This is a genomic window from Stenotrophomonas sp. FR010 (assembly GCF_047520755.2).
In the GTDB taxonomy this organism is placed as follows: Bacteria; Pseudomonadota; Gammaproteobacteria; order Xanthomonadales; family Xanthomonadaceae; genus Stenotrophomonas; species Stenotrophomonas sepilia.
This window is the reverse complement of sequence record NZ_JAXBQT020000007.1, coordinates 1-43,509: the sequence shown is the minus strand read 5'-3', so window position 1 is coordinate 43,509 and position 43,509 is coordinate 1. Positions and strand designations below refer to the sequence as shown.

At 66.3% G+C, this 43,509-nt stretch carries 36 protein-coding genes and 6 tRNA genes; 25 read left to right on the top strand and 17 right to left on the bottom strand.

What is annotated here, in order from left to right; all coding sequences use genetic code 11:
- Window positions 1–24 precede the first annotated feature (24 nt).
- On the bottom strand, window positions 25–657 hold the full coding sequence (gene yczE / locus ACM0PK_RS08195; protein ID WP_414607172.1) for a membrane protein YczE: 633 nt from the start codon (window positions 655–657) through the stop codon (window positions 25–27).
- A gap of 193 nt (window positions 658–850) precedes the next feature.
- Complete coding sequence (locus tag ACM0PK_RS08190; RefSeq protein ID WP_072169151.1) at window positions 851–1,870, bottom strand: zinc-binding alcohol dehydrogenase family protein; 1,020 nt, start codon at window positions 1,868–1,870, stop codon at window positions 851–853.
- Window positions 1,871–2,227: 357 nt separating this feature from the next.
- Here ACM0PK_RS08190 and ACM0PK_RS08185 point away from each other — a divergent pair, with 357 nt between their 5' ends.
- From ACM0PK_RS08185 to ACM0PK_RS08170, 4 genes are all read left to right on the top strand, one after another.
- Window positions 2,228–3,319, top strand: coding sequence for an OmpA family protein (locus tag ACM0PK_RS08185; protein ID WP_049416163.1), 1,092 nt, complete (start codon window positions 2,228–2,230; stop codon window positions 3,317–3,319).
- 218 nt (window positions 3,320–3,537) lie between these two features.
- On the top strand, window positions 3,538–4,044 hold the full coding sequence (locus ACM0PK_RS08180) for a hypothetical protein (RefSeq protein ID WP_005408235.1): 507 nt from the start codon (window positions 3,538–3,540) through the stop codon (window positions 4,042–4,044).
- Between the two features lie 20 nt (window positions 4,045–4,064).
- Complete coding sequence (locus ACM0PK_RS08175; RefSeq protein WP_414607173.1) at window positions 4,065–4,871, top strand: pseudouridine synthase; 807 nt, start codon at window positions 4,065–4,067, stop codon at window positions 4,869–4,871.
- Between the two features lie 84 nt (window positions 4,872–4,955).
- Window positions 4,956–5,291, top strand: a complete 336-nt coding sequence (locus ACM0PK_RS08170) for a hypothetical protein (RefSeq protein ID WP_005415439.1) — start codon at window positions 4,956–4,958, stop codon at window positions 5,289–5,291.
- Window positions 5,292–5,381: 90 nt separating this feature from the next.
- Here ACM0PK_RS08170 and kbl read toward each other — a convergent pair whose 3' ends face one another.
- A complete protein-coding gene (gene kbl / locus ACM0PK_RS08165) occupies window positions 5,382–6,590 on the bottom strand; it encodes a glycine C-acetyltransferase (protein ID WP_414607174.1) in 1,209 nt (402 codons plus the stop codon).
- Window positions 6,591–6,790: 200 nt separating this feature from the next.
- Between kbl and ACM0PK_RS08160 the strand changes: the two genes are divergently transcribed.
- On the top strand, window positions 6,791–7,486 hold the full coding sequence (locus ACM0PK_RS08160; protein ID WP_134972563.1) for a TorF family putative porin: 696 nt from the start codon (window positions 6,791–6,793) through the stop codon (window positions 7,484–7,486).
- Between the two features lie 179 nt (window positions 7,487–7,665).
- Here ACM0PK_RS08160 and tdh read toward each other — a convergent pair whose 3' ends face one another.
- Window positions 7,666–8,688: an L-threonine 3-dehydrogenase gene (gene tdh, locus ACM0PK_RS08155; protein WP_005415442.1), complete on the bottom strand. Its 1,023-nt coding sequence runs from the start codon at window positions 8,686–8,688 to the stop codon at window positions 7,666–7,668.
- A 308-nt stretch (window positions 8,689–8,996) separates the two neighbouring features.
- On the opposite strand from tdh, the gene ACM0PK_RS08150 reads away from it, so the two are divergent.
- From ACM0PK_RS08150 to ACM0PK_RS08120, 7 genes are all read left to right on the top strand, one after another.
- Window positions 8,997–11,159 carry a S46 family peptidase gene (locus tag ACM0PK_RS08150; RefSeq protein WP_065179525.1) on the top strand — a complete coding sequence of 721 codons (2,163 nt, stop codon included), beginning with the start codon at window positions 8,997–8,999 and terminating at the stop codon, window positions 11,157–11,159.
- Window positions 11,160–11,359: 200 nt separating this feature from the next.
- Complete coding sequence (locus ACM0PK_RS08145) at window positions 11,360–12,004, top strand: histidine phosphatase family protein (protein WP_005415444.1); 645 nt, start codon at window positions 11,360–11,362, stop codon at window positions 12,002–12,004.
- A gap of 41 nt (window positions 12,005–12,045) precedes the next feature.
- Complete coding sequence (folC, locus tag ACM0PK_RS08140; RefSeq protein WP_414607175.1) at window positions 12,046–13,317, top strand: bifunctional tetrahydrofolate synthase/dihydrofolate synthase; 1,272 nt, start codon at window positions 12,046–12,048, stop codon at window positions 13,315–13,317.
- Window positions 13,318–13,397: 80 nt separating this feature from the next.
- Window positions 13,398–14,441: an SPOR domain-containing protein gene (locus ACM0PK_RS08135; protein WP_069138935.1), complete on the top strand. Its 1,044-nt coding sequence runs from the start codon at window positions 13,398–13,400 to the stop codon at window positions 14,439–14,441.
- 46 nt (window positions 14,442–14,487) lie between these two features.
- Window positions 14,488–15,267, top strand: coding sequence for a CvpA family protein (locus ACM0PK_RS08130; RefSeq protein WP_005415448.1), 780 nt, complete (start codon window positions 14,488–14,490; stop codon window positions 15,265–15,267).
- 30 nt (window positions 15,268–15,297) lie between these two features.
- On the top strand, window positions 15,298–16,764 hold the full coding sequence (gene purF / locus ACM0PK_RS08125; protein ID WP_049414284.1) for an amidophosphoribosyltransferase: 1,467 nt from the start codon (window positions 15,298–15,300) through the stop codon (window positions 16,762–16,764).
- 9 nt (window positions 16,765–16,773) lie between these two features.
- A complete protein-coding gene (locus ACM0PK_RS08120) occupies window positions 16,774–17,598 on the top strand; it encodes a ferritin-like domain-containing protein (RefSeq protein ID WP_180885819.1) in 825 nt (274 codons plus the stop codon).
- Window positions 17,599–17,662: 64 nt separating this feature from the next.
- Here the strand turns inward: ACM0PK_RS08120 and ACM0PK_RS08115 are convergent, their stop codons facing one another.
- Window positions 17,663–19,120, bottom strand: coding sequence for a T6SS phospholipase effector Tle1-like catalytic domain-containing protein (locus ACM0PK_RS08115; protein ID WP_414607176.1), 1,458 nt, complete (start codon window positions 19,118–19,120; stop codon window positions 17,663–17,665).
- Window positions 19,121–19,345: 225 nt separating this feature from the next.
- On the opposite strand from ACM0PK_RS08115, the gene ACM0PK_RS08110 reads away from it, so the two are divergent.
- Window positions 19,346–20,599: a M12 family metallo-peptidase gene (locus ACM0PK_RS08110; protein WP_414607177.1), complete on the top strand. Its 1,254-nt coding sequence runs from the start codon at window positions 19,346–19,348 to the stop codon at window positions 20,597–20,599.
- A gap of 88 nt (window positions 20,600–20,687) precedes the next feature.
- Here the strand turns inward: ACM0PK_RS08110 and lpxH are convergent, their stop codons facing one another.
- The 9 genes from lpxH to ACM0PK_RS08065 form a co-directional block, all read right to left on the bottom strand.
- Window positions 20,688–21,434, bottom strand: coding sequence for a UDP-2,3-diacylglucosamine diphosphatase (gene lpxH / locus ACM0PK_RS08105; RefSeq protein WP_414607178.1), 747 nt, complete (start codon window positions 21,432–21,434; stop codon window positions 20,688–20,690).
- 92 nt (window positions 21,435–21,526) lie between these two features.
- Entirely contained in the window at window positions 21,527–22,066 is a 540-nt protein-coding gene (locus tag ACM0PK_RS08100) for a phosphatase PAP2 family protein (protein ID WP_005415455.1), read from the bottom strand.
- Window positions 22,047–23,192 (bottom strand): glycosyltransferase family 4 protein, encoded by a 1,146-nt coding sequence (locus ACM0PK_RS08095; RefSeq protein ID WP_414607179.1) that lies wholly within the window; start codon window positions 23,190–23,192, stop codon window positions 22,047–22,049. The genes ACM0PK_RS08100 and ACM0PK_RS08095 overlap by 20 nt, the downstream gene beginning before the upstream one ends.
- A 170-nt stretch (window positions 23,193–23,362) precedes the next feature.
- Window positions 23,363–26,287 carry a TonB-dependent receptor domain-containing protein gene (locus ACM0PK_RS08090; RefSeq protein WP_111200656.1) on the bottom strand — a complete coding sequence of 975 codons (2,925 nt, stop codon included), beginning with the start codon at window positions 26,285–26,287 and terminating at the stop codon, window positions 23,363–23,365.
- 317 nt (window positions 26,288–26,604) lie between these two features.
- Window positions 26,605–28,131 carry an exopolyphosphatase gene (gene ppx / locus ACM0PK_RS08085; protein WP_111200657.1) on the bottom strand — a complete coding sequence of 509 codons (1,527 nt, stop codon included), beginning with the start codon at window positions 28,129–28,131 and terminating at the stop codon, window positions 26,605–26,607.
- Window positions 28,132–28,269: 138 nt separating this feature from the next.
- The gene (gene ppk1, locus ACM0PK_RS08080) at window positions 28,270–30,357 is read right to left on the bottom strand and encodes a polyphosphate kinase 1 (protein ID WP_134971969.1); all 2,088 of its coding nucleotides are present in this window, start codon (window positions 30,355–30,357) and stop codon (window positions 28,270–28,272) included.
- 4 nt (window positions 30,358–30,361) lie between these two features.
- A complete protein-coding gene (gene phoR / locus ACM0PK_RS08075) occupies window positions 30,362–31,693 on the bottom strand; it encodes a phosphate regulon sensor histidine kinase PhoR (RefSeq protein ID WP_061479944.1) in 1,332 nt (443 codons plus the stop codon).
- Between the two features lie 106 nt (window positions 31,694–31,799).
- Entirely contained in the window at window positions 31,800–32,489 is a 690-nt protein-coding gene (gene phoB, locus ACM0PK_RS08070; protein WP_005408258.1) for a phosphate regulon transcriptional regulator PhoB, read from the bottom strand.
- A gap of 116 nt (window positions 32,490–32,605) precedes the next feature.
- Window positions 32,606–34,252 (bottom strand): M48 family metalloprotease, encoded by a 1,647-nt coding sequence (locus tag ACM0PK_RS08065; protein WP_065197179.1) that lies wholly within the window; start codon window positions 34,250–34,252, stop codon window positions 32,606–32,608.
- A 142-nt stretch (window positions 34,253–34,394) separates the two neighbouring features.
- On the opposite strand from ACM0PK_RS08065, the gene grxC reads away from it, so the two are divergent.
- The 5 genes from grxC (at window position 34,395) to ACM0PK_RS08040 (ending at window position 38,313) form a co-directional block, all read left to right on the top strand.
- On the top strand, window positions 34,395–34,685 hold the full coding sequence (gene grxC / locus ACM0PK_RS08060; protein ID WP_004154541.1) for a glutaredoxin 3: 291 nt from the start codon (window positions 34,395–34,397) through the stop codon (window positions 34,683–34,685).
- Window positions 34,682–35,074: a carboxymuconolactone decarboxylase family protein gene (locus ACM0PK_RS08055; protein WP_004154542.1), complete on the top strand. Its 393-nt coding sequence runs from the start codon at window positions 34,682–34,684 to the stop codon at window positions 35,072–35,074. The genes grxC and ACM0PK_RS08055 overlap by 4 nt, the downstream gene beginning before the upstream one ends.
- Before the next feature lie 322 nt (window positions 35,075–35,396).
- The gene (locus tag ACM0PK_RS08050; protein WP_012479261.1) at window positions 35,397–36,401 is read left to right on the top strand and encodes an isocitrate dehydrogenase; all 1,005 of its coding nucleotides are present in this window, start codon (window positions 35,397–35,399) and stop codon (window positions 36,399–36,401) included.
- Window positions 36,402–36,607: 206 nt separating this feature from the next.
- Window positions 36,608–37,351: a cysteine hydrolase family protein gene (locus ACM0PK_RS08045; RefSeq protein ID WP_072168270.1), complete on the top strand. Its 744-nt coding sequence runs from the start codon at window positions 36,608–36,610 to the stop codon at window positions 37,349–37,351.
- Window positions 37,352–37,404: 53 nt separating this feature from the next.
- Window positions 37,405–38,313: a LysR family transcriptional regulator gene (locus tag ACM0PK_RS08040; RefSeq protein ID WP_414607180.1), complete on the top strand. Its 909-nt coding sequence runs from the start codon at window positions 37,405–37,407 to the stop codon at window positions 38,311–38,313.
- A gap of 81 nt (window positions 38,314–38,394) precedes the next feature.
- Here ACM0PK_RS08040 and ACM0PK_RS08035 read toward each other — a convergent pair whose 3' ends face one another.
- Complete coding sequence (locus ACM0PK_RS08035; RefSeq protein WP_069138943.1) at window positions 38,395–39,153, bottom strand: Bax inhibitor-1/YccA family protein; 759 nt, start codon at window positions 39,151–39,153, stop codon at window positions 38,395–38,397.
- A gap of 180 nt (window positions 39,154–39,333) precedes the next feature.
- Between ACM0PK_RS08035 and ACM0PK_RS08030 the strand changes: the two genes are divergently transcribed.
- The 7 genes from ACM0PK_RS08030 (at window position 39,334) to ACM0PK_RS08000 (ending at window position 41,211) form a co-directional block, all read left to right on the top strand.
- Window positions 39,334–39,410, top strand: a tRNA-Pro gene (locus ACM0PK_RS08030).
- A 39-nt stretch (window positions 39,411–39,449) separates the two neighbouring features.
- Window positions 39,450–39,526, top strand: a tRNA-Arg gene (locus ACM0PK_RS08025).
- Between the two features lie 172 nt (window positions 39,527–39,698).
- Window positions 39,699–39,775: transfer RNA gene (locus ACM0PK_RS08020), tRNA-His, on the top strand.
- 79 nt (window positions 39,776–39,854) lie between these two features.
- Window positions 39,855–39,930 (top strand) — tRNA-Lys (locus ACM0PK_RS08015).
- A gap of 198 nt (window positions 39,931–40,128) precedes the next feature.
- Window positions 40,129–40,204: transfer RNA gene (locus ACM0PK_RS08010), tRNA-Lys, on the top strand.
- A gap of 415 nt (window positions 40,205–40,619) precedes the next feature.
- Entirely contained in the window at window positions 40,620–40,988 is a 369-nt protein-coding gene (locus ACM0PK_RS08005) for a hypothetical protein (protein WP_414607181.1), read from the top strand.
- Window positions 40,989–41,124: 136 nt separating this feature from the next.
- Window positions 41,125–41,211: transfer RNA gene (locus ACM0PK_RS08000), tRNA-Leu, on the top strand.
- A gap of 59 nt (window positions 41,212–41,270) precedes the next feature.
- On the opposite strand, the gene ACM0PK_RS07995 is transcribed toward ACM0PK_RS08000, so the two are convergent.
- Complete coding sequence (locus tag ACM0PK_RS07995) at window positions 41,271–42,515, bottom strand: tyrosine-type recombinase/integrase (RefSeq protein ID WP_049417433.1); 1,245 nt, start codon at window positions 42,513–42,515, stop codon at window positions 41,271–41,273.
- A 66-nt stretch (window positions 42,516–42,581) separates the two neighbouring features.
- A complete protein-coding gene (locus tag ACM0PK_RS07990) occupies window positions 42,582–42,956 on the bottom strand; it encodes a winged helix DNA-binding protein (RefSeq protein WP_005412378.1) in 375 nt (124 codons plus the stop codon).
- Window positions 42,957–43,509: the final 553 nt, after the last annotated feature.

The following is a 43,509-nucleotide window of genomic DNA, read 5'->3' as shown; positions in this document are numbered from 1 at the left end:
CCGCTGGCCGGCACTCCGGTCAACTCAGGGCGATTGCGGTTGCCGGCCAGCGGCCGGCACAACCGGAGCGGGCCGACCGATCCCGAACCAGCCCAGCGTCATTCCGCACAGCGGCCCGATCAGCAGGGCGAAGGCGAGGGTGCCGAGGCCGACATTGCCGCCCAGGCACCAGCCCAGCAGCAGTACGTTGCCTTCGATCAGGCTGCGCACCTTCCAGATCGGCCAGCCGGTACGGGCATGCAGACCGGTCATCAGGCCATCGCGTGGCCCCGGGCCAAGGCGGGCACCGATGTACAGGCCGGTGGCCAGCGCCACCAGCAGCATGCCGGCACAGAACATCGCCAGCTGCCAGCCAAGGCCGACGGCCGGCGGCAGCAGCCACAGCCCGAACTGTGCGGAGGGGCCGATCAGCATCACGTTGAGCACGGTGCCGACGCCCGGCTTCTGCCGCAGCGGCCACCACAGCAGCAGCACCAATGCACCGATGGCATTGGTTGCCAGGCCGAATGACAGCGGCGTCTGCGCAGCGATGCCCTGCGACAGCACATCCCAGGGTGCCACGCCGATGGCGGCACGGATCATCAGCGAGGCGCCGAAGCCGTACAGGAACAGGCCGGTGATCAATTGCAGCAGGCGCAAGGGCAGGGTGGTGGGCATGGCGGTCCGGGGGCGAGGATCTGTTTCCACCGTATCGCTGTTTCTGCATCATCCATAGATACAGATGCTGACCAATCCGCCGCTACAGGTAGCGTCGATCCTGCATGCGGGCGGTTGTGCAGGGCCGAGCCCGTGCTCTGCGGGTGGCGGCAGGCACAGCAGCCGAGCGTGGGCTCGGCTCTACATCACCGCGTCAGTCGTCCCAGCCGACCAGCGCCAGCTTGCCTACCGTGCGCCCGCTGGCCAGGCGCTGATGCGCGATGTCCAGGTTGGCCGCATTGATCGTGCCCAGCGTTTCCTTGAGCGTGCCACGCAGCTGGCCGGCATCGATCATGCTGGCCGCACGGCTGAGGATGCGGTGCTGTTCGATGCAGTCGGCGGTGGCGAAGCGCGAACGCGCGAACATGAATTCCCAGTGGATGCCGATGCATTTGGCCTTGTAGGGATCGCCGATGCGCAGCGCACCCCGCGGCTCGACGATCAGGCCGACGTGGCCCTGCGGTGCCAGCAGCTGGCCCAGTTCATCCCAGTAGTGGTCGGTGTCGGCCAGATTGAGCGCGACCTGCACCGCATCGATGCCCAGCGCCCGCAACTGGGGCTGCAGTGGCTGCCGATGGTCGATCACATGCGTGGCCCCCATCTGCCGGCACCACTCGATTGAGGCCTCGCGCGAGGCGGTGGCGATCACCTCGAAACCGGCATGGCGTGCCAGCTGGATCGCCATCGAGCCGACGCCGCCGGCGCCGCCGATCACCAGAAGGTGCTGGCCCACGTGACGGCGGCCATCGAGCTGCAGCGGCATGCGCTGGAACAGCAGTTCCCAGGCTGTGAGAGTGGTCAGCGGCAGCGCGGCCGCTTCAGCGAAATCGAGCGTGGTCGGCTTGCGCGCGACCAGGCGCTCATCAACCCACTGGTACTGGGCGTTGCAGCCCGGTCGGGTCACGTCACCGGCGAAGTAGACCTCGTCACCGGAGGCGAACAGGCTGGCCTCGTCACCGATGGCTTCGACCACGCCGGCTGCGTCCCAGCCGAGCACCCGGGGAACCTCAAGGGTGGCTGGATCGGTGGCGGCCCGCTGCTTGCCATCGACGGGGTTGACCGAAACCGCTTCGATCCGCACCAGCAGATCGCGACCGCGAGGAGGCAGCGGCGGCGGCAGCAGGACATCACGCAGGGCGGGCGCGTATTCACGACTCAGGGCGACGGCTTTCATCACGGCTCCGGCTGGGTTCGTGATCCCATCATAAGGTTCCTCACGTTTCCTCAGACGCGCTGAACCGCGTGATGCAGCACGTTGCGCAATATGTCGCTTCTCGCGCCTAAACCCCGTCAAACCCTTGCAGCGTGTGGGTCTTGCGGATTTTCATCATCCTGTATAGGGTTTCAACGTCGGACCGGTGGACGGTCGGGCGCAACACTTCACATGTTACGGGACTGTTAACATGGCCTTCACTCGCCTGAGCATAATGTTCGCGGCGGTGGCGTGCTGAATCGGCTGTCGAACATCGACGCACTAGTGCTGGCCCATGCCTCTACCGGTTTCATACCCCCGAAATAGGAGCTGTACTCAATGAACAAGAAGATCCTTACTGCCGCGCTGCTGGGCGGCCTGGCTTTCGCCCAGGCAGCTTCGGCGCAGGAGTTCGATGACCGCTGGTACCTGACCGGTTCGGCCGGCTTCAACTTCCAGGACAGCGACCGTCTGACCAATGACGCTCCGTTCGTGACCCTGGGCCTGGGTAAGTTCATCAGCCCGAACTGGTCGCTGGACGGTGAGCTGAACTACCAGAACCCGAACTTCGACAGCAACCAGGACCTGAACTGGTCGCAGTACGGCGTCTCGCTGGACCTGCGTCGCCACTTCATCAAGGAAGGCCGCGGCTGGAACCCGTACATCGTCGGTGGCCTGGGCTACCAGAAGTCGGAAGAAGAGTACGCTGCGCTCGACAACAACGGCCCGCGCCAGCGTAAGGACGGCAATGTTGCCGCCAAGCTGGGCGTCGGCCTGCAGACCACCTTCGAGAAGCGTGTTGCTGTCCGCGCCGAAGTGGCCTACCGCGCTGACTTCGACGACCAGAGCATCGCCGCACGTGACGAGAGCTGGTTCGGCGACGTGCTGGCTTCGGTCGGCGTCGTGATCCCGCTGGGCCCGGCTCCGGTCGCGGCTGCTCCGGCTCCGGCTCCGGTTGCCCCGAGCTGCGCCGACCTGGACGACGACGGTGACGGCGTCAACAACTGCGACGACAAGTGCCCGAACTCGCAGCCGGGTCAGACCATCGGTCCGGACGGTTGCCCGGTTCCGGTCTCCATCGACCTGAAGGGCGTCAACTTCGACTTCGACAAGTCGAACCTGCGTCCGGACGCCGTGGCGATCCTGAGCGAAGCCACCGAGATCCTGAAGCGTTACCCGGATCTGCGCGTTGAAGTTGCCGGTCACACCGACTCGAAGGGTACCGACGCTTACAACCAGAAGCTGTCGGAGCGTCGTGCTACCGCCGTGTACAACTACCTGACCAAGAACGGCGTTGACGCCGGTCGCCTGGTCGGCCCGATCGGCTACGGCGAGAGCCGTCCGATTGCTCCGAACACCAACCCGGATGGTTCGGACAACCCGGAAGGTCGCGCCAAGAACCGTCGTACCGAGCTGAACGTCCAGAACTAAGTTCTGACGCTCTGCCCGTAGGACACAGCAGGACCCGGCTTCGGCCGGGTCTTGTTGTTTCTGCGGCCAGGAAGCTCGCCTGTAACGCGGCAACACAACCGTTCGTCGGTCTTTTGTCCGTAAAACCAACAAGTTGTCGTATTCATTGAAAGTGGCGCTTGAAAGCTGACGCGGCATTGCTAAACTCGCCGCGTCACTTCCTTCCGTGGATGCCCCTCATGCTGCGCTCTGCATCGGCCGCCGTCCTGGCGCTGGCCCTGGTTCCCGCCGCCCACGCTGCGGTCGATTGCTCGGTCAACACCAGCGCCTCGCCGCTGCCGTTGCCGGCCACGACCATCGCGCCAGTGGCCGACGAGCTGTACATCCGTGGCAACCAGCTGGGCATGCCGGCCGGTGTGCTGAGCAGCAACTACGACCCGTCGCAGTCGCTGGACCAGGTGCTGCAGCGCCTGCGCATCGACGGCTGCCAGAACATCGCCAAGGCCATTCCGAGCGCACCGGCGGTGAAGCCGAACGATCCGGCGGCCTACAAGCCGCAGACTGAATTCGACAACACGCCCTGGCGCTTCGACATGAGCCAGAACGGCAAGCGCATGACCGCCGAAGAGTTCGACGCCTGGATGAAGGCGCGCGGCGTTCGCGTGGTCAAGGCGCGTCCGGCTCCGGCCGCCACTCCGGCCCCGGCCGAAGCACCGGCTGAGACCAAGCCGGTCGACAAGAAGTAAGCGCCGCGGGGAGCAGAGGCTTGCGCACGCGCCGCCCACCTGCCGCCCCCGCCGCCCGCTCCCACGCACCGCGTGGGCGTGCGACTCCGAATGTCACCAGTGGCGTGCGCCATGGCCTGGCGCGCGTACTGTCCAAGGCCGGCGTGTGCTCGCGCAGCGAGGCCGCGCGCTGGATCGCCGAGGGCCGCGTGCGCGTGTCCGGCCGCATCGTTCGTGATCCCGAGTTCCCGATTGCCAGTCCGCCCCCGCCGATCGAGGTCGACGGCCAGCCGATGGGGGCGCCGCAGCGCCTGTACCTGATGCTCAATAAGCCGCGCGGGGTGGTCACCACGGCGCAGGACGAGCGTGGTCGCGACACCGTTTATCGCTGCTTCGATGGTGCCGGCCTGCCGTGGATCGCGCCGGTCGGGCGCCTGGACAAGGCCAGCGAAGGCTTGCTGTTGTTCAGCAATGATCCGCAGTGGGCGGCGCACCTGACCGATCCGGAGACCGGCCCGCAGAAGACCTATCACGTGCAGGTGGATCGTCTGCCCGATGAGGACACCCTGGCCGCGCTGCGCGCCGGTGTCGAAGACGCGGGCGAGCTCCTCGCCGCCCGTGCCGTGCGCGTACTGCGCAGTGGCGACAAGACCGCATGGCTGGAGGTGGTCCTCGACGAGGGCCGTAACCGCCATATCCGCCGCCTGTTGGCGGCCTTCGACCTGCAGGTGCTGCGCCTGGTCCGGGTCGCGATCGGTGGGCTGCTGCTCGGCGATCTCGGCAAGGGCCAGTGGCGGGTTCTGCAGGTCAGCGACCAGCAGCGGCTGGGGGCCGCTGCACCGGGCTGATCATCGCCCGTGGCCGGCAGTTGCCGGCCGCCGTTCCAGGCGTAGGGGGCGCCTGGCTGTCGACTTTCCCGAACGGAGCCTGCCATGTACCACCCGACCCTCAATCAAACCCTGCGCTGTGCAGGCCTGCTGCTGCCGATGGTGCTGCTGGCCGCCTGCGGCGGCCACAAGAAGGTGGCCAAGGCGGAAACGCCTGCCGAGACCCCGGTGGTGGAAGTGAAAACCCCGGAGCTGGATGGTCGCGGCAGTTACCGCTTCCTGATGAGCAACGGCGACAAGAAGATGACCGCCGATGAGTTCGATGCCTGGATGAAGGCCAACGGCATCCGCGTTGCCAAGGGCAATGGCCAGGACGCTGCCGCCAAGCCGGTAGTGGTTGCCAGCAAGGAAGAGCCGAAGGGCAAGAAGAAAAAGAAGTGACGCCCGTGGGTGCCGACCTTGGTCGGCACGCTCTGACCGGGTGGGGGTCAGAGCCCTTTCCTGCGGAAAGGGATCCGACCCCGGCCGTGATCAGCCCTTGACCACGCCCAGTTCGACACCGATGCGGGTGAAGGCGTCGATTGCCCGGTCCAGGTGCTCGCGGCTGTGCGCGGCGCTGATCTGGGTACGGATGCGGGCCTGGCCCTTGGGCACCACCGGGAAGAAGAAGCCGATGGCGTAGATGCCTTCTTCCAGCAGGCGCTCGGCGAACTTCTGCGCCAACGGTGCGTCATACAGCATCACCGGGCTGATCGGATGCACGCCCGGCTTCACGTCGAAACCGGCGGCGGTCATCTTTTCGCGGAAGTAGGCGGTGTTCTCGGCCAGGGTGCTGCGCAGGTCGTCAGCGGCCGCCAGCATTTCGAACGCCTTGATGCCGGCGGCCACCACGTGCGGCGGCAGCGAGTTGGAGAACAGGTACGGGCGCGAGCGCTGGCGCAGCAGTTCGATCACCTCGGCGCTGGCGCAGGTGAAGCCGCCCAGTGCGCCACCCATGGCCTTGCCCAGAGTGCCGGTGATGATGTCGATCTTCTCCAGCACGCCCTTGACCTCGGCCGAGCCGCGGCCGGTGGCACCGAGGAAGCCGGTGGCGTGGCATTCGTCGATGTGCACCAGGGCGTTGTACTTCGTTGCCAGCGCGGTGATCTCGTCCAGCGGCGCGATGAAGCCGTCCATCGAGAACACGCCGTCGGTGGTGATCAGCTTGGTCTTGCAGCCGGCGGCATCGGCGGCCTGCAGCTGGGCTTCCAGATCGGCCATGTCACAGTTGGCGTAGCGGAAGCGCTTGGCCTTGCACAGACGCACGCCGTCGATGATCGAAGCATGGTTCAGTGCATCGGAAATGATCGCGTCGTTCTCGCCAAGCAGCGGCTCGAACAGGCCGCCGTTGGCATCGAAGCAGGCCGCGTACAGGATGGTGTCCTGCTTGCCGAAGAAGTCGGCGATCTGCTTTTCCAGCTGCTTGTGCAGGTCCTGCGTGCCGCAGATGAAGCGCACCGAGGCCATGCCGAAGCCGTGGGTATCGAGTGCGTCCTTGGCGGCCTGGATCAGGTCCGGATGGTCGGCCAGTCCCAGGTAGTTGTTGGCACAGAAGTTCAGCACCTTGCGGCCGTCGTCGAGGGTGATCTCGGCCGACTGCGGGCTGGTGATGATCCGCTCGGACTTGAACAGGCCCTGGGCGCGGATGGCGTCCAGTTCCTCGGCGTAGTGGCGGGTCAGGGCGGAGGAGGCGTCGGTCATGGCGTGGGCACGGCTCTGAACGGGAAACCGCTGATTCTACCGGGCATCGCCGCTTGCCAACCGGCCCGGGCGGGGCATCGCCACGGCCGGCACATGTTGCATCGCAATAGCAAACGGGTTAAAAATTCGTGAACCGGCGCTGTCCCGCTCCGGCCGCTCCCGCCTTCCGCGCCACGCCACCGCCCCCACCGGAGACGCTCATGAAGCACGCCCGTGCCTGCCTCGCCATTGCCGCTGCCCTGTCCATGGCCGCCCCGTTCACCGCCAGTGCGCAGGAAAACGAATCGCCGTACAGCTGGAACGTCACCGCCGTATCCGATTACCTGTTCCGTGGTGTCTCGCAGACCGACGAAAAGCCGACCCTGCAGGCCGGTTTCACCTACACCTCGCCGGTCGGCCTGTATGCCGGTGTCTGGGGTTCGGGCGTCGACTTCGGTCCGGGCGACCCGAGCACCGAGGTGGACTACCAGATCGGCTACGGCGTTGACGTCACGCCCCGCGTCAATTTCGACGCGCTGCTGAACCGCTACACCTACCTCGGTGCCAGCGAGCTGAACTACAACGAGCTGATCACCACCACCACGCTGGATGAGACCTACAAGCTGACGGTGGCCTACACCAACGATGTCTGGAACAGCAGCACCGATGGCTGGTACTTCGGCCTGGGCGGCAGCTGGGGCCTGCCGAAGGACTTCACCCTGAATGCCAACGTCGGCCGCAGCACCTTCGAGGACGGCATCGCCAAGGACTACACCGACTGGAACGTCGGCGTCGAACGCCAGTTCGGCCTGTTCAACGTCGGCCTCGGCTACTACGGCACCGACGGCAACGGCCGCGACAACTCCGGCAAGCTGGCACACAGCCGCGTGCTGCTGACCGTGGCCGTCGGCAAGTAACCCTTGCTTCGGTAGGTGCCAGGCTTGCCTGGCACGCTGTACGAAAAAGGCGCCCATCGGGCGCCTTTTTCAATTCCGCAGTGTTATTGATCCCATCCGGGGAAGAGCCCCTTGTTGTTCAAGGGGGCGCGCCAAAGGCGCGGGGATAAGGAAACATGCGGGGGAATTGACCCTTCGGGTCAATTCCAGCTGAGCACGACCTTGCCGGCCTTGCCTTCTTCCATCAGGTCGAAGCCCTTCTGGAAGTCGTCGATCGGCAGCTGGTGGGTCATCACCTTGCCGAGCGGGAAGCCGGACAGCACCAGCTGGGTCATCTTGTACCAGGTCTCATACATCTTGCGGCCGTAGATGCCTTGCACGGTCAGGCCCTTGAAGATGATCTTGTCCCAGTCGCAGCCGGCACCCTTGGGCATGATGCCCAGCATGGCGATCTTGCCACCGTGGTACATGCAGTCGAGCATGTCGTTGAACGCACGCGGGTTGCCGCTCATTTCCAGGCCCACATCGAAGCCCTCCATGTGCAGTTCCTTCATCACGTCCTTCAGCGACTGGTTGGCGACGTTGACCACGCGGGTGGCACCCATGTCGGCGGCCAGCTTCAGGCGGAAGTCGTTGACGTCGGTCACCACCACGTTGCGCGCACCGATGTGCTTGCAGATGCCGGCGGCGATGATGCCGATCGGACCAGCGCCGGTGATCAGCACGTCCTCACCGATCACGTCGAATTCCAGTGCGCAGTGCGCAGCGTTGCCGTATGGGTCGAAGAACGCGGCCAGCTCCGATGGGATCTGGTCCGGGATCGGCCACAGGTTGCTGGCCGGCATCACCATGTATTCGGCAAAGGCACCATTGACGTTGACGCCGATGCCGACGGTGTTCGGGCACAGGTGCGGGCGGCCGCCACGGCAGTTGCGGCAGTGGCCGCAGACGATGTGGCCTTCGGCCGAGACGCGCTGGCCGATCTCGTAGCCGGTCACGCCCGGGCCGATTTCGGCAATGCGGCCGACGAATTCATGGCCGATGGTCAGGCCCGGCTTGATCGTGCGCTGGCTCCACTCGTCCCACAGGTAGATGTGCAGGTCGGTACCGCAGATTGCGGTCTTCTCGAGCTTGATCAACACCTGGTTGGGGCCCGGAGTCGGCACCGGAACCTCTTCCATCCAGATGCCCTTGGCTGCTTCGCGCTTGACCAGGGCCTTCATCGTTTGCTGCGCCATCGGGGTGGAACTCATCAGGGGGAAAGCGCGGATTATAGGGTGCCGCGCGGATTTCCCATGTTGCGCTGCGGGTGCTTTGGCGGAACGAAAGGCGTGCGCCGGCGGGCGTTTCGAACGTACTGCAAACAGCAGCGCCTCCCTGATTCCGGGGCAGGGTGACCACGCCCCCTCTGGACGATTCCGTCTGCGCGGCCGATGTGCGCAGAGCAAGAAGCAGGCCCATGACTTCCGGGGTTCGGGCCGGGGCAGGGCGGCGGGCTACAATCGAGGGTTCCACTACCAGGGGCCGCTCCATGCGCTCGAACCTGCTTGCATTTTCCATCGTCGCCAGCCTTGGGCTGGTCCAGGTCGCCCATGCCGCAGAAGGCATGTGGGTGCCGCAGCAGCTGCCGGAAATCGCCGGGCCGCTGCAGAAGGCCGGCCTGAAGCTGTCCCCGGAGCAGCTGGCCAACCTGACCGGTGACCCGATGGGTGCGGTGGTTGCGCTGGGGGGCTGCACCGCCAGCTTCGTCTCGCCGCAGGGCCTGGTGGTCACCAACCACCACTGCGCGTATGGCGCCATCCAGCTCAATTCGACCGCGCAGAAGAACCTGATCAAGGACGGCTTCAACGCACCGACCCTGAAGGATGAACTGAGCGCCGGCCCGAACGCCCGCGTGTTCGTGCTCGACCAGATCACCGACGTCACCGCCCAGGCCAAGGCCGCCATCGCCGCCGCAGGCAACGACCCGCTGGCCCGCAGTCGCGCGCTGGACGCCTTCGACAAGGCCCAGGTTGCCGCCTGTGAAGCCGATGCCGGCTTCCGCTGCCGCCTGTACAGCTTCTCCGGCGGCAACACCTATCGCCTGTTCCGCAACATGGAAATCAAGGACGTGCGCCTGGTCTACGCGCCCCCGGGCAGCGTGGGCAAGTTCGGCGGCGACGTCGACAACTGGATGTGGCCGCGCCACACCGGCGATTTCTCGTTCTACCGCGCCTACGTCGGCAAGGACGGCAAGCCGGCCGCCTTCGCCGCCGATAACGTGCCGTACCAGCCCAAGCACTTCCTGAAGTTCGCCGACCAGCCGCTGGGCGCCGACGACTTCGTGATGGTGGCCGGCTACCCGGGCCGCACCAACCGCTACGCGCTGGCCGGTGAGTTCAACGAAACCGCCAGCTTCACCTACCCGACCATCGCCAAGCACTACAACGCCGTGCTGAAGATGATCGCCGACGCCGGCAAGGCCGACGCCGACGTCAAGGTGAAGTACGCCGCCACCGCCGCCAGCATGAACAACGTGGCCAAGAACTACCTGGGCCAGCTGGAAGGCTTCAAGCGCATCGACGCCGCCGGCCAGAAGCAGGCTGAAGAAGCTGCCGTGCTGGCCTGGCTGAAGAAGCAGGGTGCCGCCGGCAAGCCGGCCCTGGCGGCGCACGCGCAGCTGGTCAAGCACCTGGATACCAGCAAGGCGACCCGCGAGCGCGACCTGTTCGTCGGGCAGTTCAACAACACCTCGGCCGTTGGTGCGGCAATCACCCTGTACCGCCTGTCGATCGAGCGCAGCAAGCCGGATGCCGAGCGCGAAGCCGGTTACCAGGAACGCGACCTGACCACCATCGAAGGTGGCCTCAAGCAGATGGACCGCCGCTATGTGGCGAAGATGGACCAGCAGCTGCAGGCCTACTGGCTGGAGCAGTACGTGGCCCTGCCGGCCGCGCAGCGCGACAATGAAGTGCTGAACAAGTGGCTGGCCGGTAGCGATGCCAACGCAGTCAAGGCGCTGGTGGGCAAGCTGTCGGGCACCGAGCTCGGCAGCCTGGACGCACGCCTGAAATGGTTCAAGGCCGACCGTGCCGCATTCGAAGCCAGCAGCGATCCGGCCATCCAGTACGCCGTGGCTGTCATGCCGGCACTGCTGAAGCAGGAAGAGCAGAAGAAGATCCGCGAAGGTGAATCGCTGACCGCACGTCCGCTGTACCTGCAGGCCGTGGCCGACTACAAGAAGAGCCAGGGCGAGTTCGTCTACCCGGACGCCAACCTGTCGCTGCGCATCACCTTCGGCAACGTCATGGGCTACGGCAAGGACGGCGTGAAGTACACCCCGTTCACCACCCTGGAAGGCGTGGCGGCGAAGGAAACCGGTGAAGATCCGTTCGATTCGCCGAAGGCGCTGCTGGATGCGGTCAAGGCCAAGCGTTATGGCGGCCTGGAAGACAAGCGCATCGGTTCGGTGCCGGTGAACTTCCTGTCCAACCTGGACATCACCGGCGGCAACTCGGGTTCGCCGGTGCTGGACGCCAACGGCAAGCTGGTCGGCCTGGCATTCGATGGCAACTGGGAATCGGTCAGCTCCAACTGGGTGTTCGACCCGGTGATGACCCGCATGATCGCCGTCGACAGCCGCTACATGCAGTGGATCATGCAGGAAGTGGCGCCGGCGCCGCAGCTGCTGAAGGAACTGAACCTGGCGAAATAAACCGGTTGCGGTAGTGCCGGCCGCTGGCCGGCAAACCCGACCCGATGGCCGGGAATTCCGAAACCCCGCGACCCACGTCGCGGGGTTTTTTCATGCCCGCCCCGACCCGGCGCGCCGAACAGGTATCATCCGTGTTCCGCGCACTTCACAGGATGTGAACGAAACGCGGGAACCTCCTCCCCCCAGGACCCCTTGCACGCATGCGCATCCTGCTTGCCCGCCACGGTGAAACGCCGTGGAACGCCGAAGGCCGCTATCAGGGCCAGATCGACATCCCGCTGTCGCCGATCGGCGAAGCCCAGGCCCAGGCACTGGGTGCCCGCCTGGCCTCGGTCGACATCACCCGTGCCGTCGCCTCGCCGCTGTCGCGCGCGCAGCGCACCGCGCAGCTGGCGCTTGGCGCCGCCCGTGCCGACATGCTGCTGACCGAGCCGGAACTGCAGGAAATCGCCCACGGCGAATGGGAAGGGCTGCTGGCCAGCGAGATCCACGAGAAGGATCCGTCGCGCCTGCAGGCCTGGCGCGAGGAGCCGGATACCGTGCTGATGCCCGGCGGCGAATCGCTGCGCCTGGTGCTGGAGCGCAGCTGGCGCGGCCTGGCCCGCGCCACCGACGGCCTCGGCGAGCACGACACCCTGCTGGTGGTCGCCCACGACGCGGTGAACCGCGTGATCCTGTGCAAGGTGCTGGGCCTGCCGATCTCCCGCCTGTGGACCTTCCGCCAGGCACCGACCACGCTCAACCTGCTCGAAGGCGCCGACCTTGACAGCCTGGAAGTGGTGCGCCTGAACGACTGCGCCCACCACACGCCGTTCTTCGGCGAAGCCAAGCACCGCGCACTCTGATCGATCCCCTCGCACCAACTGCTTCTGCTGGAACCGCTGCCGTGACGAACACCCCGACCACCCTGGCCGACTGGCTGGACTACATTGAACGCCAGCACCCGGCGACCATCGACATGGGCCTGGAGCGCGTGCGCGCCGTGGCCACCGCGATGGGCCTGGGGGCGCCGGGCAAGCGCACCATCGTGGTCGGTGGCACCAACGGCAAGGGCTCCACCGTGGCCTTCATCGAAGCCATTGCACGTGCCGCCGGCTGGAAGGTCGGCGCGTACACCTCGCCGCACCTGCTGCGCTACAACGAGCGCGTGCGCATCGACGGCCAGGACGTGGACGATGCCGCGCTGGTCGCTGCGTTCAGTGCGGTCGAGGCCGCGCGTGGCGAGACCACGCTGACCTATTTCGAGTACGGCACGCTGGCTGCGCTGCAGCTGTTCGCCGACGCCGGGCTGGACCTGGCGGTGCTGGAAGTGGGCCTGGGCGGCCGCCTGGATGCGGTCAACATCGTCGACGCCGACGTGGCGGTGATCACCACCGTGGACATCGACCACGCCGAATGGCTGGGCGAGGACCGCGAGGCGATCGGCACCGAGAAGGCCGGCATCATCCGCGGCTGGAAGCCGGTGATCCTGGGCGAGACCGACCCGCCCTCGAGCGTGCTCGCGCGTGCCTACCTGGTCGGTGCCAACGCGATCCGCGGCGGCAGCGATTACTTCTACGAGCCGATCGACGCCCAGCGCTGGCGCTGGCGCGATGTCGGCCTGCGCATGGAACTGCCGACCCCGGCGCTGGCCGGCCCGATCCAGCTGGCCAATGCCGGTGCGGCCATCGCCGCGCTGCGCGCGCTGGACAAGCCGGTGCCGCGCGCGGCGTGGGCCGCCGGTATCGCGGCGGCGCGCATTCCGGGCCGCCTGCAGGCGTTCGAGCGTGGCGGTGTGCAGATCCGCGTCGACGTCGGGCACAACCCGCAGGCGGCGGGCCAGCTGGCGCGCGCGCTGAAGGCCGAGGCGTCGGCCGGGCGCACCTTGGCGGTGTATGCCGCATTGCAGGACAAGGACGCGGCGGGCGTGGTGCAGGCATTGCAGGGCGTGGTTGGCGAGTGGACCCTTGCCGGCCTGGACGGCCCGCGTGGCCAGAGTGCCGCCCAGTTGCAGGCGCGCCTGGCCGAGACCGCTGCTGGCAGCGCGCAGCTGGCCGATTCGGTCGAACAGGCGCTGGCGCAGGTACTGGCCCGGGCCGAGCGCGGTGACCGCGTACTGGTGTTTGGCTCCTTCCATACCGCTGCCGCCGCGTTGCAGTGGTTGCAGGGCAGCGCCTGAGCCACGTTCAGCCAATCCCGACGCCGTCCGGTCCGGCACCCGTATAATCGACCGCAACCTCCGGACAGTTGCCGCCTCACGTGGATACGCCTCTGAAACAGCGTCTGATTGGTGCCATCGTGCTGGTTGCACTGGCCGTGATTTTCCTGCCGATGCTGGTCAAGGGGCCTGCACCGGACAGCGGCGTGGCCTCGGTGCCGATCGCCGCCCCGGATGCACCGGCCGATGGCCAGTTCGAAACCCGTGAACTGCCGCTGGTGGCCCCGGCCGGGGGGGCTACCGGCCTGCAGACCGGGCAGGCCAAGCCGCTGCAGGAGGCCGCCACGCCGGCCACGCCGCCGACCGTGGACACGTCCCCGGCGGTTGCCGCCGGCAACTACGCCGTCACTTTCGGCGCATACGGCAGCAAGGCCGACGCCGATGCCGTGATCGCCTACCTGCAGCGCTCGCAGCTGCCGGGCTTCGCAGAAGCGACTACCATCAACGGCCGTCAGGCATGGCGTGTGCGCGTGGGGCCGTATGCCGACCGTGCACAGGCCGAGGCGGCCCGGCTGCAGGCGGTGAAGATCCGCGCCGATGTGAAGGCCGAAGTGATCACTCTGGATGCCGCAACGGGCAGCAGCGCCCCGGTGGCAGCTACCCCGGCACCGGCTACGCCAAGCGCCAGTACCCCGTCCGCAGCCACCTCGCCGTCCGCCAGCAGCAACCCGGTGCGCAGCGAAAGCCTGCCGCCGAGTACGCCGACTGCGACGGCCACTCCGGCGGCCAAGCCCGAGCCGCCGAAGCCGGCGCCGAAGCCCGAAACCCCTAAGCCCGAGCCGAAGCCGGAGGCCACCGCCAGCAAGCCGGCGACGGCACCGGCCACGCCGGCTGCACCGGCGGCCAGCGGCGTCGGCTTCGCCGTGCAGCTGGGCGCGTTCGGCCAGGCCAGCGATGCCAATGCGCTGCGTGACAAGGTCCGTGCTGCCGGCTTCAGCGCCTTCGTCGAGCAGGTGCGTACCGAAAAGGGCACCCTGCATCGCGTCCGTGTCGGACCGGTGGCCAACCGGGCTGACGCCGAACAGCTGAAGGCGCAGGTCGCCGCCAAGGTTGGCGTCGCCGGCATGGTCCGACCGCACCCATGACCGACGTGCAGGCCCGTTGCCAGCGCCGCCGAAGGAGCGGGGCGCCATGATCGACGTGGTGCTGCTGATCGTGATCGCTGCCTCGACCCTGCTCGGGATGCTGCGTGGCTTCGTGGGAATCGTCATCGGCACGTTGTCGTGGCTGCTGGCCGCGTGGGCGGCCTTCGCCTTCGGCAACGATGCCGCGCGCTGGTGGGCGGCACCCGCGGCACCTGGCGGCGAACATTTCGTCGGCGGCTACCTGGGCGTGGGCATTGGCGTGATGATCGTGGTCGCGGTGATCGGCATGGTCATCAAGGCGATGATCCACCGCAGCATGCTGACCAGCCTGGACCGGTTGCTGGGCGGTGTACTGGGGGCCGTGCGTGGTGGCCTGATCGCGGCGATCCTGGTGCTGCTGGCCGGCTTCACCCCGTTGACCGCCGAGCCCTCCTGGAAGCGCTCGGCGGTTCGCCCGGTGCTGAATCCGGCCGTGGCCTGGATGAACGGGAAGCTGCCGCACTGGCAGGTACCCGGCGCCGACATGCTGCCCAAGGCCTTGCCGACCGACATGCTGTCCCCATCTGCATTGATGGAATTGGGGAAGAACGCAGGCGCCGGGTTGGGAAAGCCGGGCGCGGCAGGCGATAATGGCATCCTCAACCAGGTAGTGGCGGGCGGCGGATGGCTGCGGCCCGCGAAAGCGGAACAGGGCGATGCATACGATCCGGCCGAAGTGCGCCCGGACGCCCCAGCACTGCCGGACAGTATCGAGCCGGACGATCCGGCCAATGTCGACCGCAGGCGCGGCGACCACCGCGGCCAGGTACGGCCACCTTCCTTGTAACTGGGCACAGCCCAGCGGAGACCTCGCACCATGTGTGGCATCGTCGGAATCGTCGGCAACCAGAACGTCGCCGGGCAGTTGTATGACGGCTTGACCGTTCTCCAGCATCGCGGCCAGGACGCGGCAGGTATCGCCACCGCCAATGGCAGCCGCCTGCGGGTGCAGAAGGCCACCGGCCTAGTCCGCGATGTGTTCGACGCCCGCACCATGTCCACGCTGGAAGGCAGCGTCGGCATCGCGCACGTGCGCTATCCGACGGCAGGTTCGGAAGGCATGGACGAGGCACAGCCGTTCTACGTGAATTCGCCTTACGGCATCGCGCTGGCCCACAACGGCAACCTGATCAACACCGAGGCGCTGCGCCAGCAGGTGTTCGAACAGGACCGGCGCAACGTCAACACCGATTCGGACAGCGAAGTGCTGCTGAACGTGTTCGCCTACGAACTGGAGCAGCAGCGCCAGCTCAGCCCGGAAGCCGCGATCCGCGCGGTGGCCGGCGTGCATCGCCGCTGCAAGGGCGGCTATGCAGTGGTCAGCGTGGTGCTGGGCCTGGGCCTGGTGGCCTTCCGCGACCCGCATGGCATCCGCCCGCTGGTGCTGGGCAAGCGCAGCCACGCAGAAGGCGACGAGTACATCGTGGCGTCCGAGTCGGCCGCGCTGGACGTGCTGGGTTTCCAGCGCGTGCGTGACGTGCAGCCGGGCGAAGCGCTGGTGATCACCGCGCGCGGCGAGCTGTTCTCGGAAATCTGCGCCGAGCCGGCCGAGCACACACCATGCATCTTCGAATACGTGTACTTCGCGCGCCCGGATTCGATGATCGACAACGTCTCGGTGCACAAGGCACGCATGCGCATGGGCATCAAGCTGGGCGAGAAGATCCTGCGCCTGCGCCCGGACCACGACATCGACACCATCATCCCGATCCCGGATACCTCGCGCGATGCCGCGCTGGAGATCTCCAATGTGCTCGGGGTGAAGTACCGCGAAGGCTTCATCAAGAACCGCTACATCGGCCGCACCTTCATCATGCCGGGGCAGGGTGAACGCGTGAAGTCAGTGCGCCGCAAGCTCAACCCGATCCACCTGGAGTTCCGCAACCGCGTGGTGCTGCTGGTGGACGATTCGATCGTGCGTGGCACCACCAGCCAGCAGATCGTGCAGATGGCCCGTGATGCCGGCGCGCGCAAGGTCTACCTGGCCAGCGCCGCGCCGCCGGTGCGCTACCCGAACATCTACGGCATCGACATGCCGGCGGCCGAAGAGCTGGTCGCGCACAACCGCACGGTGGAAGAGATCGAGGCCCACCTGGGCTGCGACTGGCTGATCTACCAGGACCTGGAAGACATGGAAGCGGCGGTGAGCGAAGGCAACCCGGCGCTGCGCAGCTTCGATTCGTCCTGCTTCAACGGCCACTACCCGACCGGTATCGAGCCCGGCTACTTCGAGCGCATCCAGCAGTTGCGTTCGGACGATGCCAAGCACAAGCGCCGCGCCTGAGGATCAGGCGTGGTGGATGTGCCCGACGTTGGTGGCGACCTGCTGCGCGCTGCGCAGCAGTGCCTGGCTGAAGCGGATCCGCTGCGCAAGGTCGCATTGACCCAGGCGTATGCGGCCGCGTTCCGTGCCGGTCGCCTGAAGGTGGCCGCGGATGCGCCGCCGCCGGATCCGATCTGCATGCCGGGTCGTCCGGGACGACTGGTGCTGGTGCATCCGCGCGAGGTGCCACGGCGTGGACTGGGCGGCGTGGAAGGGCGGGCTGCCTTCATCCACGCGATTGCCCATATCGAGCTCAACGCGATCGACCTGGCCTGGGACGCGGTGTACCGGTTCCGGGGCCTGCCGTCGGCGTTCCAAGCTGATTGGGTCAGCTGTGCCGATGACGAATCGCGGCATTTCATGCTGCTGCGCGAGCGCCTGCAGGTGCATGGCCACGACTATGCGGATTTCCCCGCACACAACGGTCTGTGGGAAATGTGCGAAAAGACCGCGCATGACGGCCTGGCGCGCATGGCGCTGGTGCCGCGCGTGCTGGAAGCGCGTGGTCTGGACGTCACCCCGGGCATGATCGAGAAGCTGCGCAATGTCGGTGATGGCGAAACCGCCGATGTGCTGGAGGTGATCCTGCGTGAGGAAGTGGCGCATGTTGCCGCCGGTTCGCGCTGGTATCGCTGGTACTGCGACCGCGCCGGTGTCGAGCCGCGCGCGCGTTTCAAGGAGCTGCTGGTGGAGTACGCCGGCGGCTACCTGCACGGGCCGTTCAACATGGAAGCGCGCCTGCTGGCCGGATTCGATGCGGACGAACTCGCCAACCTGGTCGAGCAGGCCGGTTGAAGAAAAGGGGACGGAGGGATCAAGTCGTTTGTGCCAAAACGACTTGATCCCTCCGTCCCCTTTTTCATGCGTTCGGCAGTACCACGCGCTTGCCATCCACCGTTGGCCGGTTGATGTAGAACAGGCCGGGGCCCGGCCGGTACGGCAGCTCGCTGACGCCGGCATCGGCGGCGTAGGTCAGTGCGGTGTCGCCCAGCGCGTCGAAGTTCCAGTGCGCCGACTGCATCAGGTAACGCCGTCGCAACAGCGCCTCCTGGGTTTGCGTCAGTGGCTGTCCGGCCACCAGTCGTCGTGCGATCGGTTGCAGGGCCGACGGCAGTTCCCAGTCGGGGACTGCGTTGGCATTGGCCGTCCATTGCACGCCGGCATCAATGGCATGCTGCTGCATCACCTGAAGCGAGATCAGCTGGTAGCGCCAGTCGATGCGCCGGCGCAACACCACGGCCGCCGTCACGTACAGCACCGGTGACAGCACTACGCTGCGGCTGCCGGCGCGACGCTGTTGCTGCCACTGGTGCCAGACATCCACCCAGACTTCCTTTTCGTCCAGGCCCAACTGCTGCCGCCAGCGCTCGGCGTCGGCCTGTGCCTCGGCGCAGGCCGTGGTCGCCTGCAGGATCGCCAGCGGTGGCGTCTGGTACTCGGCCACGCTCGGGCGGCGCAGCAGCTGCCGGCGCGGGCGACTGAGCAGCTTGGGCCCTTCTTCGAGCTGGTTGTAGCCGCCGCCGATGTTGGCGTGTACGCCGGGCAGGGCGATCTCGGTGAACGTTGGCGCCACGCTGGTCAATGGATAGTGCTGGCGATGCTCGTCACGCGCGCTCAGTTGCAGCACCTGCCTGGCAACGCCTGCATGCAGCGCGAGATGAAGTTGTTCGTCGGTGCGGCCACCGCTGACCGCAACCACCGTGTCGAACAGGCCGATGAAGCGCAGCGGCGGAGCGGCCGGGGCGAAGTCCGTTGTGCAGGACAGGCCAGCGGCCTGCAACAGCTGCCGCCAGCGGGTGCGATCCCAGGCCTGCAACTGGTTGGCCACATCGCGCGCGGCGGCCGCACCCCGTGAAAAGCCAAACAGATCCAGCTGCACGCCACGCAGTGGTCGCTGCCAGCGCGTAGCGAGTGCACCCAGTGCCGCCGGCAGCAGCACCTGCAGCGCGCGCTGCACTTTGGCGCGCACACCGCTGGCGCCAATGCCGAACGCCAGTCCGATCAGGTCGTCGTCGGCGTCATCGCGGGTACCGACACCTTCCACGTAGATCGACAGGGAGGGACGCGCCGATGTCCCGCTGCGGCTGTCCGGGTACAGCTGCTGCAGGCGGGCGATGTTGGTCAGGCCATTGTCGTAGCTGCTGGTCAACCGGCTCTGGTAGGTCGAATCGTCATCCGCACGCAGCTGCGCCGGGCGCGGTTGCGGCAGCTGGGGCCTGCCACGGGCCAGGTTGTGTGCGTTGTTGCGGGTGCCATCGAAGAACAGCCCGATCCGCAGCAAGCCGACATCTTCGTCCGTGTCCTGCGATGGTGCCATGTGCATTCCCCGTCGTGGCTGCGTCACGGTAGCGCGAAAGCGGTGTGTTGGCGACGTGTAGTAACGCTTTTGACCTTACTTAACCCAGATGCGGTCGATCACAAATCCTGATTTTCACTTCTCTCGCCTATTGAATTCACACGACCGGCGCAGGCCATATGACCAGACCCGGCAAACCGGGTCGTGCTGCATCAACGCTGTTCACATCATTCAAGGAGCGACGCAATGTTGTCCAGATCGATTGGCAAAGCGGCAGGTGGCCTGGTGTTGGGTTTGTCGGTGGCAGCGGCCGCACATGCGGCACCATTGTTCGAGCCGGTGACGGTCATCAGCCGCGCATCGGCAAACAGCGAGCCCGCACTGGGCAAGCTGCTGGCCACCCCGTCCACGGCGACGGTACAGGAAGTGCGTGTCGATGCAGCAGCTACTGCACAACCGCAGCTGGAATTCGAACTGCTCGGCCGGCGGGTGCAGGCGGCGCGCAGCAAGGTCGAAGCACTGCCCGATGGCGGCAGCATCTGGTACGGCCAGTTCCGTTCGCCCTCGGACAAACTGACCGCGGCTACCTCCAACGGCCAGGACGACCCCGGCAATTCGCTGATCCTGGTGCGCTCGGGCGACACCGTCACCGGCTCGATCCGCAAGGATGGAAAGCTGTATCGCCTGCGCCCGTTGGGCAACCGCCACGTGCTGGTGGAAGTGGATGAATCGCGGATGCCGGCCGACCATCCGGCCGACTACAACCAGCTGCCGAAGATCCCGATGGGCAACAACGATCGCATCGGCATCGCGCAGGCATCGTCCGGTACGCCGGCGACCATCCGTGTGCTGGTGGTAGCGACCAATGCCGCCGTCGCCGCCTATGGCGGCAACATGCAGTCGCTGGTGCAGCTGGCGGTGGCCGAGTCCAACCAGGGCTACGGCAACAGCAACGTCGGCCTGACGCTGCAACTGGCCGGTTACGAGACCACCAGCTACAGCGAGTCTGGCAACTTCACCACCGACCTGTCGCGTTTCCGTGGCACCAGCGACGGCTACATGGACAGCATCCACACCAGCCGCAACACCACCGCGGCCGATGTCGGCGTGCTGCTGATCAACAACAGTGCCTACTGCGGCCTGGCCTCGGGGATCGGCTCGACCGCGTCGACGGCGTTCGCGGCGGTGTACTGGGATTGCGCGACCGGCTACTACTCATTCGCGCATGAGATCGGCCACCTGCAGAGCGCGCGGCATGACATCGCCACCGACCCGAGCACATCGCCCTACGCCTATGGCCACGGCTACCGCTATGAGCCGTCCAGCGGCACCGGCTGGCGCACGATCATGGCCTACAACTGCACCCGCAGTTGCCCGCGCCTGAACTACTGGTCCAACCCGAACATCAGCTACAACGGCATCCCGATGGGCAATGCCAGTACCGCTGACAACCAGCGCGTGCTGGTCAACACCAAGGCCACCATCGCGGCCTTCCGCTGAGGCCAAGCGCCGACCAAGCGGCGGCCTCTACCCGGGCGCGTTCACCGGCTCGGGTAGATGCCAACCCTGGTTGGCATCCTGCGATCCATCAATCGCGGGCGAGCGTATCCAGCGACCAGCCGTTGGCATCCACACGCAGCACCGAACCCTGTTCGTACCAGTCACCCAGCACGATACGGATGCGGTCGCGGCCGCCGGCCTGCAGCGTATGGATGGCCGGGCGGTGGGTATGGCCATGGATCATGGTGTCCACGCCGTGGCGGACAAAGGTGGCATCGACTTCGGCCGGAGCCACGTCGGTGACGGTTTCGAACTGTGCACGATCGCCCTGCTTCATTTCCGACTGGCGGGCCTGGCTCGCCTCGCGCGCCTTCTGCGCGAAGGCGATGCGTGCGGCCAGCGGCTGCGACAGGAACTGCGCCTGGAACACCGGGTCGCGGGTCTGCGCACGGAACTGCTGGTAGGGGATGTCATCGGTGCACATCAGGTCACCATGCTGCAGCAGCACCGGGCGGCCGTACAGCTCGATCACGCACGGGTCGGGCAGGATGCGCAGGCCGGCACGGCGCGCATAGTCCTCGCCAAGCAGGAAATCGCGGTTGCCGCGGATGAAGTACACGGGCACGCCGCTGTCGGACAGCACCTTCAACGCATCGGCCACCGCATCGGCGGCCGGAGAGGGCGTGTCGTCGCCGATCCAGGCCTCGAACAGGTCGCCGAGAATGTACAGCGCATCGGCGCCGGGCGCCTGCTCGCGCAGGAAGCGCAGGAACAGGTCGGTGATCTCCGGACGGCTGGGGTCCAGGTGCAGGTCGGAAATGAACAACGTGGTCATGCCTGCATTCTAGGCCATCAATGATGATGGTAGCGCCGCGGGAGTCGCGCGGTCGGATCCCTTTCGGATGGGAAAGCCATCTGATCCCTGGGCTACACCGGCAGCGGCAGCCAGGTCAGGCTGGCCGAAGCCAGCAGGACGGCGATGCCCGTGGCGGCGAGCACGTCGGAAGGATAGTGCAGGCCCAGCACCACCCGCGACAGCGCGACACCCAGGGTGAACGGTACCAGCAAGGGTGCCAGCCAGGGGTAGTAGGCCAGTGCGACGATGGTGAACGACACTGCGTGCAGGGTGTGCCCGGAGGGGAAGCTGAATTCGTCCAACGGTGCCACCCAGGCGCGGATGCGAAGATCGGCCGCGTAAGGCCGCGGGCGCCGCGTCCAGCGCTTGAGGCCCTTGTACAGCAGCAATGCGGCCAGGCCGGTGGCGGCCATGTGCACCGAGGCGCGCAGGCCATCGAAGCCATCCAGCACCACCAGCGCAGCCATCAGCACATACCAGAACACGCCATCGCCGAGACGGCTGATGACCGAGAACAGGCGGCGCACGCGGCGGCGCCGGCAGTAATGGTTCGCCCGCCGGCACAAGCGCGCCTCGCGCCCTGCCAGCAGTTCAAGCGGCGTGGTGCGCATGGCCGCTCCTCCGCGACTGCGCAAGCTCGGCCAGCAACGCATCGAACTCGGCCACCACCTGCTGTGGATGCAATCGCTTCATCGCGCGTGCAGCATTGCCGCCCAGTTCGTGGCGTTTCGCGTCATCGGCGGCCAGTTGCACGGCGGCCTCGATGAACTGCTCGTCGCTGTCCACCGCTGCGCCGTTCTCGCCGTTGCGCAGGTACTCACGCGCGGCGCCGTAGTCGAAGGCCACAGTGGCCACACCGCTGGCCATGCTTTCCAGAGTCACGTTGCCGAATGTCTCGCTGCGGCTGGGGAACAGGAACAGATCGCCGCTGGCGAAGTGGCGGGCCAGCGCATCGCCGCGCTGGATGCCACAGAAGATGAAATCGGGATTTTCATGTGCCAGCTTCTCGCGGGCCGGGCCGTCACCCACCCATACAAAGCGTGCCTTGGGCCGGATCTGCTGCAGGCGGCGGAATGCCTTCACCGCCAGGCCGAGGTTCTTCTCGGCAGCAATGCGGCCGACATAGGTCGCCACCAGGCCGTTGCCATCCACGCCCCATTCCTCGCGTAGTGCAGGGTCGCGCCGGCCTGGATCGAACTGCTGGCTGTCCACCGCACGGGCCAGCAGGCGCACGCGTTCGAAGCCCTGTTCGCCGAGGAACTGCTGCAGTTCGCGGGTCGGCACCAGGGTAGCGTCCGCCTGGTTGTGGAAGCGGCGCATCCAGCGCATGGCCGCGGCCTGCAGCCATGCCACGCCATAGTCGGGCAGGTACTCGTCGAAGCGGGTGTGGAAGCCGCTGGCGACCGGAATGCCGAGGCGACGTGCGGTACGCAGTGCCGACCAGCCGAGTGGACCTTCTGTGGCGATGTAGACCGCATCCGGACGCTGATTCTGCCAATGGCGGCCCAGCCGGATCGGGGCTGGCAGGCCGAAGCGCAGGCCGGGGTAGCGGGGCAGGGCAGCGCCGGGAACCAGCAAGGTGCCGGGTGCCGAATCCAGCGCTTCGGTGGACTGGCGGGGGCGGACGAGGTCGATCTCGTGTCCGGCTGCACGCAGACCCTGCTCCAGGCCCTGTACGGTGAGGGCGACGCCGTTGACTTCCGGCGGATAGGTCTCGGTGACGATGGCATAGCGCATGGCGGGCCTCCCGGTTTCCGGCATGCTCGGGCCTGGCGATGTAGCCGACATGACCGCTTTGCGACCGTCAGATGACGGGGGCGCCGGCCACCGCAGGGGCGCTGCGGCCAACAAAAAACCACGGCCCCGAAGGGCCGTGGTCCTGGTGCTTCATGTCACAGCGCGATGGATCAGAAGCGCTGCTGGTACTTCATGTAGACGAAGCGGCCGATGTCGTAGCCACCGTAGTACGAGAAGGCCGAGTTCGGCTTGCTGTACATGATCGGGCCGGTCTTTTCGAACACGTTGTTGGCACCGACCGACACGGTGGCATCCCACGGCAGCGAGTAACGCACCTGCACGTCGTGGAAGGTGACCGCACCACGCTCGTTGTAGTTGCGGGCGCCCTTGTACCACGGTGCATACACACCCGGATCCGAGCATTCGTCCGGGTACAGCGCGATGTTCGAGCAGGTTTCCTTCACGCCCGAGTAGTAACGCGCGGTCCAGCTCGCGCCGAAGTTGCCCCGCTCGTAGCCCAGCACCAGGTTGGAGCGGACGCGGAAGGCGCTGCCGATGCCGTTGGTGACGATCGGAACGATCGAGTTGTCGTTGGAGGTGCGGTAGGTCGCACTGGACACGTAGGTGGTGGCCGAGTTCACGTTGAACTTGCCGAACCGGGTGTCCAGACGGTAGCTCACGTCCAGGTCGTAGCCTTCGGTTTCCATGAAGCCCGCGTTGCGGTTGCCGAACTTCAGGTTGGTTACGATGCCGGTCACCGGGTCACGCTGGAAGCGCGAGCAGCGCGCTTCGATGCCCGACTCGTAGCAGTCCTGCAGGATCTGGGTCGGCGTGTCGGCGATGATCGTGTTGTCGATGCGGATCTTCCACCAGTCCAGCGAGGCGTTGAAGCCCTGGATGAAGCTCGGGCTCCAGACCAGGCCCAGGGTCTTGCTGGTCGAGGTTTCCGGCGTCAGCAGCGGGTTGGACCCGGAGGTGAACGGCACCGGGGTCGCGTCCGTCGACGTGTTCACCGGGGTGCCGCCCTGGCGCAGCTGGCGGAAGGTATTCGCATTGGCGATGTCGCGTGCGCAACGTGCACGGACTTCGGCGCTGGAGGCCGAGGAACCGAAACGGGTGTCGCATGGATCGCTGAACTGCGCGAAGGTCTCCGAACCACCACCGAACAGGTCGCTGATGGTCGGCGCACGGAAGCCTTCGGCCCAGGTGCCACGCACCATCAGCGAGTCGATCGGCTTCCACTTGAAGCCGAACTTGCTGTTGAGCGTGTTGCCGAAGGTGTTGTAGTCCGAGAAGCGGGTTGCGCCATTGAAGGTCAGCTCCTTCGCGCCCGGCAGGTCGGCCAGCACCGGGACGTTCACTTCCAGGTAGGCCTCGTTGACGGTGTAGTCACCGCCGGTCGGGCCTGCGGCCAGGTTGGTGGTAGCGCCGGTCTGGGCCAGGGCATCCGGGGTGTACTTGCCTTCTTCCTTACGGCTTTCCACGCCGAAGGCGAAGCCGAGATCGCCAGCCGGCAGGGTCACGATGCTGCCAGCGATGTTGGCAAAGAAGTTCTTGGAGGTGGTGCGGCCCTTGGTGATCTCTTCCGGGAACAGCCACGCCTGCAGTTCTTCGTTGCCGTACAGGCCATCGGCAGCCGTCGTGCCGTACGGAACCAACGGGTTCCACGGCTTGCACACGTCATAGGAGATCGGTGCAGCTGCGGTACCGCACTGCACCTTGCCGGTGGCGGCGTTGTAGAACGACGGGCCGACGCCGCCGGCGACGCGACCCTTGTGCAGGTTGCCGGTGGCCACCGATTCCAGTTCATTGCGGTTGTACTGGTAGCCCACTTCCCAGTCGAAGTAGCGGCTGCCGATCTCGAACGAACCGTCGAACGACGCCACCGCGCGGTAGGTCTTCAGCTCGCTGGTGGTCACGCGCGGCACTTCCCAGGTGCGGCGGTTCCAGGCCACGGCGGTCGGGTTGGCGTAACCGTGCTGGCGGCCGAACGGGTTGAAGTAGCTGTTGATCGACATCGAGCCGACACCGGCGGTGCTCGACTGCAGCGGATAGCCCGCGATCTGGCGGGTGGACTCACGCTGGTTGTAGCCCAGCTCGGTGCGGAAGTTGACGTTGTCGGTGATCTTGAACCGGCCGTCGAAATAGACCGAGTCGCGCTTGACCGGATACATCACATGCATCTGGTCGTTGGCGTTGCTCACGTCACCGGTGAAAGGCGTGGTATCGGTGAGGTGGTAATTGGCCGGGTTGGTGGGGTCCGCGCCGCGGTTGAGGGAATAGCCGCAACCCGCAGTGGCGGTACAGCCCGGGCCGCGCAGACCTGTGAACTGGCCGTATTGGCTGATCGTGGTCCAGTTGCTGCTGTCGTACGGATGGCGATCGGTCATGCCGTACTTGCTGAAGCCGCGATCGCGCGCCCACACGCCCTTCTCTTCGGCGTGCTCGGCCGACAGGGTCAACGACACGCGCTCATTGCTCCAGCCGGCGACCACGTCGAAGCGGTCGCGTGCACCGTCGCCCTGGCTGTACTGGCCGTGGTAGACGTTGGCAGTCACACCGGTGACATTGGAACGGGTGATGATGTTCACCACACCGGCCATGGCGTCGGAGCCATAGATCGCAGAGGCGCCGTCCTTCAGCACCTCGATGCGTTCCACGGCGGACACCGGCAGCGTGGAGATGTCCTGGTAGCCGGACGTGCTGATGCCCAGGCGCTTGCCGTTGACCAGCACCAGGGTGCGCTGGGTGCCCAGGTTGCGCATGTCGATGTAGGTGCCGCCCGCGTTCTCGCCTGCGGTCAGCGCATTGGCGCGGCTGATGGTCGGGCTGCCCATCGCGGTGACGTTCTGCAGGATGTCGGCAACCGAGCTGAACCCCTGCTTTTCGATGTCGTTGCGGCTGATCGCGAACACCGGCTGTGCGGTTTCCACGTCCACCTGGCGGATGCGCGAGCCGGTGATCTCGATGCGGTCGAGGTTGGTCGGGTTGGCGTTGCTGCCTTCCTGGGCAAACGCGGGCAGCGCCGCCAGCGCTGCAGTGGTAGCCAGGGCGTAGCGGATGGCCTGCCCCAGTGCGGTGGTGCGTGAAGTCATGGCGAGCTCTCTCTCTCAGGTCGTGCACAGGACGCCAAAGGGGGCGTCGAAGGAGCCAGCAGGGTCGATGACCGAGCCGGTGACCCGATAGTAGTCTCGTTAGTTAATGCTCTGTAAAGGGTTCGTATCCATTTATGTCACGCGGCCGCGCCGGCCTTCACAAAACGTGAACAAAAGCAGGTGCTTACGTGATGGCAGCGATTGCCCACAGCACGCCGTTGTGTTGCGGAGCAGCACAAAAAACCGCCAGACTGCGCAAAGTTGGAGTGGGAAATGCGTCACCCCAGTTGTCCTGTGGACAACAGCGGACAGCGTATTCAGGCCACGAACGGACGGAACTGGATGCCCAGCCCGGCGATGCCATCGGTCTCGCCGATCAGGTCCGCGCGCAGCAGCGGGCGGGCATCGATGAAGGCCTGCGGCACGATCAGCGACAGCCGGTTGTCGTCGGCGGTCAATTCCAGTGCCGGCAGCGGATCGTCTTCGTGGGCACGGTTTAGCAGCACCGCCAGCCGCAGCAGGGCCGCCAGCCGGCGTGCGGTCAGCAGCAGTCGCTCGGGCAGGGCGTCGAAGGCGGTCTTGGTCACGCTGCGGCGGTGGCTGCGCACCAGAGCCGCCAGCATCTGCTGCTCCTGGCGCGAGAAGCCGGCGATATCCGAGTGTTCCAGCACATAGCTGCCATGCACGTGGTAGCCGCTGTGCGCGATCATCAGGCCCAGCTCGTGCAGGCGCGCGGCCCAGCCCAGCATGCGCGCATCGTCGGCATCGAGCCTCCAGCGCTCCTGCACCTGTTCCAGCAGGGACAGCGCGGTGTCCTGCACGCGCTCGGCCTGGACGGTATCGATGCCGTAGCGCTGGCTGAGCGCAGCCACCGATTCGTCACGCAGGTCGTTTTCGCCGGCGCGGCCGACGATGTCATACAGGATGCCTTCGCGCATCGCCGCCTTGCTGACCAGCAGCTTCTGCAGGCCCAGCGCCTGGAAGGCCGCTTCCAGCACCAGGATGCCGCCGGCGATGATCGGGCGGCGGTCGCTGGACAGGCCCGGCAGCTGGATGTCGTCGATCTTCTTGGCCTTCAGCAGTTCATCGCGCAGCTGCGGCAGGGCCTCGGCGGTGATGGCGCCCTTGCTCAGCTTCATCGTCGCGCAGATCTCGCTGATCGCCTTGTGCGTGCCCGAAGAGCCCAACGCTTCGTGCCAGCCCAGCGCGCGGTACTTGCTGGCGAAAGGCTGGAACTCGCGGCCAATCTCGGCCAGCGCGTCCTTCCAGCGCTTCTTGCTCAGCTTGCCGCCGGGGAAAAAGCGCCGGGTGCTGGCGATGCAGCCGGCCTGCAGGCTTTCGCGCTCCAGGGTCTGCATGCCCATGCCGATGATGAACTCGGTGGAGCCACCGCCGATGTCGATCACCAGCCGGCGCTGGCCGGGCTTGGGCGGTTGCGCGTGGGCCACGCCCAGGTAGATCAGGCGCGCTTCTTCGCGCCCGCTGACCACTTCGATGGCATGCCCCAGTGCGGTTTCGGCCGGTACCAGGAATGACTGCGGCGAGCGCAGCTGGCGCACGGTGTTGGTGGCCAGCGCGCGCACCCGGTGCGGCGGCACATTGCGGATGCGCTGGCCGAAGCGGGCCAGGCATTCCAGTGCACGTTGGCGTGCAGCGGAAGAGAGACCACCCTTGCCATCCAGGCCATCGGCCATGCGCACCGTCTCGCGCAGGCGGTCGATCACCCGCAGCTGGCCGAGCGTATAGCGCGCGATGACCATGTGGAAACTGTTGGAGCCAAGGTCGATGGCGGCCAGCAGGTCGCCATCCTGCAATGCGGGCGGAGTCGTGGTGGTGTGCGGCATGGACGAATGTTAGCCGAAGGGGCGGTGTGCTCGTCACCGCGCGGCCTTCACATTTTGGAAGAGGGGAGCGCGGCGGGACTGCAAGGGGGGCGGCACCTCCCGCTCCTGGTAGGTGTCGACCCTGGTCGACACACCGGGTCAGAGCCCCTGCATCAACGCCATCTGTGCCGAATGCGGCGCTTCGTCGTGGGCCGGGGCACGCTTGTGGTAGATGCCGTCGGCATCCAGCTCCCAGGCGTTGAGGTTGTCGTCAAGGTAGTTCTGCAGGACTTCGCGGTAGACCCGCTTGGCCAGTTCCGGATCGAGGATCGGGAAGCAGGTCTCGACCCGGCGCAGCAGGTTGCGTTCCAGCCAGTCCGCGCTGGCGCAGTACATTTCCGGTGCGCCGTCGTTGCCGAACCAGTAGACGCGGCTGTGCTCCAGGAAGCGGCCGACGATCGAGCGCACGCGGATGTTGTCCGAGATGCCCGGCACGCCCGGTCGCAGCGTGCAGGCGCCGCGGATGATCAGGTCGATCTGCACGCCGGCCTGCGACGCGGCGTACAGCGCGCGCACCACCTGCGGTTCGTTCAGTGCGTTCATCTTGGCGATGATCCGCGCCGGGCGGCCGGCGGCGGCGATGCGCGTCTCGCGCTCGATGCGGCCGAGGATGCCGGTGTGCAGGGTGAAGGGCGACTGCAGCAGGCGCTTGAGCTTCATCTTCGACGCCAGCCCGGACAGCTGCTGGAACAGCAGGTGCACGTCATTGCCGATGTCCGCATCGGCGGTGATCAGGCTGATGTCGGTATACGCGCGGGCGGTGCCGCTGTGGTAGTTGCCGGTACCCAGGTGCACGTAGCGGCGCAGCTTGCGGCCCTCGCGGCGCACGATCAGCAGCATCTTGGCGTGGGTCTTGTAGCCGACCACGCCGTACACCACCTGCACGCCGGCTTCCTGCAGGCGATCGGCCAGGCCGAGGTTGGCTTCTTCGTCGAAGCGGGCGCGCAGTTCGACCACCACGGTCACGTCCTTGCCGTTACGCGCGGCCTGGATCAGCGCATCGACGATCAGTGAGTCCTTGCCGGTGCGGTACAGGGTCTGCTTGATCGCCAGCACGTTCGGATCGATTGCCGCCTGCCGGATCAGGTCCAGCACTGCGGTGAAGGCGTCGAATGGGTGGTGCAGCAGCAGGTCCTGGCGCGCCACCGTCTCGAAGATGCCGTCACTGTCGCGCAGCGTGCGCGGGGTCATCGGCGGGTATTTCAGGTCCGGTTGCGCGATCAGGTCGTACAGCTGGATGATGCGGTTGAGGTTGACCGGGCCATCGATGCGGTACACCGCGTTCTCGGTCAGGCCGAAATTCTGCAGCAGGGTCCGCACGATCTCGCGCGGCATGTCGTGCGCGATCTCCAGCCGCACCGCTGGCCGGTAGCCGCGGTCGACCAGTTCGTCGCGCAGTGCCAGCGCCAGGTTCTCCACTTCCTCCTCGTCCACCACCAGCTCGGAATTGCGGGTGACGCGGAACTGGTAGGCGCCCTGGACTTCCATGCCCGGGAACAGCTCATCGACGAAGGTCGACAGCACCGACGAGAGGAACACGAAGTTCTGGGGCCCGCCGAGCTTTTCCGGCAGCTGGATGATGCGCGGCAGTGAGCGCGGCGCACGCACGATGGCCAGGTGGCCGGCGCGGCCGAACGCATCGGTGCCCTTGAGCACCACCACGATGTTCAGCGACTTGTTGAGGATCTTCGGGAACGGGTGCACCGGGTCCAGGCCCAGTGGCGACAGCACCGGCATGATCTCGTTGCGGAAGTAGGCGCGCAGCCAGCGCTTCTGGCGGTCGGTCCAGGAGTGGCGGCCGAGCACGCCGATGCCGGCCTCCATCAGCGCCGGCCGCAGCGTCTCGTTCCAGCAGCGGTACTGCTGGTCCACCAGTTCGGCGGCGCGGTCATGGATGGCGCTCAGGATGGCCTGCGGGCTCATCCCGTCCGGTGCGGGTGGCAGGCCGTACTCCTGCGCGTGGCGCACGGCGGCGGCGCGGATCTCGAAGAACTCGTCGAGGTTGGTGCAGGAGATGCACATGAAGCGCAGGCGCTCCAGCAGCGGCACTTGCGGGTCCATCGCCTGGGCCAGCACGCGGAAGTTGAAATCCAGCTGTGACAGTTCGCGATTGATGTACAGCGCCGGGTCACGCAACGGATCGTTGTCCGGGCTCACGGGGAGGGGGAGGGATCCGAGGCTGCTCATGGCGTCATTCTTCGATGGAGGTCAGGGGGGCGGACTCGCGCGGGCGCACGTGGTCGGCATCGAAATGGCAGGAGAACACCGAGCCCTTGCCGACTTCGCTTTCAATTTCCAGCCGTGCGTGGTGCAGGCCGAGGATGTGCTTGACGATGGACAGGCCCAGGCCGGTACCACCGCTTTCGCGCGAGCGGCTGCTGGAGACACGGTAGAAGCGTTCGGTCAGGCGCGGCAGGTGGGTGGCCGGGATGCCGTAGCCGGAGTCACGCACCGCCAGCACCGCACCGTCGCCCTCGCGGCGGAACTCCACCGCGATGCGGCCACCGGCCGGCGTATAGCGCACCGCATTGGTGACCAGGTTGGAGAAGGCGCTGTGCAGCTCCTTGGTCGAGCCCTGAAGGTCAACGCCGGCCAGGTCGTCGATGCTGATCTGGTGGCGGCCCTGGCTGTGCGCTTCGGCTTCGCGGCGCAGGGTGGCCAGCATCGGCTGCATGGCCACGGTCTCGTCCTCGCTGTGTTCCTGCGATTCGAGGCGCGACAGGGTCAGCAGGTCTTCCACCAGCTGGGCCATGCGCTGGCTCTGCTTGCGCATTTCTTCCAGCATCGGTCCGGTTCCCGGGAAATCCTCCGGGTCCATCATGTCCAGGTAGCCGTGGACCACGGTGAGCGGCGTGCGCAGCTCGTGTGAAACGTTGGCGACGAAATCCCGCCGCACCTGCTCCAGGCGCAGCAGCTTGCTGACGTCACGCGCGATCAGCAGCCAGTAGTCCGACGAATAGGGAATCAGGCGCAGGTTCAGGCGGATCGCCGGATCGACCGGCGAGGGTACGTCCAGGATGGGCTCGGCATTGCGGCCACCGGCCAGCCAGTGCGCCAGCGGCATCGGCTGCAGGCGCTCGACCAGGGCCTCGCCAAGGTCGCCGGGATGGTGCAGGCCGAGCAGGGCGGTAGCCGCTTCGTTGAACCACTGCACGCGCTGGCTGTTGCGATCCAGCACGACGACAGCATCGGGCAGCGCGGCGGCGGCGGCGCGGTAGCTGCGCAGCATGTCCAGCAGGCGGCGCTTGCGCACGCGCATTTCCACCTGGTTGCGGTACAGCAGGCGGTCCAGTTCGTTCCAGACGCCGGTGCCTTCTTCGGCGGTGTCCCAGCGCTGGCGAGCGGTCAGCCGGCGCAGAACGCTGCGCAGGCGCCAGTAATGCCAGGCCAGGGTCGCCAGCGCGCCCAGTGCGATGCACAACCACAGATGGCCCGTGAACCACCCCACCAGTCCGGCGAACAGCAGCACCGCGGCAACGGTGGCCAGGGTCTTCAACCAGGCAGAGCGGATGTGGCGGGGCATTGCGATCTCGTCGTTGAGGTGCGGCGGTTCACTGGGGTGAACCGAGGGTTATAGCAGAGTTGCCGGCACCGGCACCTGCAGGTGCGCGGTGCCGGCACGACGAGACTCAGGTGGCGGTGGAGAAGCGGTAGCCGGCGCCGCGCACGGTCTGCACCATGTTCTCGGCGTTGAACGGCTCCAGCGTCTTGCGCAGGCGGCGGATATGCACGTCGATGGTGCGTTCCTCCACGTAAACGCTGCCGCCCCACACATGGTCCAGCAGCTGCGCGCGGGTGTAGACGCGCTCCGGGTGGGTCATGAAGAAATGCAGCAGGCGGTATTCGGTCGGGCCGATCGGCACCGGCTGGTCGTTGGCGAACACGCGATGGGCGGCGCCGTCGATACGGATCGGGCCGACGGCTACGCTGCCGTCCTCGTCATCTTCGCGGGCGCGGCGCATGACCGCGCGGATGCGGGCCAGCAGTTCGCGTGCCGAGAACGGCTTGACCACATAGTCATCGACACCGGCCTCGAGGCCACCGACGCGATCGTTCTCCTCGCCGCGGGCGGTCAGCATGATGATCGGCACTTCGCGGGTCAGCGTTTCCTTGCGCCAGCGACGGGCCAGGTCCAAGCCGCTGGTGCCGGGCAGCATCCAGTCCAGCAGGATCAGGTCGGGAACGCGATCGGCGATCGCGGTCTGGGCCTCCCGGGCATCGCCGGCGTGGACCGGTTCGTAATCGCCCTTGCGAAGGGCGAAGGCGACCATTTCACGGATCGCGGGCTCGTCATCGACGATCAGGATGCGTTTCTGCACGAGGACACCGTAGGGCTCGGTTACTGGAGTGGTGCCAGTAGACTACGGTTTGATGACATGTTTGTGACTACCCGGCCGGAACCGGCCTGGATTGCCATCGGCCGGTCATGCGGTGCTCAGCGACGGTCCAGATCCGGGTCCTGCACGCCCTGCCGGCGCAGTTCCAGCACCGTCGGGGTGATCGATTCGATGCGCGCGTCAACCCGCGCGCGGCCGATGTAATCCAGCGCCGGGTTGCGCTTGAGCGCCTGCAGCTGCATCAGCGCCTGTTCTGGCCGCCCGCTGAGGAAGGCGGCCTCGGCATAGGCCTCGCTGGCGCGCACGCTGTCGCCAGCCAACTCACTGGCGCGGGCGAAACGCTGCTGGAAGACCGGATCGTTACCACTTTGCGACAGCAGGGGGCGCAGCATCGCCTGCGCACGCTGGCCGGCTTCGCGGCTGCCTTGTTCGTTCAGGATCTCGGCATAGGTCAGTGCCACCGGGCGGCTGTTGGGGTGTTCGCGCAACAATTGCTCGAAGCGGCTGTTGGCCTGGGCCGCCTGGCCTGCGCGTGACTCCGCCTCGCCCAGGCCCAGCGCCAGCCACAGGTTGCCGGGGTGGGTCTGCAGCAGGCCGGCCAGGGTCTGCCGGGCCTGGCCGGCACCGGCACGGCCACCGCGCATCACCGCCAGCGCCTGGCCGTAGCGCTGCGCATCGTTGAGGCCGTCCTTCTGCCGCTTGGCCAGGTCGGCGTACTCGCGCTCCAGCTCGGGGGTGGAGTCCGCGCTGAGCACGCGCAGGCGCTCACGCGCCCACTCGAAGTCACCGCTGGCGCCACGGTTGAGCTGGCCGATCGGCAGGCGCAGCACACTGCCGGGCAGCAGCGGGTTGTTGCCGCGCAGCAGCGGCTCGCCCAGGCTGGGATCGGCCGGGTCCACCCGCTCCTTGCGCTCGCCGGTGGGCGTGCTGGTGGTGAGCAGCACCGTATCCTTCTTCATCTGCTGGGCGCGGGACTTGGCCTCGCTGATGCGGGTGATGTTGACCGGGTGGGTGCGCAGGAACTCGGGCACGCTGTAGCCGCCTTCGTTGCCGCGCATGGCTGCCGACATCCGCTCGAAGAAGCCGGCCATGGCATCCACGTCGTAGCCGCTGCGCGACAGGGTGCGGATGCCGAGGCGGTCGGCCTCGGACTCGTTGGAGCGGGTGTAGTTGATCTGCCGCTGCTGCATCAGGCCCATGCCGGAGCTGATCGCCGCCATCGTCGCGTTGCCGGACGACGTGCTGTTGCTGGCCTGGGCGGCCACTACCGCCGCCAGCATGCCCAGCAGGATCGGGATCTGGTCGCGCTGGGCGCGCTCGACACCGCGCAGCACGTGCTGCTGGGTGACGTGGGCGATTTCGTGGGACAGCACCGCAGCGACCTCGTCCTCGCGCTCGGCGGTCAGCACCAGTCCGGCATTGACCCCGATGTAGCCGCCCAGCGTGGCGAACGCGTTGATCTGGCGGTCGTTCATCACGAAGAAGGTGTACGGCTGCCGCGGCTGGTCACTATTGGAGCCGAGCCGGGTACCCATGGTCTGCAGCCAGTCGTTGACCAGCGGATCTTCCAGCAGGTAGCCGTAGTTGCGCAGCTCGCGCAGCATCATCGCGCCGTACTCGGCCTGGCGGGCCGGGGTCAGCAGCTCGCCGGCCGAAGAGCCGATGTCGGGCAGCTTCTCCTGGGCCTGGGCCAGCGGCATGGCCAGGGCCAGGGTGACGGCGGTAGTCAGCAGCAGGGCTCGCAAGCAGAAGGTCCTCGGGCGGGGCGCGCCAAGCGTGGCAGGGCGGGGGGCAACCATTCGTTAATCCACAGTGTTGCGGCCGTGGCGTGGAAATTCCAGCGCACCGGTACCATATGTAGACCGTCGATCCATCGTGGAGTTTCCCGTGACAGCCCAGACCGCCGGCGGCGCCCCCGCCATCACCATCTATTCCACTGCCGTCTGCCCGTACTGCGTGGCCGCCAAGAACTTCCTGAAGAGCAAGGGCCAGCAGTGGACCGAGGTCCGCATCGACCTGGACCCGGCCGAGCGCGAGAAGATGATGGCGCTGACCCGCCGCACCAGCGTGCCGCAGATCTTCGTCGGCGACGTCCATGTCGGCGGCTACGACGACATGATGGCCCTGCACCGTGAAGGCAAGCTCGAGCCGCTGCTGGCCGGGCAGGGCCAGGCATGAGCGCGGCCGACGACGGCAGCAAGGACCGCATCGCCGAGTTCACCGAGTTCCGCAAGCGCATGAACGAGCGCATCCTGGGCGAACCGAACCAGGTGGTGCGCCGCTTCTTCGCGCTGGATACGCAGACCTACCAGGCTGGCGCGCTGGACGTGAAGACCAAGGAGCTGCTGGGCCTGGTGGCCTCGATGGTGCTGCGCTGCGACGACTGCATCAGCTACCACGTGGCCCAGTGCAAGGACGCCGGGGTGACCCGTGAGGAGTTCTTCGAGACCTTCTCGGTCGGCCTGGTGGTGGGCGGCTCCATCGTGATCCCGCACCTGCGCCGCGCGGTCGACTTCCTCGACCAGCTCGAAGGCGGCGCCGCCGCGCCAGCCGCGCACGAGCACTGAGGGTCGTGCCGGCCAGCGGCCGGCATCGCCTGAACCCGACATGGCCGGGGTTGCCGGTCAGCGGCCGGCACTACCGGGCCCTCGAGGGGGCCTGTCCCGCGATCCAACAGCCCAGGAGCCCCTTCTTGTTGAAGGGGCGCGCCGACAGGGCGGGGGTAGAGGGGCGATGCGCGGGCAATTCTGCCTGAGCCGGGGACTGGGACCATGGTCTATTTGGGACCTCGGCCCCGGCTCAGGCATAATTGCCGGTGAAACTTCCTTTGCGCCGGCGTTTCCGGGCACGTCCGGACGGCGTTTTTCCCCCTGTTCGGAACATCGATCAATGACGCAGAAAATTACGGTCATCCGCGGCGACGGCATTGGCCCGGAAATCATGGACGCCACCCTGTTCGTGCTCGACCAGCTCAAGACTGGCCTGGAGTACGAAGACGCCGACGCCGGCCTGGTGGCCCTGGAAAAGCACGGCGACCTGATGCCGGCGGTGACCCTGGAATCGATCGCGCGCAACAAGGTCGCGCTGAAGAGCCCGCTGACCACCCCGGTCGGTGGTGGCTTCACCTCGATCAACGTCAGCCTGCGCCGCCACTTCGACCTGTACGCCAACGTGCGCCCGGCCCACACCTTCCCGAACACCAAGTCGCGTTTCGACAACGTCGACCTGATCACCGTCCGTGAGAACACCGAAGGTGCCTACCTGGCCGAAGGCCAGGAAGTGTCGGCCGACGGCGAGACCGCCTTCTCCGGCACCCGCATCACCCGCAAGGGCTCCGAGCGCATCGTGCGCTACGCCTTCGAGCTGGCCAAGAGCACCGGCCGCAAGAAGGTCACCGCCGTGCACAAGGCCAACATCATCAAATCGACCTCGGGCCTGTTCCTGAATGTCGCCCGTGAAGTGGCCGCGCAGTACCCGGACATCGAATTCCAGGAAATGATCGTCGACAACTGCTGCATGCAGCTGGTGATGCGCCCGGAACAGTTCGATGTGATCGTCACCACGAACCTGTTCGGCGACATCATCTCCGACCTGTGCGCTGGCCTGGTCGGCGGCCTGGGCCTGGCTCCGGGCGCCAATATCGGCAAGGATGCGGCGATCTTCGAAGCCGTGCACGGCACCGCGCCGGACATCGCCGGCCAGGGCAAGGCCAATCCGTGCGCGCTGCTGCTGGCGGCCGCGCAGATGCTGGACCACATCGGCCAGCCGGAAAACGCCGAGCGCCTGCGCAAGGCCATCGTGGCGACCATGGAAGCCAAGGATTCGCTGACCGGCGACCTGGGTGGCACCGGCACCACCATGAGCTTTGCCAAGGCCATTGCCAGCCGCCTGTAAGCGGCCGGCCGACCTCGGTCGGATGCACAGCGGGGCGCCTTCGGGCGCCCCGTTGCGTTTTTCCGCCTCTGTAGAGTCGAGCATGGCTCGACTCCACAGAAGCGGTCTGTGCTGATATCGCACAGATCATGTGCTGTTTCACGGCTGGTTCGTGCGCCATCCGCTCCGCATCCTGTGCCCACTTCCCAACGCACCGGAGCTTGAACATGAACCTCACCGCCTTCGGCCTGGCCAGCTTGCTCGGCATGACCGCCACCATCCCGGTTGCTGCTGCCGAGCCGGCCCATGCCACCATCCGCCATATGGCGGGTGCGCCGGTCGCGACCTCGCTGGATGCGGCGAAGACTGCCGTGCTGGTGATCGACTTCCAGAACGAGTACTTCGATGCCAGGGCCGTACCGGGCTTTGCGGGTGGCCGCATGGTCATTCCCGATGGCGTGGCCGCACTGCGCCAGGCCAGGCGGGTAGTCGAATTCGCCGATGCCCACGGCATCCGCGTGATCCATGTCCAGCACGTGCTGCCGGCCGGCGCACCCCTGTTCGCGCAGGGCAGCGTCAATGCCGCCTTCCATCGCGACCTGCAGCCGCGCCAGGGCGAGACCGTGGTGCAGAAGGACAATGTCAGCGTGTTCGCCGGCGCGTCCGCAGCCGTGCTCGACCCGATGCTGATGAATGCCGGTATCGATACCCTGATCGTCACTGGCCTGCAGACCCATGCCTGTGTGGCCGGTGCCGCGCGCGACGCAGCGGCCGCCCCACGTGGCTACCGGGTGATCGTCTCGTCCGATGCCAGCGCCAGCCGTGACCTGGATCTGGCCGGCGGCCGTCGCATCGATCATCGCGCGCTGCATGAGGCCTCGCTGGCGCAGATCGAAGACGCCTTCGGCGATGTCATGAGCACCGACGCGATCCTGGCGCTGCCGGTACGCAAGGCCGGTGACGGCGCTTGATAAGCTGGCGGGGCCCGCATGCCGTGGGCCCCGCCACGTGGAGCTGCCCGCCGATGGATCACTTCGCCGCCCTGCGTGCGCTGCGCGCCATCGTTGACGCGGGCAGTTTCACTGCGGCCGCCGAGCGCCTGGGGACCACCCACTCGGCGATGTCGCGGCAACTGCGGCAGCTGGAAGAACACCTGCAGGTACGCCTGCTCGATCGCAACAGCCGTCGGCTGTCGTTGACCGAGGCCGGGCGCGATTACTACCGCGAGGCGGCAACGCTGCTGGACCGCCTGCAGGAGGCGGACGATCGTGCCCGCGCCGGGCAGGCGCAACCCAGTGGCAGGGTGCGGATCAGCGTGCCGCAGGTAGTGGCCAGCCAGGAACTGCCGCATTGGCTGCCCTCGTTCCTGCAGCGTTACCCGCAGGTCACGCTGGACCTGTCGGCGGATGATCAGCTGGTCGATGTGGTGGGCGGTGGCTTCGACCTGGCGCTGCGCATTGCAGCTTCATTGCCGGACAGCCAGCTGGTCGCGCGCGAGCTGGCCAGCTGCCCGTGCATCCTGGTCGCCGCACCGGCCTACCTGGCCCGGCATGGCCTGCCGCGGCAGGCTGCGGATCTGGAGCAGCACACGCTGCTGGGTTTCAGTCCCACCCCATCAATGCCGCCCTGGCGGTTGCAGGGGCCGCGCGGCGCCTGCGTGAGCGTTGAAGCCGGGCAGCGCCTGCGTGTGGATGCCACGCCTGCGCTGTACGCCGCCGCGCTGGCCGGAATGGGCATCAGCCTGTTCACCGCGCTGACCGTGCAGGAGGACCTGCGCGCCGGTCGTCTGATCCGCGTGCTGCCGGCCTGGCATGCCGGCCAGCGGCGCTACTTCGCGTTGTACCCGCATGCGCGCGCGCTCGCGCCCAAGGTGCGCGCGCTGGTAGAGCACCTTGCGGCGCACTACGCTGCACAGGCCGGCGTGACTGGCTAGCCGGCCTGTGCAGCAGCCAGGCGTTACAAAGAGAAAAGGGCGCCCCGAAGGCGCCCTTTGTCGTTTATGGCTCTGCCCGGTTCAGCGCTGCTGGATCTTCGACAGCAGGCGCAGGAACTCCACATACAGCCAGACCAGGGTCACCATCAGGCCGAATGCGCCATACCACTCCATGTACTTCGGCGCGCGCTGGGCCACGCCGGTCTCGATGAAATCGAAGTCCAGCACCAGGTTCAGCGCGGCCACGACCACCACGAACAGGCTGAAGGCAATGCCCAGCCAGCTGGAGTCGTGGATCACCGGCACGTTGATGTTGAAGAAGCCCAGCACGAACGAGGCCAGGTAGAGCAGGGCGATGCCGCCGGTGGCGGCGACCACGCCCATCTTGAAGTTCTCGGTGGCCTTGATCAGGCCGCTGCGGTATGCGAACAGCAGGGCGGCCAAGGTGCCGAAGGTCAGCAGCACCGCCTGGAACACGATGCCCGGATACTTCATGTTGAACAGGGCCGACACGGCGCCCAGGAACAGGCCTTCGACCAGCGCGTACATCGGCGCGGTGACCGGTGACCATTCCTTCTTGAAGATGGTGATCAATGCCAGCACCAGGCCGCCAATCGCGCCACCGATGGCGTACAGGCTCGCGCTGCCGGAAATCTGGCCGTACTCGTCGACCGCCTGGCTCCAGGCGAACGCCGCGGTCAGCACGGTCAACAGCAGCAGGATGCCGGTCTTGTTGGCGGTGCCATTGAGGGTCATGACCTGGTCGGGGCTGGTCACTACCGAGCCACTGGCGAGGTCGAGGAAAGTCGACTCGGAAAGAGCCGGGTTGCCGCTGCGCATGCGTGTTCTCCGTGCGGATGAAGGTCGGGACGGCCATCCGGCCGATGGGCGTGAGCATAGCCGATGACTGCTTTCGGCGTTGTGGCAGGCCCGGGATCTGTGCATCCTTCGTTGACAGTTCCCAACGCGCTTGGCGACAATGACCAACTCCCCGGGCCCAACCCGAGGGGATTGCAAGACCGGGGTATAGCGCAGTCTGGTAGCGCGCCTGCTTTGGGAGCAGGATGTCGGGGGTTCGAATCCCTCTACCCCGACCAATCCCACGCCACGTCGGATTGGACACCGTTCCGGTTCGGGCGCCCGTAGCTCAACTGGATAGAGCACCGGCCTTCTAAGCCGGCGGTTACAGGTTCGATTCCTGTCGGGCGCGCCATTGGCGAGCACCGGGATCGCATCGACGGATGTGAAGAAGTGCTTGCAAAAGCGCAAGGACTCCACCAGAATATCGGACTCGCTTCGGCGGACCGCAGCTTCGGTGACAGTCCCCAGGCAATGTTCAAGGTTCCAGCGTCAGTGATATCGGCGATGGAGCGAAAGTTTCAGTGGTGGCTGTAGCTCAGTTGGTTAGAGTACCGGATTGTGATTCCGGTGGTCGGGGGTTCGAATCCCCTCAGCCACCCCACTGATTCAACCGCATCGGCGCAGCCGAAACGGTATTGCAATAAACAGAAGGCACGCTACAATGTGCGTCTGAGTTTCACGGGCCGTTAGCTCAGTTGGTAGAGCAGTTGACTCTTAATCAATAGGTCCAAGGTTCGAATCCTTGACGGCCCACCAAGACAGAAGCCACCTGGTACGCCAGGTGGCTTTTTTCTTATAGGTGTGACTCCCATCGTTCCGATGGATCACGCGTTGCAGAACCCGTTTGGCGTGGATCTGCAGCAGGAGCGGGCCCCGCAGTGCTGGTTTCAACCACGTTGAAAAAAGTGCTTGCACCCACCGAGCGGATCGGGTCATAATTCGCGCCCCGATTTCGGGCTGTTAGCTCAGTTGGTAGAGCAGTTGACTCTTAATCAATAGGTCCAAGGTTCGAATCCTTGACAGCCCACCAGACAAAAGCCACTTGGTCCGCCAAGTGGCTTTTTTCTTGCCTGTTCGCTGAGGGGCATCTGCAGATGCCAGCGGTGCTGGCTGGAGTGGAGCCCCCTTGAGTCAAGGGGGCACGGCGAAGCCGCGGGGATGTGGCGGCTGATGAAGTGGGGCCCGCGCTTTGCCGCGCAAAGCGTGGGGCTGCGGCGCGAATGCGCGGCAGCTTCCCACTTGGTCCGCCAAGTGGCTTTTTTCTTGCCTGTTCGCTGGGGGATTTCATCCACGCCTGGCGTGGATCGACTGAAGCAATGCTGAAATCAGCGGCATACACGTCATCAGTGTTTTCAATGCTGTGCGCTGCATCTCACCGCATCGCATCCTGCATCGCACCCAATGGATCTTCCGCGCCGACGGCGCATGCACGAAGGACGATGTTGATGGCTCATATCAATCGATTGCACCGCACGCTGTGGGTTTCCTTCGCGTTGCTGGCACTGGCGGCCTGCGCGCCCGCCGACGATCCCGCGCAGACCGTCGAACGCGATGCTGGCACTGAAAGTGCTCCTGCGCGCCCGGTCGGTGAGGCCATGCAGATGCAGCCGGCTCAGGCGGCAGAGCGGGAGGCCCTGCCCGATGCGGTGGACGTGCAGCGCAATGCGGATGGTTCGGTGGATGTGCGCAAGGCCACGCCGGAGTCGGCGGCCCTGCGGCGCACCGGCGACGGGGGCGTGGAGATCCGCAAGGTGGATCCTGCAGCCGAGCAGGGTGCCGATACGGCGGCGGCCAAGGCCAGGCCGCAGCAGTGAACCCCGCCACCCCGGATGAGCTTGCGCTCGCCGGGGTGGTTCAACGCGCGGGCTGCGCGCAATTGCCATGTTCAGTTTTGTGCAGGCCTTCCGCTTCCCGCCATCGCCTGCGACAATGAACACCTGCGCCGGCCACGCGAAAGTGGCGGAATTGGTAGACGCCCTGGATTTAGGTTCCAGTGAGGGTGACCTCGTGCGGGTTCGAGTCCCGCCTTTCGCACCATCTGGCCGAGCACAGATTGCCTAAGTGATTGAAAAATAAGCTGGCGACGGTCAGTTGTCCTATTGGATTCCCGCTTTGGCAATTGATCCCTGTCTCGGAACGTCACCTGTTCCGTTCGAGGCGGCTGGGAGGCGGAACTGCTCCAGTGCAGACATGCCTTGGAGCGATTGCTCGGCCAGTACCTTCGCGTAGACCGCTGAGGTGGTCTGGATGTCGCGGTGTCCGAGCCACTCCTGCACGAGCTTGATGTTGCCGGTCGCCAGCAGCAGCCGAGTGGCGCACGTATGGCGGAGCGCATGCGGTACGCACTCCTTCTCGGAAGCGAGATGTGTCCCCTTGATGGCCCATTGCCACAGCCGGTCGGCGCGCGTGCGATTGAGCATCGTGAAGGGGCCGTCCGATGTGGCCGCCAGGGCGTCCTTGCGCCGCTGTAGAACCTCGGCGACACGGGCGGTGCAGGGTAGGGTGCGGGGACGCCCCTTCTTGAGCGTAGCGTGCCGCCAGAAGCGGACGTGGAGCCTTCCGCCCTGATCGACTACTTCGGACCACCGGATGCCGATGGCCTGGCTCATGCGGCAGCCCAGGTCGGCGAGGCACACGAACAGGTCGCGGTAGTCCGCCCCGTCGCGCACCCGTGGGTGCCCTCCGGCAGGGCCGTTCGGGAGCGTGTCCCACTCCAGCAGCCGCGCCAGGATCAATTCCTCGTCCTCAACGTTCAGGACGAACGTGCGTGCGTTGTCCCTCTCGTCGGCCAAGCTGTACTCGGGCAGCTCTCCCAAGAACCGGCCGGCCTTCCTCTCGCGTTTCAGTAGGGCAAGGAGGCACTGCATCTTGCGGTTCACGGTGGCGGGAGCCGCCTTGTCGGCGAGCATGCGCTGCGCCATGTCGTTGACCGCGGCCTGCGTGATGTCGTTGATGGGCGTTTCCTCGCCCAGGTAGCTCTGGACCACCTTGCAGTTGGTACGCACGGTGTCGATGGACCGGAGCTTGCCCCAAAAGTTGCGGTCGTCCAGCGCGTCGTCCATCGCGTCCTTGAGGGTGCGCTGGCGGACCTTGGCCTTCGCCACGGCCATCTGCACCGACCGGGACTTGCCCCGAATCAGCTCCCGCAGCGCGTCCTCTGCAATCTCGGGGTCGTCGCGCAGGGCGTCGAGGACCGCCTGCTCCTTGCGCTCGGCTGCCACGCGGTCGCGGGTGCCGGTGGACAAGCGCACGCGCCGGTATCCCTCCTGCACGTCGAGCATGTAGTAGCGCTTATCGGGCGCACCCGGCTTGGGCGCGGTCCCTTTGAGGCGAAGGGCCATGTGTATCTCCAGAAATGAAAAAGGCCCGCACTAGGCGGGCCTCGGGGCACAACGGGGTGTTGGGGGTTAGGCGGCTGCGACGCGCGCCGTCACCTTGCGGTTGACACGTTCTGCGAGCGAAGCCAGCCAGTGCAGCGCCTTGGTCGTCGGGAAGATCAGGTTGCGCTTGCGGTAGGCGGGATCAGGGCGCTGCTCTAGGAAGTCAGGCCCCGGCTCGCGGTTACGCTTGATAGACGACAGGTCGAGCACATTGCGGCTCACTGCGGAGGGAGAGAGTCCGCCGAGGACGCGCTCAAGGTCCACCTGCTGAATGCCCGGCTCGTCCACAACGGCGAGTAGGGTGAGGATGCGGGTGGCGGTGATGTCCTCGTCGATCTCTTCCCGGAAGGCTGACAGTGCGGTTGTGAGAATGGCCGTCAGTTCTTTCTGCGAGAGATTCATGGTGCGCTCATTTTCCGTAAGGGGATGGTTCCCCCTTGGGAAACCATCAGGGTCTATCTTGGAGCCGCAATGTAAGGATTACAAGGCCCAAGCCAATGTTGATGGCATTCTTGCCAATTTTGTCCATCCAGAAACCACGCTGCCAAGGCGTGGGGGAGGGGTCGATTCCGATCTCATATCCAAAGGCTTTCACGAACAGGTCCAGGTACTTCTGCCCTGCGAAGGGGCCGTCCTGTCCCCTGCTCACGGCGTTGTAATGCGCCGCCACCCCCGGCTGCGCTCCACAAAAAGGTCTTACGTTTCAGTGTTTTAAGAACGGTAGTGCCAGCATCGCCGCCAGGGTCACAATGGCCCCGACCACGGATGCAAAAAACAGTCCTTGCCCTACGCGGACTACCGCGCTGGCTATTGTCCGTCTCACCGTACTCATAGACTGAGAACGCCCCCCTGGTCGTCTGTGGACCGACCAGCCTTTCGTAGACATCCGGACGCCATAATTCATGGCAATGACCGAGGTGTTTATGGGCAACAGCAAGCAGTACACGGATGAGTT

Excerpts from the sequence above, each read along its gene's own strand:
- yczE (WP_414607172.1), bottom strand. The coding sequence starts at position 657 with ATGCCCACCACCCTGCCCTTGCGCCTGCTGCAATTGATCACCGGCCTG.
- ACM0PK_RS08190 (WP_072169151.1), bottom strand. The coding sequence starts at position 1,870 with ATGAAAGCCGTCGCCCTGAGTCGTGAATACGCGCCCGCCCTGCGTGAT.
- ACM0PK_RS08185 (WP_049416163.1), top strand. The coding sequence starts at position 2,228 with ATGAACAAGAAGATCCTTACTGCCGCGCTGCTGGGCGGCCTGGCTTTC.
- ACM0PK_RS08180 (WP_005408235.1), top strand. The coding sequence starts at position 3,538 with ATGCTGCGCTCTGCATCGGCCGCCGTCCTGGCGCTGGCCCTGGTTCCC.
- ACM0PK_RS08170 (WP_005415439.1), top strand. The coding sequence starts at position 4,956 with ATGTACCACCCGACCCTCAATCAAACCCTGCGCTGTGCAGGCCTGCTG.
- kbl (WP_414607174.1), bottom strand. The coding sequence starts at position 6,590 with ATGACCGACGCCTCCTCCGCCCTGACCCGCCACTACGCCGAGGAACTG.
- ACM0PK_RS08160 (WP_134972563.1), top strand. The coding sequence starts at position 6,791 with ATGAAGCACGCCCGTGCCTGCCTCGCCATTGCCGCTGCCCTGTCCATG.
- tdh (WP_005415442.1), bottom strand. The coding sequence starts at position 8,688 with ATGAAGGCCCTGGTCAAGCGCGAAGCAGCCAAGGGCATCTGGATGGAA.
- ACM0PK_RS08150 (WP_065179525.1), top strand. The coding sequence starts at position 8,997 with ATGCGCTCGAACCTGCTTGCATTTTCCATCGTCGCCAGCCTTGGGCTG.
- ACM0PK_RS08145 (WP_005415444.1), top strand. The coding sequence starts at position 11,360 with ATGCGCATCCTGCTTGCCCGCCACGGTGAAACGCCGTGGAACGCCGAA.
- ACM0PK_RS08130 (WP_005415448.1), top strand. The coding sequence starts at position 14,488 with ATGATCGACGTGGTGCTGCTGATCGTGATCGCTGCCTCGACCCTGCTC.
- purF (WP_049414284.1), top strand. The coding sequence starts at position 15,298 with ATGTGTGGCATCGTCGGAATCGTCGGCAACCAGAACGTCGCCGGGCAG.
- ACM0PK_RS08115 (WP_414607176.1), bottom strand. The coding sequence starts at position 19,120 with ATGGCACCATCGCAGGACACGGACGAAGATGTCGGCTTGCTGCGGATC.
- ACM0PK_RS08110 (WP_414607177.1), top strand. The coding sequence starts at position 19,346 with ATGTTGTCCAGATCGATTGGCAAAGCGGCAGGTGGCCTGGTGTTGGGT.
- lpxH (WP_414607178.1), bottom strand. The coding sequence starts at position 21,434 with ATGACCACGTTGTTCATTTCCGACCTGCACCTGGACCCCAGCCGTCCG.
- ACM0PK_RS08100 (WP_005415455.1), bottom strand. The coding sequence starts at position 22,066 with ATGCGCACCACGCCGCTTGAACTGCTGGCAGGGCGCGAGGCGCGCTTG.
- ACM0PK_RS08095 (WP_414607179.1), bottom strand. The coding sequence starts at position 23,192 with ATGCGCTATGCCATCGTCACCGAGACCTATCCGCCGGAAGTCAACGGC.
- ACM0PK_RS08090 (WP_111200656.1), bottom strand. The coding sequence starts at position 26,287 with ATGACTTCACGCACCACCGCACTGGGGCAGGCCATCCGCTACGCCCTG.
- ppx (WP_111200657.1), bottom strand. The coding sequence starts at position 28,131 with ATGCCGCACACCACCACGACTCCGCCCGCATTGCAGGATGGCGACCTG.
- ppk1 (WP_134971969.1), bottom strand. The coding sequence starts at position 30,357 with ATGAGCAGCCTCGGATCCCTCCCCCTCCCCGTGAGCCCGGACAACGAT.
- phoR (WP_061479944.1), bottom strand. The coding sequence starts at position 31,693 with ATGCCCCGCCACATCCGCTCTGCCTGGTTGAAGACCCTGGCCACCGTT.
- ACM0PK_RS08055 (WP_004154542.1), top strand. The coding sequence starts at position 34,682 with ATGAGCGCGGCCGACGACGGCAGCAAGGACCGCATCGCCGAGTTCACC.
- ACM0PK_RS08050 (WP_012479261.1), top strand. The coding sequence starts at position 35,397 with ATGACGCAGAAAATTACGGTCATCCGCGGCGACGGCATTGGCCCGGAA.
- ACM0PK_RS08045 (WP_072168270.1), top strand. The coding sequence starts at position 36,608 with ATGAACCTCACCGCCTTCGGCCTGGCCAGCTTGCTCGGCATGACCGCC.
- ACM0PK_RS08040 (WP_414607180.1), top strand. The coding sequence starts at position 37,405 with ATGGATCACTTCGCCGCCCTGCGTGCGCTGCGCGCCATCGTTGACGCG.
- ACM0PK_RS08035 (WP_069138943.1), bottom strand. The coding sequence starts at position 39,153 with ATGCGCAGCGGCAACCCGGCTCTTTCCGAGTCGACTTTCCTCGACCTC.
- ACM0PK_RS08005 (WP_414607181.1), top strand. The coding sequence starts at position 40,620 with ATGGCTCATATCAATCGATTGCACCGCACGCTGTGGGTTTCCTTCGCG.
- ACM0PK_RS07995 (WP_049417433.1), bottom strand. The coding sequence starts at position 42,515 with ATGGCCCTTCGCCTCAAAGGGACCGCGCCCAAGCCGGGTGCGCCCGAT.
- ACM0PK_RS07990 (WP_005412378.1), bottom strand. The coding sequence starts at position 42,956 with ATGAATCTCTCGCAGAAAGAACTGACGGCCATTCTCACAACCGCACTG.